This window comes from Nostoc sp. JL33 (genome assembly GCF_017114985.1).
Lineage (GTDB): Bacteria > Cyanobacteriota > Cyanobacteriia > Cyanobacteriales > Nostocaceae > Nostoc.
Window position 1 is genome coordinate 13721 of the sequence record NZ_JABXKP010000053.1, and the last position, 54956, is coordinate 68676.

The 54956-nt window shown below is 41.2% G+C and carries 65 protein-coding genes and 3 pseudogenes (1 of these 68 cut by a window edge); 36 read left to right on the forward strand and 32 right to left on the reverse strand.

Going from position 1 to position 54956, the window contains the following annotated elements; all coding sequences use genetic code 11:
- The 4 genes and pseudogenes from HWQ23_RS14485 to HWQ23_RS14500 form a co-directional block, all read right to left on the reverse strand.
- A pseudogene (locus HWQ23_RS14485) lies at positions 1 to 270 on the reverse strand (site-specific integrase); the annotation flags it as partial.
- Positions 271 to 287: 17 nt separating this feature from the next.
- Positions 288 to 650: a type II toxin-antitoxin system VapC family toxin gene (locus tag HWQ23_RS14490; protein ID WP_292829398.1), complete on the reverse strand. Its 363-nt coding sequence runs from the start codon at positions 648 to 650 to the stop codon at positions 288 to 290.
- A gap of 57 nt (positions 651 to 707) precedes the next feature.
- On the reverse strand, positions 708 to 914 hold the full coding sequence (locus HWQ23_RS14495) for a hypothetical protein (RefSeq protein ID WP_292829399.1): 207 nt from the start codon (positions 912 to 914) through the stop codon (positions 708 to 710).
- Positions 915 to 998: 84 nt separating this feature from the next.
- Positions 999 to 2454 (reverse strand): annotated as a pseudogene (locus HWQ23_RS14500) (site-specific integrase).
- Between the two features lie 180 nt (positions 2455 to 2634).
- Between HWQ23_RS14500 and HWQ23_RS14505 the strand changes: the two are divergent.
- The 15 genes and pseudogenes from HWQ23_RS14505 to HWQ23_RS14575 form a co-directional block, all read left to right on the forward strand.
- Positions 2635 to 2814 (forward strand): annotated as a pseudogene (locus HWQ23_RS14505) (hypothetical protein); the annotation flags it as partial.
- A 223-nt stretch (positions 2815 to 3037) separates the two neighbouring features.
- Entirely contained in the window at positions 3038 to 4573 is a 1536-nt protein-coding gene (gene nifK, locus HWQ23_RS14510) for a nitrogenase molybdenum-iron protein subunit beta (protein ID WP_292829403.1), read from the forward strand.
- A 51-nt stretch (positions 4574 to 4624) separates the two neighbouring features.
- Positions 4625 to 4777 carry a hypothetical protein gene (locus HWQ23_RS14515; RefSeq protein ID WP_292829405.1) on the forward strand — a complete coding sequence of 51 codons (153 nt, stop codon included), beginning with the start codon at positions 4625 to 4627 and terminating at the stop codon, positions 4775 to 4777.
- A 12-nt stretch (positions 4778 to 4789) separates the two neighbouring features.
- Positions 4790 to 5131 (forward strand): Mo-dependent nitrogenase C-terminal domain-containing protein, encoded by a 342-nt coding sequence (locus tag HWQ23_RS14520; RefSeq protein WP_292829407.1) that lies wholly within the window; start codon positions 4790 to 4792, stop codon positions 5129 to 5131.
- 89 nt (positions 5132 to 5220) lie between these two features.
- Complete coding sequence (gene nifE / locus HWQ23_RS14525; RefSeq protein ID WP_292829409.1) at positions 5221 to 6600, forward strand: nitrogenase iron-molybdenum cofactor biosynthesis protein NifE; 1380 nt, start codon at positions 5221 to 5223, stop codon at positions 6598 to 6600.
- The gene (locus HWQ23_RS14530; protein ID WP_292829411.1) at positions 6600 to 6758 is read left to right on the forward strand and encodes a hypothetical protein; all 159 of its coding nucleotides are present in this window, start codon (positions 6600 to 6602) and stop codon (positions 6756 to 6758) included. The genes nifE and HWQ23_RS14530 overlap by 1 nt, the downstream gene beginning before the upstream one ends.
- Positions 6758 to 8092, forward strand: coding sequence for a nitrogenase iron-molybdenum cofactor biosynthesis protein NifN (gene nifN / locus HWQ23_RS14535; protein WP_292829413.1), 1335 nt, complete (start codon positions 6758 to 6760; stop codon positions 8090 to 8092). Before HWQ23_RS14530 ends, nifN begins: the two co-directional genes overlap by 1 nt.
- A gap of 397 nt (positions 8093 to 8489) precedes the next feature.
- Complete coding sequence (nifX, locus tag HWQ23_RS14540) at positions 8490 to 8903, forward strand: nitrogen fixation protein NifX (RefSeq protein ID WP_292829415.1); 414 nt, start codon at positions 8490 to 8492, stop codon at positions 8901 to 8903.
- Positions 8900 to 9376 (forward strand): NifX-associated nitrogen fixation protein, encoded by a 477-nt coding sequence (locus tag HWQ23_RS14545; RefSeq protein ID WP_292829417.1) that lies wholly within the window; start codon positions 8900 to 8902, stop codon positions 9374 to 9376. Before nifX ends, HWQ23_RS14545 begins: the two co-directional genes overlap by 4 nt.
- A 184-nt stretch (positions 9377 to 9560) precedes the next feature.
- Positions 9561 to 9776 carry a CCE_0567 family metalloprotein gene (locus HWQ23_RS14550; RefSeq protein WP_292774619.1) on the forward strand — a complete coding sequence of 72 codons (216 nt, stop codon included), beginning with the start codon at positions 9561 to 9563 and terminating at the stop codon, positions 9774 to 9776.
- A complete protein-coding gene (gene nifW, locus HWQ23_RS14555; protein ID WP_292829419.1) occupies positions 9773 to 10090 on the forward strand; it encodes a nitrogenase-stabilizing/protective protein NifW in 318 nt (105 codons plus the stop codon). The genes HWQ23_RS14550 and nifW overlap by 4 nt, the downstream gene beginning before the upstream one ends.
- Before the next feature lie 10 nt (positions 10091 to 10100).
- Entirely contained in the window at positions 10101 to 10904 is an 804-nt protein-coding gene (locus HWQ23_RS14560) for a HesA/MoeB/ThiF family protein (RefSeq protein ID WP_292829421.1), read from the forward strand.
- A 231-nt stretch (positions 10905 to 11135) separates the two neighbouring features.
- The gene (locus HWQ23_RS14565) at positions 11136 to 11507 is read left to right on the forward strand and encodes a HesB/IscA family protein (protein WP_292829423.1); all 372 of its coding nucleotides are present in this window, start codon (positions 11136 to 11138) and stop codon (positions 11505 to 11507) included.
- Between the two features lie 234 nt (positions 11508 to 11741).
- On the forward strand, positions 11742 to 12041 hold the full coding sequence (locus tag HWQ23_RS14570) for a 2Fe-2S iron-sulfur cluster-binding protein (protein WP_292829425.1): 300 nt from the start codon (positions 11742 to 11744) through the stop codon (positions 12039 to 12041).
- Positions 12042 to 12145: 104 nt separating this feature from the next.
- The gene (locus tag HWQ23_RS14575; protein WP_292829427.1) at positions 12146 to 12397 is read left to right on the forward strand and encodes a FeoA family protein; all 252 of its coding nucleotides are present in this window, start codon (positions 12146 to 12148) and stop codon (positions 12395 to 12397) included.
- Between the two features lie 276 nt (positions 12398 to 12673).
- Here the strand turns inward: HWQ23_RS14575 and HWQ23_RS14580 are convergent, their stop codons facing one another.
- Positions 12674 to 12883, reverse strand: a complete 210-nt coding sequence (locus tag HWQ23_RS14580; RefSeq protein ID WP_292829429.1) for a TOBE domain-containing protein — start codon at positions 12881 to 12883, stop codon at positions 12674 to 12676.
- A gap of 957 nt (positions 12884 to 13840) precedes the next feature.
- On the opposite strand from HWQ23_RS14580, the gene HWQ23_RS14585 reads away from it, so the two are divergent.
- From HWQ23_RS14585 to HWQ23_RS14595, 3 genes are read left to right on the forward strand one after another with little or no spacing between them, the layout of a single operon-like run.
- Positions 13841 to 14305, forward strand: coding sequence for an ankyrin repeat domain-containing protein (locus HWQ23_RS14585; RefSeq protein WP_292829431.1), 465 nt, complete (start codon positions 13841 to 13843; stop codon positions 14303 to 14305).
- Positions 14292 to 15578, forward strand: coding sequence for a SagB/ThcOx family dehydrogenase (locus HWQ23_RS14590; protein WP_292829433.1), 1287 nt, complete (start codon positions 14292 to 14294; stop codon positions 15576 to 15578). The genes HWQ23_RS14585 and HWQ23_RS14590 overlap by 14 nt, the downstream gene beginning before the upstream one ends.
- An 18-nt stretch (positions 15579 to 15596) precedes the next feature.
- Positions 15597 to 15971, forward strand: a complete 375-nt coding sequence (locus tag HWQ23_RS14595; protein WP_292829435.1) for a hypothetical protein — start codon at positions 15597 to 15599, stop codon at positions 15969 to 15971.
- Between the two features lie 40 nt (positions 15972 to 16011).
- Here the strand turns inward: HWQ23_RS14595 and HWQ23_RS14600 are convergent, their stop codons facing one another.
- A complete protein-coding gene (locus HWQ23_RS14600; protein WP_292829437.1) occupies positions 16012 to 16485 on the reverse strand; it encodes a hydrogenase maturation protease in 474 nt (157 codons plus the stop codon).
- 38 nt (positions 16486 to 16523) lie between these two features.
- A complete protein-coding gene (locus tag HWQ23_RS14605) occupies positions 16524 to 16715 on the reverse strand; it encodes a DUF433 domain-containing protein (protein WP_292829439.1) in 192 nt (63 codons plus the stop codon).
- Between the two features lie 197 nt (positions 16716 to 16912).
- Here HWQ23_RS14605 and HWQ23_RS14610 point away from each other — a divergent pair, with 197 nt between their 5' ends.
- On the forward strand, positions 16913 to 17188 hold the full coding sequence (locus tag HWQ23_RS14610) for a hypothetical protein (protein WP_292829441.1): 276 nt from the start codon (positions 16913 to 16915) through the stop codon (positions 17186 to 17188).
- Positions 17185 to 17598, forward strand: coding sequence for a type II toxin-antitoxin system VapC family toxin (locus tag HWQ23_RS14615; RefSeq protein WP_292829443.1), 414 nt, complete (start codon positions 17185 to 17187; stop codon positions 17596 to 17598). The genes HWQ23_RS14610 and HWQ23_RS14615 overlap by 4 nt, the downstream gene beginning before the upstream one ends.
- Before the next feature lie 70 nt (positions 17599 to 17668).
- On the opposite strand, the gene HWQ23_RS14620 is transcribed toward HWQ23_RS14615, so the two are convergent.
- The 4 genes from HWQ23_RS14620 to HWQ23_RS14635 all read right to left on the reverse strand — a co-directional run bounded on the left by HWQ23_RS14620 (position 17669) and on the right by HWQ23_RS14635 (position 19154).
- Positions 17669 to 18091 carry a hypothetical protein gene (locus tag HWQ23_RS14620; protein WP_292829445.1) on the reverse strand — a complete coding sequence of 141 codons (423 nt, stop codon included), beginning with the start codon at positions 18089 to 18091 and terminating at the stop codon, positions 17669 to 17671.
- Between the two features lie 159 nt (positions 18092 to 18250).
- The gene (locus HWQ23_RS14625) at positions 18251 to 18532 is read right to left on the reverse strand and encodes a hypothetical protein (RefSeq protein ID WP_292829446.1); all 282 of its coding nucleotides are present in this window, start codon (positions 18530 to 18532) and stop codon (positions 18251 to 18253) included.
- On the reverse strand, positions 18514 to 18840 hold the full coding sequence (locus HWQ23_RS14630; protein ID WP_365741529.1) for a type II toxin-antitoxin system VapC family toxin: 327 nt from the start codon (positions 18838 to 18840) through the stop codon (positions 18514 to 18516). The genes HWQ23_RS14625 and HWQ23_RS14630 overlap by 19 nt, the downstream gene beginning before the upstream one ends.
- Positions 18841 to 18908: 68 nt before the next feature.
- Complete coding sequence (locus HWQ23_RS14635; protein ID WP_292755147.1) at positions 18909 to 19154, reverse strand: type II toxin-antitoxin system Phd/YefM family antitoxin; 246 nt, start codon at positions 19152 to 19154, stop codon at positions 18909 to 18911.
- Positions 19155 to 19300: 146 nt separating this feature from the next.
- Between HWQ23_RS14635 and HWQ23_RS14640 the strand changes: the two genes are divergently transcribed.
- On the forward strand, positions 19301 to 19510 hold the full coding sequence (locus tag HWQ23_RS14640; RefSeq protein ID WP_292829448.1) for a type II toxin-antitoxin system HicB family antitoxin: 210 nt from the start codon (positions 19301 to 19303) through the stop codon (positions 19508 to 19510).
- Between the two features lie 88 nt (positions 19511 to 19598).
- Positions 19599 to 20468 (forward strand): hypothetical protein, encoded by an 870-nt coding sequence (locus HWQ23_RS14645; protein ID WP_292829450.1) that lies wholly within the window; start codon positions 19599 to 19601, stop codon positions 20466 to 20468.
- A gap of 111 nt (positions 20469 to 20579) precedes the next feature.
- Here the strand turns inward: HWQ23_RS14645 and HWQ23_RS14650 are convergent, their stop codons facing one another.
- The 5 genes from HWQ23_RS14650 to HWQ23_RS14670 all read right to left on the reverse strand — a co-directional run bounded on the left by HWQ23_RS14650 (position 20580) and on the right by HWQ23_RS14670 (position 25153).
- Positions 20580 to 20789 carry a hypothetical protein gene (locus tag HWQ23_RS14650; protein ID WP_292829452.1) on the reverse strand — a complete coding sequence of 70 codons (210 nt, stop codon included), beginning with the start codon at positions 20787 to 20789 and terminating at the stop codon, positions 20580 to 20582.
- Between the two features lie 86 nt (positions 20790 to 20875).
- Positions 20876 to 22471 carry a nickel-dependent hydrogenase large subunit gene (locus tag HWQ23_RS14655; RefSeq protein WP_292829454.1) on the reverse strand — a complete coding sequence of 532 codons (1596 nt, stop codon included), beginning with the start codon at positions 22469 to 22471 and terminating at the stop codon, positions 20876 to 20878.
- 98 nt (positions 22472 to 22569) lie between these two features.
- Entirely contained in the window at positions 22570 to 23532 is a 963-nt protein-coding gene (locus tag HWQ23_RS14660; RefSeq protein WP_292829456.1) for a hydrogenase small subunit, read from the reverse strand.
- A gap of 538 nt (positions 23533 to 24070) precedes the next feature.
- Entirely contained in the window at positions 24071 to 24280 is a 210-nt protein-coding gene (locus HWQ23_RS14665; RefSeq protein WP_292829458.1) for a hypothetical protein, read from the reverse strand.
- Between the two features lie 93 nt (positions 24281 to 24373).
- Entirely contained in the window at positions 24374 to 25153 is a 780-nt protein-coding gene (locus HWQ23_RS14670; RefSeq protein ID WP_292829460.1) for an Rpn family recombination-promoting nuclease/putative transposase, read from the reverse strand.
- A gap of 438 nt (positions 25154 to 25591) precedes the next feature.
- Here HWQ23_RS14670 and HWQ23_RS14675 point away from each other — a divergent pair, with 438 nt between their 5' ends.
- The 11 genes from HWQ23_RS14675 (at position 25592) to hypB (ending at position 36001) form a co-directional block, all read left to right on the forward strand.
- Positions 25592 to 26560, forward strand: a complete 969-nt coding sequence (locus HWQ23_RS14675) for a hypothetical protein (protein WP_292829594.1) — start codon at positions 25592 to 25594, stop codon at positions 26558 to 26560.
- Between the two features lie 72 nt (positions 26561 to 26632).
- On the forward strand, positions 26633 to 26899 hold the full coding sequence (locus tag HWQ23_RS14680; RefSeq protein ID WP_292829462.1) for an asr0689 family protein: 267 nt from the start codon (positions 26633 to 26635) through the stop codon (positions 26897 to 26899).
- 8 nt (positions 26900 to 26907) lie between these two features.
- Positions 26908 to 27132, forward strand: a complete 225-nt coding sequence (locus HWQ23_RS14685; protein ID WP_292829464.1) for a hypothetical protein — start codon at positions 26908 to 26910, stop codon at positions 27130 to 27132.
- A gap of 190 nt (positions 27133 to 27322) precedes the next feature.
- On the forward strand, positions 27323 to 28168 hold the full coding sequence (locus HWQ23_RS14690) for a NifU family protein (protein WP_292829466.1): 846 nt from the start codon (positions 27323 to 27325) through the stop codon (positions 28166 to 28168).
- A gap of 127 nt (positions 28169 to 28295) precedes the next feature.
- Positions 28296 to 29513 (forward strand): NHL repeat-containing protein, encoded by a 1218-nt coding sequence (locus HWQ23_RS14695; RefSeq protein WP_292829468.1) that lies wholly within the window; start codon positions 28296 to 28298, stop codon positions 29511 to 29513.
- Entirely contained in the window at positions 29503 to 31854 is a 2352-nt protein-coding gene (gene hypF / locus HWQ23_RS14700) for a carbamoyltransferase HypF (RefSeq protein WP_292829470.1), read from the forward strand. Before HWQ23_RS14695 ends, hypF begins: the two co-directional genes overlap by 11 nt.
- A gap of 82 nt (positions 31855 to 31936) precedes the next feature.
- Positions 31937 to 32197: a HypC/HybG/HupF family hydrogenase formation chaperone gene (locus tag HWQ23_RS14705; RefSeq protein WP_292829472.1), complete on the forward strand. Its 261-nt coding sequence runs from the start codon at positions 31937 to 31939 to the stop codon at positions 32195 to 32197.
- Positions 32198 to 32491: 294 nt separating this feature from the next.
- Complete coding sequence (gene hypD, locus HWQ23_RS14710; RefSeq protein WP_292829474.1) at positions 32492 to 33670, forward strand: hydrogenase formation protein HypD; 1179 nt, start codon at positions 32492 to 32494, stop codon at positions 33668 to 33670.
- A gap of 59 nt (positions 33671 to 33729) precedes the next feature.
- The gene (gene hypE, locus HWQ23_RS14715) at positions 33730 to 34833 is read left to right on the forward strand and encodes a hydrogenase expression/formation protein HypE (RefSeq protein WP_292829476.1); all 1104 of its coding nucleotides are present in this window, start codon (positions 33730 to 33732) and stop codon (positions 34831 to 34833) included.
- 20 nt (positions 34834 to 34853) lie between these two features.
- On the forward strand, positions 34854 to 35195 hold the full coding sequence (gene hypA, locus HWQ23_RS14720) for a hydrogenase maturation nickel metallochaperone HypA (RefSeq protein ID WP_292829478.1): 342 nt from the start codon (positions 34854 to 34856) through the stop codon (positions 35193 to 35195).
- The gene (gene hypB / locus HWQ23_RS14725) at positions 35186 to 36001 is read left to right on the forward strand and encodes a hydrogenase nickel incorporation protein HypB (RefSeq protein WP_292829480.1); all 816 of its coding nucleotides are present in this window, start codon (positions 35186 to 35188) and stop codon (positions 35999 to 36001) included. The genes hypA and hypB overlap by 10 nt, the downstream gene beginning before the upstream one ends.
- A 303-nt stretch (positions 36002 to 36304) precedes the next feature.
- On the opposite strand, the gene HWQ23_RS14730 is transcribed toward hypB, so the two are convergent.
- From HWQ23_RS14730 to HWQ23_RS14755, 6 genes are all read right to left on the reverse strand, one after another.
- Entirely contained in the window at positions 36305 to 36679 is a 375-nt protein-coding gene (locus HWQ23_RS14730) for a hypothetical protein (protein WP_292829482.1), read from the reverse strand.
- Positions 36669 to 37676 (reverse strand): LLM class flavin-dependent oxidoreductase, encoded by a 1008-nt coding sequence (locus tag HWQ23_RS14735; protein ID WP_292829484.1) that lies wholly within the window; start codon positions 37674 to 37676, stop codon positions 36669 to 36671. Before HWQ23_RS14735 ends, HWQ23_RS14730 begins: the two co-directional genes overlap by 11 nt.
- Before the next feature lie 158 nt (positions 37677 to 37834).
- Positions 37835 to 38197, reverse strand: coding sequence for a hypothetical protein (locus HWQ23_RS14740; protein WP_292829486.1), 363 nt, complete (start codon positions 38195 to 38197; stop codon positions 37835 to 37837).
- A 480-nt stretch (positions 38198 to 38677) separates the two neighbouring features.
- Positions 38678 to 38989 carry a hypothetical protein gene (locus tag HWQ23_RS14745; RefSeq protein WP_292829488.1) on the reverse strand — a complete coding sequence of 104 codons (312 nt, stop codon included), beginning with the start codon at positions 38987 to 38989 and terminating at the stop codon, positions 38678 to 38680.
- Between the two features lie 2 nt (positions 38990 to 38991).
- On the reverse strand, positions 38992 to 39288 hold the full coding sequence (locus HWQ23_RS14750; RefSeq protein ID WP_292829490.1) for a hypothetical protein: 297 nt from the start codon (positions 39286 to 39288) through the stop codon (positions 38992 to 38994).
- A gap of 39 nt (positions 39289 to 39327) precedes the next feature.
- Positions 39328 to 39750: a hypothetical protein gene (locus HWQ23_RS14755; RefSeq protein WP_292829492.1), complete on the reverse strand. Its 423-nt coding sequence runs from the start codon at positions 39748 to 39750 to the stop codon at positions 39328 to 39330.
- 1030 nt (positions 39751 to 40780) lie between these two features.
- Here HWQ23_RS14755 and cysK point away from each other — a divergent pair.
- Positions 40781 to 41740: a cysteine synthase A gene (gene cysK, locus HWQ23_RS14760; protein ID WP_292829494.1), complete on the forward strand. Its 960-nt coding sequence runs from the start codon at positions 40781 to 40783 to the stop codon at positions 41738 to 41740.
- A gap of 60 nt (positions 41741 to 41800) precedes the next feature.
- Here cysK and HWQ23_RS14765 read toward each other — a convergent pair whose 3' ends face one another.
- The 8 genes from HWQ23_RS14765 to fdxB form a co-directional block, all read right to left on the reverse strand.
- The gene (locus tag HWQ23_RS14765) at positions 41801 to 42541 is read right to left on the reverse strand and encodes an HAD family hydrolase (protein WP_292829496.1); all 741 of its coding nucleotides are present in this window, start codon (positions 42539 to 42541) and stop codon (positions 41801 to 41803) included.
- Positions 42542 to 42859: 318 nt separating this feature from the next.
- Positions 42860 to 43354 carry an ArsC/Spx/MgsR family protein gene (locus HWQ23_RS14770; RefSeq protein WP_292829498.1) on the reverse strand — a complete coding sequence of 165 codons (495 nt, stop codon included), beginning with the start codon at positions 43352 to 43354 and terminating at the stop codon, positions 42860 to 42862.
- Between the two features lie 69 nt (positions 43355 to 43423).
- Positions 43424 to 44035, reverse strand: coding sequence for a cysteine dioxygenase family protein (locus tag HWQ23_RS14775; RefSeq protein WP_292829500.1), 612 nt, complete (start codon positions 44033 to 44035; stop codon positions 43424 to 43426).
- 202 nt (positions 44036 to 44237) lie between these two features.
- Positions 44238 to 44723, reverse strand: a complete 486-nt coding sequence (locus HWQ23_RS14780; protein WP_292829502.1) for a hypothetical protein — start codon at positions 44721 to 44723, stop codon at positions 44238 to 44240.
- Positions 44724 to 44793: 70 nt separating this feature from the next.
- A complete protein-coding gene (locus HWQ23_RS14785; RefSeq protein ID WP_292829504.1) occupies positions 44794 to 45390 on the reverse strand; it encodes a cytochrome c oxidase subunit 3 in 597 nt (198 codons plus the stop codon).
- A 404-nt stretch (positions 45391 to 45794) separates the two neighbouring features.
- Positions 45795 to 47483, reverse strand: a complete 1689-nt coding sequence (gene ctaD, locus HWQ23_RS14790; RefSeq protein WP_292829506.1) for a cytochrome c oxidase subunit I — start codon at positions 47481 to 47483, stop codon at positions 45795 to 45797.
- A 94-nt stretch (positions 47484 to 47577) separates the two neighbouring features.
- On the reverse strand, positions 47578 to 48579 hold the full coding sequence (locus HWQ23_RS14795; RefSeq protein ID WP_292829508.1) for a cytochrome c oxidase subunit II: 1002 nt from the start codon (positions 48577 to 48579) through the stop codon (positions 47578 to 47580).
- A gap of 526 nt (positions 48580 to 49105) precedes the next feature.
- Positions 49106 to 49399 (reverse strand): ferredoxin III, nif-specific, encoded by a 294-nt coding sequence (gene fdxB / locus HWQ23_RS14800; protein WP_292829595.1) that lies wholly within the window; start codon positions 49397 to 49399, stop codon positions 49106 to 49108.
- Positions 49400 to 50465: 1066 nt separating this feature from the next.
- Between fdxB and HWQ23_RS14805 the strand changes: the two genes are divergently transcribed.
- On the forward strand, positions 50466 to 52061 hold the full coding sequence (locus HWQ23_RS14805; protein WP_292829596.1) for a helix-turn-helix domain-containing protein: 1596 nt from the start codon (positions 50466 to 50468) through the stop codon (positions 52059 to 52061).
- A 286-nt stretch (positions 52062 to 52347) separates the two neighbouring features.
- Here HWQ23_RS14805 and HWQ23_RS14810 read toward each other — a convergent pair whose 3' ends face one another.
- Both HWQ23_RS14810 and HWQ23_RS14815 read right to left on the reverse strand, forming a co-directional pair.
- Entirely contained in the window at positions 52348 to 53325 is a 978-nt protein-coding gene (locus tag HWQ23_RS14810; protein ID WP_292829510.1) for a sucrase ferredoxin, read from the reverse strand.
- Between the two features lie 79 nt (positions 53326 to 53404).
- Positions 53405 to 53875, reverse strand: coding sequence for a hypothetical protein (locus HWQ23_RS14815; RefSeq protein WP_292829512.1), 471 nt, complete (start codon positions 53873 to 53875; stop codon positions 53405 to 53407).
- Between the two features lie 446 nt (positions 53876 to 54321).
- On the opposite strand from HWQ23_RS14815, the gene HWQ23_RS14820 reads away from it, so the two are divergent.
- Positions 54322 to 54956, forward strand: the 5' portion of a protein-coding gene (locus HWQ23_RS14820) for a Mut7-C RNAse domain-containing protein (protein WP_292829514.1). 118 nt of this gene lie beyond the right edge of the window; only the first 635 of its 753 coding nucleotides appear in the window; its start codon is at positions 54322 to 54324; its stop codon lies beyond the right edge, outside the window.

Sequence of the window (54956 nt, forward strand, 5' to 3'; positions counted from 1 at the left end):
TGTACACTATGCCCCAAATTATCCGCCGCAGCTTTAATTGGTATCCCCAAAATATGCGCCCGAATCGCCCAAGCGTGACGCAAATCATAGGGTTTAAAATCTAATCCTATTTTCCGAAACCACCAACTAACTCGCTCTGTTAACGCCGTTATCTCAGCATGATTAGTGTTATCTTTTTTAGCGATCGCACCCCTTAACATCTCTAAATATTTAGGATTGCTTAAATCAAAGTCTTCAATCCATTTATTGATGTAATATTAATGCTTGTCTTTACTCAGTAGGCAGTATTATTGACGTATAGTATTGACTGCACGACCTACTGCTAGTTGGATAGCATCATAACCTCTTAAACTATAAGTTTCAGATAATACCATTCCAGAATTAATGATATTTTCTGTGATTTCAACAATTTGATAGTCTTTCTGCAAATCAATTTTGAACTGATTGCGTGTTATTGTCACATCTGTAATACTAATACTTCCACTGCGCGATCGCCTGGTAATTGCCGCTATAATTTCTACAGCAGTTATTGCTGCAATAAATACCTGATTATTGAGAGCCGGATCAAATAGCCCTAAAACCCAAGCTGATCCAGTTTCACTAATATAACGCTTTACTAATGCGCTACTGTCTATGAAGTAGATTGCCATTTAACGACGTTCCTCAATGATAGTTTCAGAAATAGGCTTTCCCTCGATCTGAATTAGTCATCGCTCGGTTATTGGTTCATAAGCAGGATGTTTAATGTGTTTTACTAAGCCAGAATCAATTAGAGCTTGGTGGAATGCTGCTTGCTTGACTGTTTCCTCTTTCTCAGCAAGATACTTTTGAATCGTCTGATTAAGCTGCTGAAATTCTTTTATTTCAAGTGTTTCAAGCTGCTTAATTATTTGGTTTAGGGTTACTAGCGTCATAGTTTTCTATTTCCTTTACTCCCAACAATTTTTACCCATAAATTATACCAAATTATATAAAAATGGTATTATTTATTAGCGAATTCAACTACGCTTATAAACCAACTCCATTTTCAACTTCTCAATCTCCAACCTCAACTTATCATTCTCCATCCTTAACTTTGCATTCTCTTCCCTAATCAACTCAACTTCATTTCTCTTACTCAAAGCTTGATTCATCGCCAACTTCCGCATATCTAACGAAAACCAACGCTGATAAGTTTGCGTGTGAACTTGTACACTATGCCCCAAATTATCCGCCGCAGCTTTAATTGGTATCCCCAAAATATGCGCCCGAATTGCCCAAGCATGACGTAAATCATAGGGTTTAAAATCTAATCCTATCTTGCGAAACCACCAGCTAACTCGCTGTGTTAACGCCGTTATCTCCGCATGATTGGTGTTATCTTTTTTAGCGATCGCACCCCTTAACATCTCTAAATATTTAGGATTTCTTAAATCAAAGTCCTCAATCCATTGCCTATATAAAGGTAATGCTTCTCTTTCCCCAGTCTTAGAATCCTTATGAACTTTCCATGTAAAATCTAAATTTTCTTGACTCAACCACCAAGCAATATCAGGATTAATAAAAAGTTCTCGTGGACGTAAGCCAAAAACTGCTAACATCCCATACGTCCACCGCCAAAGTTGCCAGCTATCTTGAACATTTTGATTAACTTGATTACCTCTACTATTTAGGTAATCTTCAAACTTGATAATTCCCTGAGATATTTCCGTATCAGTCGGTATATTTCGGGAATGATTATCAGGCATTTTGGAATATTTGGATAAATCGATCTCGATGTTGAATGTCAAACAAAATGCAGATATGGCTCTAGCTGCATTATATTTAGCCCATTCCTTATCGACTTGTTCAATTGAACTTATCAGATTTTCAGCAGTTGCTAAATCTTTGGCATTAGTGAATCGCTTGGTTCGAGAAAAGTAATAAAAAAAAGTATGTTCGCTTTTGGTTGTGCGTTTGTGAGTTTTAAAATATTCTTCTTCAAATTGTTCGAGCAACTCTCCTATTGTTTTAAAATCTTTTCTAATTGCTTCATTACCTAAATATTTATCATTCCATTCAAAAGTTTTACGAGCGATTAACTTTCCTAATTCATAGGCTTCTTCCTCAGCCGTCTTGAGTCCATCCGAGTTAGCAGGAATATTCAAACTGAGATTGTATTGCTTTCTCCCACTAGCATTGCTGTCCTTGTCTCCCGGTTTAATTGGTAACGTCGCCCGTAATTGCAGACTTCCATTTGATTCTCTAATTGTCACCTTTGCCTTTGCAGACTTCAAACGCAGATTAATCTTCTCTAATTCCAGTAGTACTTTCGTTTTCATCATGCGCTCTTTGTTGCTGTGATTGCAGAGATGAACACAAACACCGGGCGGTGTTGCAGAGAAAGCGGGATGATTTTGCTGGTTTTGTGGGATGGGCATCTTGCCCGTCCCTTGTATTTCCAGGCGGGCAGGATGCCCACCCTACAAGAATCATCCCTTGATTTAGCAACGCCCTGGCTCAGGACAACATTTAGATGATGCGTGAGTCCTAAACCTGATTATGCATCGCTGTTTTTAGCCTATATTTAGCCTAAAAATAAATGTGTTATCAGCGAACAATGTTTAGCACAGACATTGCTTACTGCAAACATTAGGCTGTTTAGAGTTATTGAACCACAAAAAGGATTACTCCGGCCCTTATCACGGTTACGATGGTTTCGCCATCTTCGCACGCGACATGGACTTGGCACTCAACAGCCCAACCTGGGGATTAATTGGCGCTCCTTGGAATGAAAAAGCTAACGCTAAGAAGGCTGAAGCTAAGGCTGAAGCTAAAGCTAAGGCTGCCGTCTAGGGAAATGGGAGCTAGATAAGTAGGGATAAGCCTGGGGCTAAAACCCCAGGGGGGAATTGGGAATCCAAAATTCAAAATTAAAAATTTAAAAATTAATTTTGGTTTTTGCATTTTGAATTTTGAATCATATTCCCATTCCCTAGTAGAGAGGCGATTAATCGCCTCTCTACTCCCCACTCCCACCTCAATTACTAAAGAATTCAGTAACCTTGGAGATCCAGAAATGCCTCAGAATCCAGAAAAAATTCAAGACCACGTAGAGTTATTCCACCAACCGGAGTACCAACAGCTATTTGAAAACAAGAAGAAGTTTGAAAACGCTCACGAGACCGAAGAAGTACAACGGGTTGCAGAGTGGACGAAGGGTTGGGATTATCGTGAAAAGAACTTCGCTCGTGAAGCTTTAACCGTTAACCCTGCTAAAGGTTGTCAACCATTGGGAGCAATCTTTGCTGCTGTTGGTTTTGAAGGTACTCTACCTTTTGTTCAAGGTTCTCAAGGTTGCGTTGCTTACTTCCGCACCCACCTAACCCGCCACTACAAAGAGCCATTCTCTGGTGTATCTTCTTCAATGACTGAAGATGCAGCCGTGTTTGGTGGTCTGCAAAACATGATTGACGGCTTGGCGAACTCTTACCAACTCTACAAGCCTAAGATGATTGCTGTCTGCACCACCTGTATGGCAGAAGTAATTGGTGATGACTTGCAGTCTTTCATCAACAACGCCAAGGAAGCTGGTTCAGTTCCTCAAGATTTCCCAGTACCCTACGCTCACACCCCTAGCTTTGTCGGTTCCCACATCACTGGTTACGACAACATGATGAAGGGAATTCTTTCTAACCTGACAGCAGGTCATAAGAAAGAAACCAGCAATGGTAAGATCAACTTCATCCCAGGTTTTGACACCTACGTAGGCAACAACCGCGAAATCAAGCGGATTGCTTCCCTGTTCGGCTTTGACTACACCATTCTAGCTGACAACAGCGACTACCTGGATTCACCAAACACAGGTGAGTTCGATATGTATCCAGGTGGTACAAAGCTAGAAGATGCAGAAGACTCAATTAATGCTAAAGCTACGATCGCTCTGCAAGCACACTCCACCCTCAAAACCCGCGAGTACATCGAAAAAGAATGGCATCAACCAACCTCAGTTTGCCGTCCTTGGGGTATTAAGGGTACTGATGAGTTATTGATGAAACTCAGCGAACTGAGTGGTATACCCATTCCTCAAGAATTGGAAATTGAACGCGGTCGTGCAGTTGATGCCATGACTGACTCCCACTCATGGATTCACGGCAAGCGCTTCGCTATCTACGGCGAACCAGATTTAGTATACAGCGTAGTTGGCTTTATGCTAGAAATGGGTGCTGAACCTGTGCATATCTTGGTTCACAACAGCAACGAAGTATTTGAAGCAGAAATGAAAGAACTGCTTGCTTCTAGCCCATTCGGTAAGAATGCAACTCTTTGGCCTGGTAAAGACTTGTGGCACATGCGTTCTTTGATGTTCACAGAACCCGTAGACTTCCTTGTTGGTAACACCTACGGTAAGTACCTGTGGCGCGACACCAAGACTCCCTTAGTGAGAATTGGCTACCCAATCATGGATCGTCACCACTTACACCGCTACACCACCATCGGTTATCAAGGTATAATCAACCTCCTTAACTGGGTTGTAAATACCTTGTTTGAAGAAATCGATCGCAACACCAACATTCCTTCTAAGACAGATATTTCCTACGACTTGATTCGTTAGGAATTGCGTAAACGCAACGTGTTAATTAAGGGTGAAGAAGGGGAGTAGGGAGTGGGGAGTAGAGACGCGATTAATCGCGTCTCTAATAGGGAAATATCCAATGCCCAATCCCCAATGCCCAATCACGCCAGTTCGCTCAACTTTTGGAACCCCCGCACGCGACTGGCTCCCCAACTTCCCTTTTTCTTTCTAGCATTTACCTGAGGTATTAAATAAATGGAAACTATCAATCACACCCACACTCACACTCATACTCATCCTGATTACCATCCACCTAACTATAAAAAACCAGGGAAGTTCAACAATCTTCTCAATCCTTTGCGCCGTATGGTGGATGGAATTCAGGTTAAACATAATCGCCTCGCTCATCTAATTTGCCAAATAATTCCTTGCTGTTGTCCCTTCGAGCAACAAATTAAATTATTTGGGCGGTCTTTTGATATCCCAGCGTTGTGTAAACTCAATCCTTTATATGACGAATTTGTAGGATTGCGTTTTCGGGCTTTATCTTACCTCGCTGATGAATGTGGAGAGGATGTCACAAAATACATTTGCTAATTATTAGTCATTGGATATGGGGCATTGGTCATTAGTCATTCAAAGGACAAATGACAAAGGACAAAGAACAATTCAGCACGAGAAGAGAGATGAAAACCACCCAAGGCAAAATCAACGAGCTGCTCACTGAAACAGGATGCGAGCATAATCAGCAAAAACAATCCGAAAAGAAAAACAAGTCTTGCGCCCAACAGGCACAACCTGGCGCAGCTCAAGGGGGCTGTGCCTTCGATGGTGCAATGATTGCCTTAGTACCGATCGCAGATGCTGCTCATTTAGTCCACGGGCCTATAGCCTGTGCTGGTAATTCCTGGGGCAGTCGTGGTAGTCTCTCCTCTGGCCCTCAACTCTACAAGATGGGCTTTACCACTGACTTGGGTGAAAATGATGTTATCTTCGGTGGCGAAAAGAAGCTTTACAAAGCGATTCTGGAACTGAAAGAGCGCTACGAACCAGCAGCTGTATTCGTGTACGCCACTTGCGTGACAGCCTTAATTGGTGATGATATTGATGCTGTCTGCAAAGCTGCTGCTGAGAAAATTGGTACTCCTGTTATTCCCGTCATTGCACCAGGATTCATTGGCAGTAAAAATCTGGGCAACCGTTTTGGTGGTGAAGCTTTGTTAGAATATGTTGTCGGCACAGCAGAACCGGAACATACAACCCCCTATGATATTAACTTAATCGGTGAATACAACATCGCCGGGGAAATGTGGGGAGTAACACCACTGTTAGAAAAATTAGGCATCCGTATTTTGTCCAAAATTACGGGCGATGCTCGCTACAATGAAATTCGCTACGCCCACCGCGCCAAGCTGAACGTGATGATCTGCTCACGAGCGCTGGTAAACATGGCCAGAAAGATGGAGGAGCGTTACAACATCCCCTACATTGAAGAGTCTTTCTACGGCATTGATGATATGAATCACTGCCTGCGAAATATCGCTGCTAAATTAGGTGATCCTGATTTACAGGAGCGTACAGAAAAGCTAATTGCAGAAGAAACGGCTGCTTTAGATTTGGCATTGGCTCCCTATCGCGCTCGACTCAAAGGTAAGCGGGTTGTCTTGTATACAGGTGGTGTCAAGAGTTGGTCGATTATCTCGGCTGCTAAGGACTTGGGGATTGAAGTTGTTGCTACCAGTACGAGAAAAAGTACTGAGGAAGATAAAGCCAAAATCAAGAAGTTGCTCGGTAATGATGGCATTATGTTGGAGAAGGGCAACGCTCAGGAATTGCTACAGGTGGTTAAAAACACTCGCGCAGATATGCTGATTGCTGGTGGTCGCAACCAATACACCGCTTTAAAAGCTCGAATTCCTTTCCTTGATATCAACCAAGAACGCCACCATCCTTATGCAGGTTATGTGGGGATGATTGAGATGGCGCGGGAACTGTACGAAGCTCTGTATAGCCCGATTTGGGAGCAAATACGTAAACCCGCTCCTTGGGAAGAAGAGGAAGTTTAATGGCTCTTATACCCTCGTTCCCAGACTCCGGCTGGGAACGCATTCCTGAAGGCTCTGCCTTCCTTTTAGAGCAGATGAGGCGGAGCCTCACTGTCAGCATTCCCCGGCGGAGCCAGGGAACGAGAAAGTCCGCCCTGTGGGATGAGGAGGTAATTTAATGGCGATCGTCACCGTTTCTAACAAAGCACTGACAGTTAATCCCCTCAAGCAAAGTCAAGCTTTGGGTGCAACCTTAGCCTTTTTGGGATTGAAAGGGACGATGCCCTTATTCCACGGTTCTCAAGGTTGTACTGCTTTCGCCAAAGTTGTCCTAGTGCGACATTTCCGGGAAGCGATTCCCCTAGCTACCACAGCGATGACGGAAGTCACTACTATCTTGGGTGGTGAAGAGAATGTCGAGCAAGCAATTCTCACTCTGGTGGAAAAGGCTAATCCAGAAATTATTGGTTTATGCACCACTGGGTTAACAGAAACTAGAGGAGATGATATTGAAGGTTTTCTTAAGGAAATCCGCGATCGCCACCCAGAATTGAATGATTTGGCGATCGTTTTTGCGCCTACCCCAGATTTTAAAGGTGCGTTGCAAGATGGTTTTGCCGTTGCTGTGGAAAGCATAGTTAAGGAAATTCCTCGCGCGGGTGGAATCAGAACTGAACAAGTCACAGTTTTGGCGGGTTCTGCCTTCACACCAGGGGATGTACAAGAAATCAAAGAGATAGTCACAGCCTTTGGACTAGTGCCGATCTTTGTACCTGATCTTGGCGCTTCTCTGGATGGTCATTTAGAAGATAACTACAGCGCTGTTACAGTCAGTGGGACTACCTTAAAACAGCTACAAGAAGTAGGTAGTTCTGCTTTTACCCTGGCATTGGGTGAAAGTATGCGGGGGGCTGCAAAGATTCTGGAAGAACGCTTTGACACACCTTATGAGGTGTTTGGCGAACTGACGGGATTAGAACCGGTAGATGAGTTTATCCAAGCATTGGCGATTCTGAGTGGTAACAGTGTACCGGAAAAATACCGCCGTCAACGCCGCCAGTTGCAAGATGGGATGTTGGACACTCACTTTTACTTCGGTGCAAAACGAGTTTCCCTAGCGCTGGAACCAGATTTACTGTGGTCAACAGTGCATTTTCTGCAATCGATGGGAGCGCAAATTCATGCGGCGGTGACAACCACGCGATCGCACTTACTAGAAAAACTCCCGGTTAAAAACATCACCATCGGCGATTTGGAAGACTTTGAGAGCTTATGCGCTGGGTCTGATTTGCTGATTGGTAACTCGAATGTCGGTGCGATCGCTAAACGGCTCTCGATTCCTCTTTATCGTCTAGGACTGCCCATTTATGACCGCTTAGGTAATGGTCAATTTACCAAAGTTGGCTATCGAGGCACGATGGAACTTGTGTTTGGCATCGGCAACCTGTTTTTAGAAGCAGAAGAAGCCAGAGTTAAGCAGTTCCAATTAGGAATTGTGGGCGCTGAGTTTTGAATTCTTGAAGAAGAATTCAGGAGTCAGAATGGGCTACGCCCCGCTGCGCTAACAGTATTCAGAATGCTTTTCAGAAAGAGTAAAACCTGCCACTGATTGTTTGCCTTTAGCGTTTCCGTAGGGAAAACCACTAAGTATGCAGATTTAGTTCTTATATCATGTCCGCCAAATTACCCATAATAAAAGAACCCCACCCCCAACCCCTCCCCGCAGGCGGGGAGGGGAGACAAAGCACAGCTTTGGCGGGGTGGGGTTCTTCGGGTTTAATAAGCAATCAAGCGGACATGATATTACTCCTTAATTCTGACGCCTCGGCGGAGCGTCTCCGGCTCCGCTCCTGACTCCTGAATTCCTTCTTCCCAATTTAAAATTCAAAACTTTAGAAAGGAGAATTACGATGAAAATTGCTTTCACGACGAGTGACCGAGTTCATATTAATGCTCACTTCGGATGGGCAAAAATGATTGATGTTTACGAAATTTCCGATGAGGGATATCACTTCGTAGAAACCCTCAATTTTGAAGGCGAACTCAAAGAAGATGGGAATGAAGATAAAATCACCCCAAAACTTGAGTCAATAGGCGACTGTACGATTATTTATGTAACAGCAATTGGTGGTAGCGCCGCCGCTCGGTTAATCAAGAAAGGTGTCACCCCAGTCAAGGCGCGATCGGAAGAAGAAGAAATTAGCGAAGTGCTAAATAAGCTAGTGAAAACTCTCAAAGGTAATCCCCCACCTTGGTTGCGTAAAGCTTTACAGCCAAAATCCACAAGTTTTGCAGATGAAGTTGAAAATGAAGCAACGGTATGACCACAAATAATAGTGTTAACGGAACTGCTACAACTGAAGTCTTGAACTCACCTTTCCTTAAGGTATTAATTAAACAAATCCGTGGCCAAGACAGTTATGGAGTTTATCGTAGCTGGTCGGATGAGTTGATTCTCAAACCCTTTATTGTCACCAAACAAAAGAAACGGGAAATCTCCGTTGAGGGCGAAGTTGATCCGGTAACTCAAGCCCGGATTATGGCATTTTTTCGAGCTGTAGCTGCTGGGATTGAACAGGAAACAGGTTTAATATCCCAGGTTGTGGTTGATTTGAGCCATGAAGGATTTGGCTGGGCGCTAGTTTTTTCTGGCCGTCTTTTGCTAGCTGTGAAAACTTTGCGAGATGCTCAACGCTTTGGCTTTGACTCAGTGGATAAATTAGCAGAAGAGGGAGAAAACTACGTCAAAAAAGGTCTTGATTTGGCGAAGCGCTTTCCTGAAGTTGGCAATCTGTAAGTAGTTAGGAGTTAGGAGTTAGGAGTTAAGAGTTAAGAATCAGGGGTTAGGAGTTAGGAATTAAGTTGACTGTTAACTGATAATTAATGATTCATAGTTCCTAATTTATAATTTATAATTCATAACTCATAACTTCTAACTTCTAACTCCTAACTCTTAACTTGTAGAAAAGGAGTGGCTGATTGTGCAAGCAGAAGAAACGAGCATTGAGGAACTACAAGGACAAATCAGACGGCTTAACAGTAAAGCAGGTCAAATGAAAATGGATCTGCATGATTTAGCTGAAGGTCTGCCAACAGATTACAAACAACTTATGGATGTTGCAGCTGCAACTTATGAAATCTATCGCCAGTTAGACGAACTGAAGCAACATCTGAAAAAATTGGAGAATGCTAAATGACTGGAACTATTGCTGAATTCAAGCAACTCGTAGATGCAGAAGAATTTTTTAAATTCTTTGACATGTCCTACGATCTAGAAGTTGTGAATGTAAATCGTCTACATATTCTGAAAAAGTTCTCTCAATACATCCAGGAAATTGATAATAATTCTCCTGACTTGAGCCAGGAAGAGAGACTAAATCAATATTCTTTGGCTTTGCAAAAAGCCTATCAGGTATTTATCGAATCAACGCCCCACGAACAAAAGCTGTTCAAGGTGTTTAACGACAAGCCGAAAAATGTAGTCACACTGACAGAAATCACTTCTGATTAGGAGGTATAAATTGGTTAACCTAACGCCTACCGAATTAGAACGCTATCGTCGCCAAATGATGCTTCCGAATTTTGGCGAAACAGCACAGAAGCGCCTGAAGTCAGCGACAGTTCTGGTTACAGGTGTGGGGGGATTAGGCGGTACGGCGGCGCTTTACTTAGCAGTAGCAGGCGTTGGGCGGCTAATCTTAGTCCGGGGTGGTGACTTGCGGCTAGATGATATGAATCGTCAGGTTCTCATGACTGATGATTGGGTAGGTAAGCCAAGGGTATTCAAAGCTAAAGAAACTCTGGATGCGATTAATCCTGATGTTCAAGTGGAAACGGTTCATGATTACATCACCCCGGAAAATGTAGATTCGTTAGTGCAATCTGCTGATATGGCTCTTGATTGCGCCCACAACTTTACAGAGCGCAATTTGTTAAATGAAGCCTGTGTGCGATCGCGTAAGCCAATGGTGGAAGCCGCAATGAACGGGATGGAGGCTTACCTGACAACGATTATTCCTGGTGTGACTCCTTGTTTGTCCTGTCTGTTTCCAGAAAAGCCTGATTGGGATCAGCGCGGCTTTTCAGTTCTAGGCGCTGTCTCTGGAACACTAGCTTGTCTAACAGCACTGGAAGCTATCAAGCTGATCACCGGGTTTAGTCAGCCTCTATTGTCGCAATTGCTGACAATCGACCTGAATCGAATGGAATTTGCTAAACGCCGTTCTCACCGCGATCGCTCTTGTCCAGTATGCGGTAATAGTGCGCCTTGGAGACACGCGCAATCCAATTCGATGGAACCCACGGGTATTGCACAAAATAGTTAATTTTCGTCATTAGTCATTCAATTTTAGATTTTGAATTTTGGATTTGGGATTGAAAGAGAAATCTAAAATCTAAAATCTAAAATCTAAAATCCAAAATTGGTAGAGTCATTAGTCATTAGTGAATAACAAAGGACAACTGACATAGACGCTTCTGCGGCTTCCCGTAGGGTAGGACAAATGACAACCCCACCTGAAATCAGAACAACTAATCGCTACAAATAAGGAGAACTGATGGCCGTTATTTTATCAGAAAAAGCAGAATTTCATCTGCGGACATTCCTCAAAGGTTCCGCACCCGATGCTAATGGCTCAACTAAAGGTGTCCGCATCTCTGTAAAAGATGGTGGTTGCAGTGGGTATGAATATGCGATCGATATCACCAGCAAGCCCCAACCAGATGATTTGGTAAGTCAGCAAGGCAAAGTGCTGGTTTACGTTGATGCCAAAAGTGCGCCGTTATTAGACGGAGTTATCGTTGACTTCGTTGAGGGAGTGATGGAAAGCGGTTTTAGATTCATCAACCCCAATGCAACTGATACCTGCGGTTGTGGAAAGTCTTTCAAAACAGACGACGGTACGCCTACTGGTGTACCTTGCAGCTAACATCATTCCGTTAGCGCTAAGTCAATTTTAGAGGCTTCCCATAGACGCACTCCGCAGAATTTCAATGCCCTTCAGGTCGCTTCACTTCTAGTTTGTGTTGCATCCCTTACCCCTATAGAGAAACTAGCTAAAGCGTAGCTTCTGCGTAAGAACAAGGGGAGCAAAGAGTAGGATAGGTTGCTCAAAAACTTCGGAAATTAGACCAACTGTATAACGTTTGAGGAGAATCGGAAAATGGCTACGTACCAAGTTAGATTAATCAACAAAAAAGAAGACCTCGACACCACAATTGAAGTTGATGAAGAGACTACCATTCTAGATGCAGCAGAAGAAAATGGTATTGAGTTGCCGGCTTCTTGTCAAGCAGGCTCTTGCTCTAGTTGTGTTGGCAAGGTCGTTGAAGGCGAAATAAATCAAGAAGATCAAAACTTCCTAGATGACGAGCAGATTTCTAAAGGATTCGCTCTACTTTGTGTCACTTATGCTCGTTCTAATTGCACAATTAAGACACATCAAGAACCCTATCTTGTCTAAACTCTTACTTTGGTTGCTGCCTTTGGCGACCAAATAAAAAATGAAGGATGAAGGATGAAAATATACTTCCTTCTTCCCTTCACAATGCCTAATTTATCATTCAAATGTTTACCCCCTTTAGTGTGACTGGTTGCTCATTAGAATTATTGAGAACGGGAGAACGAGGAATCGTCACCTTCTGTAAAAGTCAGGATGAAACAATCTTGACAAAGCTGATGTCAATGGGGGTAATACCAGGAACTAATATCACTTTAGAACAAAACTTTCCCTCATTAATTATTAAAGTAGGAAATACATCTTTAGCACTAGATATGGAAAGTATTCGCGCTATTTATGTCCGCATTATTCCTAATTGAATTAATTATACAGGTTTACAAGTACATATCAAAATCTCACCTCCAGCCCCTCTCCTTAATAAGGAGAGGGGAGATAAAGCACAGCTTTATCGGGGTAAGGTTAAGCTGTACCTGATTCTTATTAGGAAACGCTATAACATACATTTATATAATATCGTCTTGACCTCACTCCTTTGCTAATTAATTCTGGCAGTGAGGTCACTCAATTTAGAGATATGAATGCAATTTGGTATTAGAGATACAGCCGCTTGCAAGAAAAGGCAACTTGCCTATTTTTTAATCAACAGCAACTATCACATCTGATGATTTAATCACGGCATGAGCCTGCTTACCTTCTGCAAGCCCGAGCTTTTCTGCTGATGATTTTGTAATTATTGACACTAGCTCTACTCCTGGTGCTATTTCTAAAGTTATCTCAGTATTAACTGAACCATGCACAACTTTTGTGACAGTACCTTTGAGAGAATTCCGAGCGCTAATTTCCATTTTTTGTCTCTGTTTTACTTGTACTTAAATAAACTAGCACATTTTTAAGCATATTTCTGTTAAAAAATAAAATTATTTTATATATCTTAATAAGTGTCAGGTATATAAAGCAAATCTCAGCGTCATATCTCTGTTTTATTAAACACAATATTCAATATAGGAATCGTATTTGATTTTTGAAATTATCTACGTAGGCGGGGAGTGGGGAGTAGGGAGTAGGGAATAAGGAATAAGGCTTTTCGAGTTGTACCGAGCTTTTTCAGAAATCAAATATTAGTCCTATAGAAACGTTACATCAAATTTGAGCATTTCAGGTATTGATGGTGAGTATGGTAGGCGTTTAACGTTTTAGATATCGCTAGTATTTAGTAACATTAACAACTGACTACTAATTTAATTGTTTTATTAAAACTAGGTAAATTAGAGCAGCAGAGCGCTGGCGAATAGAACACGCGCCTAGACAAACAAGACCTTTCCTCCGTGGGCTAAGAGAAATTAAAGCTTTTTGTAACCCACTTAGATGGGTAAAGCCTCGTGTAGTTCCGGTTTATAACTGCTCTTTTAACTATTAGTCTAGATTAGGAAATAAAAGTGTAAAAAATACTGCATTTTCAGTGTACTTCAAAATTTTTCTGAGATATATCTGGGTATCTTTATAAATGATTCATAATTATATATTATCAGAGTGATAATATATAAATAAGCTAAATTGTTGCTAGTCAACTTAGTACTTGACCAACCCAAAATTGCTGTGTGAGGGCGGAGAGTAGGGAGTGGAGAAAGATATTTTTGTTTTACCAAGCTTTTGAATACCTAGCAAAGTTCGTTTGGTAAACTACTAGACTTCAGCTACTCGTATAGGATTTTTAAATAATGGTGGGCATTGCCCACCATTAAGTTTTCTAAGCAAATTTATGCTGGGAAAAAACTTAGTTTTGTAATATTGAAAGAACAATTATGAGCCAAGTAAGCAGGCAAGATTTGAGTGAAGCAACAACCCAATGGTTAATAGCGCAAGGCTATAGTCCTGGGAATTTAAATCAGCCAGGTGAAAATGGCGATACAGCTTTGATGAAAGCTACAAGAGAGGGTGTTTATGCAGTCGTCAAAGAACTCATTGATGCAGGCGCGGATATTAATGCTCGAAATAGCGATAGCAACAATGCTTTGTGGTTTGCTTGTTTTGGGAATCACTACGATTTAATTAATTTCCTGCTAGCTGTCAACATTAATGTTGACAACCAAAATGATAACGGTGCAACTGCCTTAATGTATGCAGCATCAGCCGGAAAGACAGAAGTCGTCAAGTTACTTTTAGAGCATAACCCTGACTTAGATTTGAAAAATTTAGACGACTATAAAGCTATCGATTTTGCCAGCAATGTAGAAGTTTTAAGGATACTGAAAAATGCCACAAAGTAAGATATCGGGAAAAGCCTATCATGAAGCTACCAAGCATTCTTACTTATCGGTACAAATTGATCCAAATTATGTAGATGCTTCAACACAGCCATCTTCATTTAAAGTTTATCCAAAGTTTTATCGGAGAGTGAAATTAAATCTCAATAATCCTGTTCATTCTTTTATCTCATTAACCAGTGCGATAACACTAGAAAAAGTATATAAAGATGGCCCATTAAAACTGCGCGTGAATCCATCAGCAGGCGCTCTGTATCCTACGGAAGTTTACGTACAGGTTCGCGGCATTGAGGGAATAGTAGATGGTATATACCATCTAGAAGTTGAGAATAATTGTCTAACTCTCATCTATGAATTAATCGATGATGGGTTAGAGAATTATATTATACCAGGTAAATGTATCAATGGATTCATCTTTTTAATTAGTTGTGTTTATTATAGGTCTAGCTGGAAATATCAAAATAGAAGCATGAGATATTGCTTATTAGATAGCGGACACCATTTAGGCGGAATCGCAGCTTCAGCTTTTCTCTACAACCGAGATATACAACTAGTTTTTGACTTTGATAAACTTGCTCTCAATTCAGATTTGGGATTTGAGAATAAAGAGTTTATCACTGCTTGTGCGGTGTCAGGAGAAGTACAAGACAAGAAAATCAGACGCTTAAGGCTGAAAGTTCCTTTTGTCTGTGGTACTGATTATTTTGAATCCAATCAATTTATTGAAGATAGCTATCAAGCCACGGCTTTACAAAAGAGCCGCCAGCAGGGACTAGCACAGCCCAAGTTTAACTTTGACAAGGATAAATTTTATCAAACAATTTGGAATAGACGTTCTATTAGACGTTTCCGGAAAGAGTCTATTTCTCAAGAAGATTATTTATATATAGTGCAGCAACTTCAGCAGCCAATACCCACAGAAAACTATGAGGAAATAGAAATTTACTCAGTGGTGCATCGAGTAGAGGGAATGACACCTGGGTTATATAAAGGTACGTATCTGGTTAAGACGGGTAATTTTAGTGAAAAGACGGGTTACTTATGCATTAATCAGGCTATTGCTAAAGATAGCGCTGTAACTTTATTTTTCGTGTCAGATTATTTAAATTATCAAAGTGCTATGCAAATAGCTGGTTTTCTAGGGCAGAGACTTTATTTAACTAGTAATTATTTGGGGATTCAGTGTAGTGGAATAGGTGCTTATTATGATGAAGAAACCCAGGAATTATTAGAAACAAATAAAGATGTACTTTATGGAATGGTAATTGGAATATAAGCAGGAACCTAAAGAGAGATGGCTAGAAAGACGTATTGCTTAAATGGTGACGACTCGCATCCTATGCAACCGACATCGGCAGATATTATATTGCGACAGCAACTAGAGTATTCTATTAGTAGATACTTTTATGATGCTTGCGATCGCACGATTCAAAATCTTCTATCTAATTGTCGGTGGTATGTCACAACCCATGCCAATGCTCTAACATTAGTAATTGAATGTCCTGATCAAGTTACTAATTGGCGTATTTTGCAAAAAATCGTGCCAATGGGGACATTGCTATATGGAATTATCACCAGTGCTAAAATCCGTGTTTGTCCACCAGAGAGTCAAGGCGTACCTTTTGAAATGAGGGTAGATGAACTTTCGGTTTATCGGGATTGGGCGTGATTCGATTTTGGATTTTGGATTTTAGATTTTGGATTGTTAATTAAAAGTTGATATTCTGTTTGATAAGTGCGGTTAGTTCTTCAAAAACCAAATCGGCAGAATATTTGACAACAGGACTCAACTCTAGTCCCAAACCAAGATTTGCCGCTTCAATTAAATAAACTGTTATATCTTCGGGAAAGTCATTTTGAAAGATTTTCCGTCCGGCGGCTAAAGCATTATCCCAACGAAAATCATGCAAGTTATAACTAGGTTCTGGCAAAGCTTCCAGTTCTTTTCCTGGAACTTTAAACACAGCACCTGGTTCAGAACTAGTTGAACTTGCATCAATAATCACTAATTGTTTACTACCTCTAGCTTGAAACATTACTTCCATCCCGGCGGTGCCACAGTCATAAACGCGCACATGAGGATGAGGATTTTCAGCTAGATATTTTTGTAAGCGTTGGGCGATGATTACGCCTACAGCGTCATCACTGCGATTGAGATTACCGCAACCAATAATAGTTAGCATGGGATGATATTTAATTGTTTAAGTAGTTGCAAATTCAGTTAAAGCGCGATCGCGTATCGTAAGCAGGCACGAATATCTTCGATTTGTAGGTCTGGATAGTAGTCTTGGATAATTCCTTCAAATGAAAGTCCGTCATTGAGCAGTTCAAAAATGCTTTGTACAGTGATGCGTGTTCCTGCGATGCAAGGTTTACCGAAATGAATGTGAGAGTTAACTACGATTCTGTCCATTTAACTATAAACTAATAATATGTTTCCTAAATTATAAAATAAGAAGTTGCACTGTATCTATAAACGTAGTGAAGCATACTTTAAGGCTTAACGTGATAGTAAAGGTATAAAACTAGGAACAATTCATCATCACGTTTCTACCTGCTGTCAAGAAGAAGTACAATAAGTCAAGGTAATTCTTTCCTTTTGTCAAGCATATGGATACTTTGACTACAGATAGACAGAGATTAATTGAGGTAATTAATGCTCTCCCAGATGAAAAATTAATTGAACTAGCAAGCTTTGTTGAATATCTTCAATATAAATCGACAAGGCAAAAAGAGGTAGACAATCATAAATCTTCTTTTCTGATGTCTATTGCAGGATTAGGAGCTTCTACTGAAAACAACATTTCAGAACGTGATGAAGATATCTTAAAAAATGAGATTGATCCTGTGCGTGGTTGGAGTCTGAAAGCAGATAATCCTACATGACAGCGATCCTGGATACAAGTTTCCTGTTTGCACTTACTGACAAAAGCGATCGCAATCACTCTCGTGTTTTTACTGTCGCAAAGACATTAAGTGAACCATTAATTTTGCCAACCTCTGTCCTTCCCGAAGTTTGTTATTTAATCTCGTCTAGACTCGGACATCCGGTTATGCGTAATTTTTTGATTGAACTTGCTGCTAGTGATATTCGACTGGAATCAATTCACTTTGAAGACTTCGAGCGAGTTAATGAAATTCTGGAACAGTATGCTGATAGTCAGCTTGACTTTACAGATGCAACGATTATTGCACTTGCAGAGCGAGACACCATCACTCGCATCTTGACGCTTGACCGTCGTGATTTTGGTTTTGTTCGTCCGAGACACTGTGATTACTTCGAGTTATTGCCGTAATCTGCAAAGTATGAGGCTCTGACTGATGAGACAGACAAAGCCTCTGAATAACTAAGTTATCAGCAGGAAACTAGAACTCTACACCATGTTTCTTGGCAATTTCGGTAAGTTTCTCCGACTGATGTTGTGATGCTTTAGTCAAGAGTTCTTCAGCCTGTTCTCTAGTACTTCCCTCTTTAGGAATTAAGTACTTGACATAAAGAGATACAAAATCAGCTACGATCGCTAAACCAGATAAAGCATGTTTGTCAGCTTCCTTACCAGCGATCGCTGATACTAAACCTGCTTTAATTGGGTCTGGTTTAACTTTCATGAACTGATCAACAAGTTTCGGAATGTAGTCTGCTGGCGGCAAGTTATTTAACTTACTTGTATCTGGAGTAAAGTTAAGTTCTGCGGCTTTTGCCTGCTCTAAAACACACCATTCGATGAATTCTTGCAATGCTGCATCGGGAACGCGAGGGAGATATTCGTGTAGCGCTAAATCAGACACAAGCTTACCGTGTAAATTTCTGTTTTTTTGAAGTGCATTAATGCAAGCCTAACGCACTGTTTCTATAAGTTTTAGTGTGTTACGCTACGAGTTTTGAATATGAGGCATTGGGAATAGGGCATTGGGAATAGGTTATTTCTCCCTGATTTTCCCCACTCTTCACTCCCCAGTTAAAATAGTTGGTGGCGCGATCGCCGAAATAACAAATGGGTTCGCCGAAATAACAAATGGGTTCGCCGAAATAACAAATGAGTTCGCCGATGTAACAAATGGGTTCGCCGATGTAACAAATGGGTTCGCCGAAATAGCAAATGGAGTCCCCGAAATAGCAAATGGAGTCGCCGAAATAGCAAATGCGTAGCCGTAGCCAGCCGTAGGCATCGCCGAAATAGCAAATACGTAGGCGTAGCCAGCCGTAGGCATTAAGATTTGGCTGCCCAAAGTAGGGAAATGTCGTACTTATTAAACATCGAATCGGCACTCACAAGCGTCATTTCTTCTATCTGAGCCTGTGCAATCAACATTCTGTCAAAAGGATCTCGGTGATGCAAAGGTAAAGCAGCCGCTTGCAAAGCATGAGAAGCTGTAATTTCTAGCGATCGCATTGCCAACACCGTCATCCGACTAGAAATATAACTGTCTAGGGGATCTGCCAGTGGTAACTTGCCGATCGCAACTTTTATCCCCATTTCCCAAATGCTGGCAACTGAGAGCCACAATTCATTGGTTTCATCCGCAATATGGGCGATCGCTGCTTAATTCAAAAGCTCTGGTTGGGTAAACCACCATAACCAGCACTGCGTATCTAGCAAAAGTTTCACTCCTCACCGCCCTCAAATGCTGCCAAAATTTCTTCTGGCAAAGGGGCATTGAAGTCATCTGGCACTACAAAACGCCCTTTATCTTGCCCTAAACTATTGAGTCGATTTGATGAGGTGCGAAACGGAACCAACTTGGCAACAGGAATGCCTCGGTTGGAAATAATGATTTCTTCTCCAAGTTCTACGCGCGACAATAGCTTTGAGAGATTCGTTTTAGCTTGATGAATATTTACAGTTTCCATAAGATTAAACTAAGTCTGTAAACTAAGTTTAGTCTGGTTGTCATAGCGGTGCAAGAGCGATGTCTACGACGGGCTATTTATTCGGCGTCGCTCAGTTAGATCACCGATCCAGTAAGCTGTAAGTGAGCGTTGTCCATGATTGTGATATGAAAACTTTTACTGCGATCGTTGAAAGAGATCCTGATACTAAATTCTATGTTGGCTATGTCCCTGGCTTTCCTGGAGCGTATTCTCAAGGCGAAACCCTGGATGAATTGCAGGAAAATTTGCGTGAACTTATTGAGATGCTTTTAGAAGATGAGGATCTGGTGTTCGAGACAGAGTTTATGGGTACACAACAGATTGTGGTTCAGTAGACCATGAGTAATATTCCTGTTTTGATAATCACCTAAGCATTGTGGTGTATTAGTTAGACTAGAAACTACTCAATTATTTAAAAGTCGAATGTCACTCAACTATCCTGCCTCATGGCGTTTTGCACGTTTAGATAAAGTAGTGATTCCTGACTCAGCAATTTCTGAATTCTTTGATCTCATTGGTAAAATCGCAGCACAGGGCGACCGTTGGTGGTTTCTAGAGCGTTTCAAAGCCTTTTTTGCAAATGCAGTGGGTTCGACAAGCTCCCAGAGTTCTTCAGAAAGTTGGGCAGAGACAGATTTACGGTCATACATGCAAGAAGCAGCCATCAATCCACCTATTTTTCTGGAGGCGTTATATGATACCTGTGAGAGCTTTCGCAATACTCAATATGCTGTTCCTGAGGTTGAGATATTGAATGATATTTGTCATAAGCACAGTATTAGATATCAAATTCATCCCCCAAATCTCTTAAAACTGAGTGAAGGTGAAGAAACTATCGCTGTACCTCAATCACCACCAACACTCGCTGAGTCGGCGGTTCAAACTCTGCAAGAATCCCTAAATCGTGCTGAACAGTTACTAACAGAGAACCGACCCACAGAGGCAGTTCAACAAATGCTTTGGATTCTAGAGTCGATTGCAACTGTATTTAAAGGCGTGTCACTGGCATCAGGCACGACAATCAAAGGAAAATATTTTAACGAGATCATAAGGGATCTCCGTAAAGAATATCAAGGGACAACACTGGAGCGTATGTTAGATTGGGCTTCTCAGCTACATGGTTATCTTTCAACTACAACTGGTGGAGGCGTTCGGCATGGAATTGATTTAAAAGATGGTAAACCAATAACGCTTGCGGAGGGTCGCCTATTTTGCAATCTTATTCGCTCCTATATCTCGTTTTTGCTTACCGAGCATGAGCGGATCATTAAAGATATGTCGAGTGATGCTTAACACTGCGCTATACGCAGTGCTTGACCTGCTTGGGATAAACTACAATATTCACAGCGATCAGCTGCTCTTTAGGATAACCAATCGACGTAAAGCATCTGAAATGTTTACCATTTATCCCTGCTGCATTACACGCTGCGATCGCAAGTGCAGCAGAGATAAAAATTCTGCCAACTCAACTAGCCCTTCTGCTTCTGGTCGCTCTGCTTGGGTAAGCACTTTACCTGCATCTTGGCGATCCAGCAGAAATTGCAGACACTCTTGTACAGCTTCAGGAAGTTGAAAGTGAGTCAGTTCAACAGGTATCTCAATAATTTCAGCCATGCAAAGTATGTCTACCAAAATCGCAATCACTTGTAGAGCCAGTCTAACTCAATGTGCGTTGTGGTAGACGATCTGATATTTGAGAATTAAGCTGTCCGAAAACGCGCCAACTCTTCACCTGTTTTAGCATCATGAGCATGGACTGTACACACCAAACATGAATCAAACGATCGCGCCACATGACCAACTTCTACCGGATCGCTAGAATCATAAATGGGTGTCCCAATTAAAGCTTCTTCAATGGGGCCGCGGATTCCTTCACCGTCACGAGGGCCGATATTCCAAGTACCTGGGGCAATCACTTGGTAATTCTTAATTTTACCGCCCTCCACTTCTACCCAGTGAGATAAGGAACCCCGCGCTGCTTCTGTTGCACCCCAACCCTTACCATCTTTTTCTGTGGGTTTGATATACCAGGGGTCGTTTAATTTGAATTCGCGTAAACAGTGTTCAGCTTGACGATATAACTTGACAAGTTCGTGAACTCGTGCTAGCTGACGCACATGAATACTAGCACCACCCATTTCTTTGAAGACATCGAGGATCAAGCCGTCGTAGTGTTGCCAAGATTCGCCATGTTTGCCACCTGCAACTAATTGACGTGCTAAGGGGCCAGTTTCCAAACGTCCAAAGTCTTTGTGAAGGACTGCACTCGACCAAGAGTAGGCGTTATCGAAGTCTTTGGTATTAATTGCAGTGGGTAAAGTTATGCGATCGCTAGGGTGAATGTCTGCTGTCCCTTCATCGTACCAGGAGTGAGTTGTATTCTCGCGCGTAAATGACTGATCCATTAAGGTGTGAGTGTCTGCGAAGCTGTCGTACACTCCACTTTTCATGATCATCGCCGCATTTCGTCCTTCGATAGTCGGCTTTTGGTATTTATCTTCATGGGCTAAATATCCCCAAGTGACATATTTACCAACACCAGCACCATATCTATCTAGACCGATATCTAAACCCATGCGCCAATAAAAACCTAAGTCAGAATCTCGATGATTTCGGTCTTCATCTAACCAGTTATTGAAGTCGTCATAAGTCTGGATTTCTTCATAGCGTTCTAATGAACAACCTAACCACACTGGTTCTAACCAATTGGTGCGGAAATATTCTAGAATCGCCCAAGCGCGGGTGATGTCTGTTAAAGTGGGGGCGCACATTACGCCACCAGGAACCATGTAGCTAGAATGTGGCCATTGTCCGCCCAATAGTGCATAAATTTCTACAGGTTTAGCGGAAATTGTAATGCCTAGTTCGTAAGATTTACCTGTGAAGGCGGCAAAGCGTTTAACTGCTTCGTCATAAAAGCGACTATGGCGATATTTTTTATTGGTTAAATCAATCGCAAATAGACCATAAAAATAGCGGGGTATACTTTGAATTGTCTCGACAATTTGACCGAGATTTCTGGCTAAAATTGCATTGCGGGGAACTTCAGTTTCCCAAGCTGTATCTAATGCCCAAGATGCACAAGTTAGGTGAGAACCGCCGCAAATTCCGCAAATGCGAGGCGTGACAATTAATCCGGCTTGGGGATCTTTACCCCGTAGGATAACTTCAAATCCGCGAAATAATTCGGCGTGTGTCCAAGCGTTGACTACTCTTCCATTCTCAATGTCAACTCGAACATCTAAATCACCTTCAACTCTACCGACGGGCGAAATGTCTAATGATTGAATTCCCATTATCTTCTCCTTTAATTATTGAGGGGAGTAGGGAGTGGGGAGTGGGGAGTGGGGGAAATTGACTTATTCCTCATTCCCTGTTCCCTATTCCCTATTCCCTAAACCCTAAAAAAGTCTTCTTCTGCCCAAGGTGGTGCGGCATCTTTGGCGATCATTGTGAGTAAGGCGTAATCTTTTTTGTTCACCCCTGGCGGTAATTCTTTGGGAACTCCCATGACTGTTTGGGTTTTAAATACGGTTCCAGGTTTGAGATCAAAGAAGGGAAATTCTGGTTCTGTGCAACCTAAACAAGGCATTCCAACGCGGGTTTTGGAAGAGACGCGGTTCCACAAGATGCGGTTGCAAGAGGAATGAGTCATGGGGCCGCGACAACCCAAGTCATAAAATAGGCAGCCTTTACGCTGACCAAATTCGGCGGTTGATGCTTTGTAGGCAAAGTGAACGTTACGGGTACAACCTGTTTGGGTATAGCTGTTGAAGAAGGTTTGCGGACGATTTAGTTCATCGAAAGCAATGTCTGCTATGCGTCCAGTAGCGATCGCAACTAATATCTGCGTAATCCAGTCGGGATGGGCGGGACATCCAGGTATATTAATTACAGGTAATCCAGCTTGAGACAAGAAGTCTTTACCTAAAAAACCGCCTTCTTGACGCTTGAGAAATTGCAAACCTTCCGATTCGCTGGGGTTGGGTGACATCGCCGGAATTCCTCCCCATGTGGCACAATCTCCCACAGCGACGATAAATTTAGCAACTTTGGCGAGGTCTGCTAACCAGTCTTTCATGGCGCGATCGGCAAACCGATTCCATTCGCCTGTGCCGTTGGGAGCGTTGACAACGCTGCCTTCAAATACCAAGATATCTAGGGGAATTGTGCCAGAAATACAATCCCGCAGCAGTGTTTGCAAATTGTTGCCTAATTCCACTCCCAAGGAGGGATGCCAAAGTAAGTTAATGCCAAAGTCCGCAATTAAATCGCAGACTGTGGGTTCTTCAGCGTTGAGAAATGACATCGTGTTGCCTGAACAAGCACCACCCTGTAGCCATAGTACGTTAGTCATTGGCTATGCGTTTTTCTATTGTTTACCATGCATGATGTAGGTGATAATGCTTGTAAAGTCTCACCTGTTTATCAATATTTATATTTCAATTCTAAGATATTTTTTTATTTAATTCACTCTCATTAAAAAAGAATTAATCATTAACAATAACTTAAATTCGATTAAGATTATTTTCAAAGGTTATGTCTGTTATGTATGTAACACATTTAAAAATAAAAAATAGTATAAATTAAATTGCCTTTTGTTTTTAACTACTGATGTTAATAGCGGTTCCAAGGTGCATGAAGTACATCACAATCAAAACCTCATCCCCAGCCCCTCTCCTTGCTAAGGAGAGGGGAAATAAAGCACAGCTTTATCGGGGTGAGGTTAATTGGCTATGCAAATGTTAAAGACTAGAGTCCACTACTACAATAGCTATATACAGGTGAGGTTATGAGTATTTTAACCCGTCAGATTTTAATATAAAAACTGAGTTAAATACAGAAAAATATCGGGGTGCAAAGTCTTGCGCCCCGTCAGCTATATATCAATTGTTTTAGGATTTTGGTTGTGCAGCCTGCCTAACAAGTTGTTCGTCCAAACCTAACCCTTGAGCTATCTGCTCAATACTCAACCCAAACGCTAATAACTGGGGTATTATTTCTAACTTACTTTCTTCCAAAACTTCTTGTTTACCTTGTTTTTTACCTTCTTCAAAAACATCTTGGAAAAATCTAGTTTGCCTCAAGTCATTTAATTCAAACATTTTCCCGATCTCCTCCTGGCTCAATCGCGGCAACTTATAGATTAATATCGTCTCTATTAAACGCACTGTTAAGGGTTCGCGCATCCTATTGTTTTAGGATTTCGGTTGTACAGCTTGCCTAACAACTTGTTCGTCCAAACCTAACGCTTGAGCTATTTGCTCAATACTCAACCCCAGCCCTAATAACTGAGGTATCGTTTCTAACTTACCTTCTTGTTTACCTTCTTCAAAAACATCTTGGTAGAATCTAGTTTGCTTTAACTCATTTGATCCAAACATTCTCCCTATCTCCTCCTGGCTCAATCGCGGCAACTTGTAGATTAATATTGTCTCTATCAATTGTATAATTTCTCTTGTAGTAGCGACATCTGGAATTTGCTGTCGGACACTGTTGACTATCTCTATAGCTCTTGTTGTCGCAGTTGATTCGGGTTCAATGATTAGTTTAACTGTCTCTATGCCGATTGATGATGTCTCAATTGAGCTTAATTCATTAAGATAGACGCGAGTCACCCGTTGTGAGTTGAGTAATTCTGCATATCTTTCGGTATCTCCAGTATCAACGCTGCGGTTGGGAAAGATGACTACACCACGCCAATTGTTGGTTAATTCGGTTTTGTCGAGATAGTTAAAGATTTCGGTAAACAAACGTGAGTAAAATTTTTTATCTGGCTGAAATTGGACTTCGGCAAAATAGATGGGTAGTTCTGCTGCATTTGGGAGGAATACACCATCGATTCTAAACGCCAGTTGTTTGACTTCTACTGATGAAAATTGATAAGCACTAGCTAGTTGCGGCGGTTGGTTAATCAGTTCAAAGAAAGTGGTGGGGATACTTTGGAAGATGCGATAAAAGATACTGTCTGTTTTCAAGGGAACTAGTTTTACAGTTGATGAACGTATTTTACACCTCGACGATTTGGACTACACAAAAATTAGCTGGTAAGATACTGCATATATGTATGTCAACAATTCAATAAAGAATATTTGGATTGTGTTTAGTGATGATACAAAACACCTTATAAAAATGTAAGGTGTTTAAAACTAACATTAATATTGGCAATTTCCCCCTAGAATTTTAGAAATAGGGTGTTTTATAGTAAAAAAATTGATAGGGCATTGGGCATGGGATCAATTTCCCTAGTCCCTAATCCTTAGCCCTAGTCTCAGACAAGAAAAGGGGAATTCCGCCTAAAGGACTCGAAGCCTGCGTAAATCAGTAGGGCCCGTGATCAGATACTTTCAGCGTGTCTTGATCATTCGTGGGCGTTGACAGACTCAATTCCCAATTGGCTAGAGTACGGCAGAGTTATGATCCCCAGCATTACAGATTCAACGGTGAAGGCTGCGATCGCAGCTATTGCATCGGAGTCAGCTACAGCAGAAGAAAAAATCCAGATGCTGATCGAGATAGCACAAGGCTTTCAAAAAAAGCCCAAAACAGCCCAAGACTTGCGAAATGCAGTTGGGTTATATTACCGGGCTTATGAAATGTGTGGTGAGGAATACCCCCTGCTGAAAGCCAGGGCGCAAGTGGGGATGGCAGGGACGTTACAAGCAATACCGGATGCTGACTACCAACTGCTGGTGCAAGCGAAAGCAGGTTATGAAGAGGCGTTGCCAATTTTACAACAATTAGCAACGCCAGAGGAAGTGGCAGAGACGCAAATGAATTTTGGGCTGGTGTTGCAGTCGCTTGTACCATTCAATTTGGCACGGATAACCGACAGCATCCAAGCTTATCATGAGGCTTTGCGGGTGTTCACTTGGGAAAATTACCCCCAGGAATACGCGATTTTGTATAACAATATTGCGATCGCTTACCTTTCCATGCCCCTAGCATCCGAACGGGAATACTTGCGTCAAGGGTTAGCAGTGCAGTCATTTGAGGTGGCACTAAAGCATATTAATTTGATTGATCATCCCAGAGAATATGCGATGTTGCAAAACAACTTGGGTAACGCTTTGCAATATTTAGTCAGTTCCCATCCTGTGGAGAATAATTTAAGAGCGATCGCAGCTTACGATGAAGCGTTAAAAGTGCGTAATCCTAAAGATACACCTCTAGAGTACGCTAACACAATTTCTAACAAAGCCAACGCCTTATTCAATTTACCAGACGACCAGGAAAAACCAGAAGCTGGTAATCTTAAAAATCTTTTACAAGCGCGTATCTACTATCAAGATGCTTTAGAAATATTTACGAAATATCAACAAATTGGACAAGCAGAGGTAGTAGCCCAAGCGCTACAAGATGTAGAAGCGGAAATCAAGGGTTAAGAGTTATAAGTTATGGATCTAATTTGATTCCTAACTCTTTACTCTTAACTTTAACAATGAGAAAAAAGCAGCATGAGAGATATTTTAACCTACCAAAATGTGATAACTTTTATCACAAGTTTAGCAGATGGTGACTTGAACATAGCAACAGGATTCGTTTGGCTAATCATCGCCACAGCCTTATCTATGGCCGGCGGTGCAATTGGAGGAATGCTGTTAGCTGGAAAAGATATAGGCTATCAGTTTTCAGCAATGCTTGGTGCATTATTTGCCCCTGCCGGTGTAATTCCCGCCATCCTCTTAGGGCTTGTTGTCTTAAATTTATTGACAAATTATTAGGAGAAAATATGTTAGAGATAGGGTGGTTTTCTGCCAAGTTATTTTTTAAAGGAAAGCTACTACGCGACCCGATGTATTTTGTCAAACAAACTACTATTGGTATTGCTGTAGGTTTCTTACTGCTAGTGTTACTCGCACAAGCCCCAATTCCCTTCTACTTACCAATAATATTATCTAGCTTAGTGACAGGCATGATTATGCCATTTCTCCTCAAAGATTTCAAAATGAAGTAATTTGCCATTTTTACTTTGTCCAAAGCTAACGACTAATACCTCATACCCAATTTTGGATTTGCAATTTTAGATTGTTCAATCCAAAATCCGTCTTAAAAAGTTTGCTCAACGGGGGGAACCCCCGCACGCAACTTTTGTCTCCGACACGCTACGCGAACGCAAAATCTAAAATCTAAAATTCTTCTACCCCATGCCCAACCTTGAAGAATTAGTTCAGGAAATTAACCGCTTTGAGGCAATTATATCCGAGTGGGATGAAAGCCAACGGTGTGTAGCAGTAGGTTTAAAAAGAGCAATTGAAGCTTTGCATAAAGCTGCATTGACTAGTTTGATTAAAAACCTAAAACAAGAATCAATGCCAGCTTTGCGTCATGCTGTTGCAGATGAAGTTGTGTATGCAGTGCTACTGTATCACGAACTAGTAAAACCACCAAAACTTCCACTTTCACAACGTGTTGAGACAGCCCTTGAAGAAGTTCGCCCAGGTTTAAAAAGCCATAATGGGGATGTAGAACTAGTGGCAATTAAGCCACCAGATACAGTAGAAATCAGATTAATCGGAACTTGCAGCAGTTGTCCGGCTTCTACTTTGACTTTATCTCAGGGAGTAGAACAGGCAATCAAAAACCATTGTCCCGAAATTACCAAAGTAGTTGCAGCCAGTAATAACCCTACTGTTAACAATGTGAATGTCGGTTTAATCAGTCCATTCTCTTCAAAAATAACTTCTACTTGGATCAAAGTGGCAGCTATTGATCAAGTTGCTGAATTTAGTGTATTGGCAGTACAATTTGCTGGGAATTCACTGATTTTACATCGCCAAGGTGCTACAGTAAAATGTTACCGGAATGCTTGTGCTCATCTAGGATCTCCCTTAGAAAAGGGTAAAGTTGAAAATGGTATTATTACCTGTCCTTCCCACGGATTTCAGTACAAGTTAGAGACAGGTGAATGCTTAACAGCACCCGATGTTTCGCTTCAGTCCTATCCAGTAAAAATTAAAGACGATAAGGTTTTTGTGAAACTGCAAAATTGATGAATGCAGAAGTTTTTTAAAGGTTTTAACTAAATTTGGAAAAAAACATAATGCAAAATTGTTACTGTTGTTACATGGTGACAAACATTAATGTTTTTAAATAATTAACAACGTCTATCTGCGGTTCATGGATATCCCAATCATAATTAATCCCATACCACAATTACCGCCGGAAGCAACAGAAATTTATCAACAATTACCTTTATCACCTCAAGGTGCAGAGGTAATTTTAGGTAACATTATTGAACCACAGCAATTAGTGATACCTGTAGCACCCAGTTCCATAACAATGTTTGGGCCTCGTGCTGCTTGTTTGTTATCAGAAACTGGCCCTTTGTGGGTATCAGATACGGGACATCATCGATTATTGGGATGGCAGAATTTACCCACCAGAGATAGTCAACAGGCTGATTGGGTAATTGGACAACCTGACTTTTATCATGAAGGACAAAATGCTAAAAGTACACCAGGAAGGGCAACCTTAAGTGTCCCAACAGGGATTTGTGCTTGTGGCGAAGGGTTAGCTGTAGCAGATGCTTGGAATCATCGGGTTTTGATTTGGAAACACTTACCAGAAGATAGCAATGTTCCAGCAGATTTGGTGTTAGGGCAAGTTAATTTTACCGAGAATGAACCGAATCGGGGAAATCAACAAGCATCTGCTAGTACAATGCACTGGCCTTATGGTGTTTTCTATCATCAAGGACGGCTATTTATTGCTGACACTGGTAATCGAAGGGTATTAATTTGGCATCAATTACCAACAGAAAATGGTCAATCGGCTGATTTAGTTTTGGGACAACCGGATATAATCTCTCGCAATGAAAACGGTGGTAGTTCTCCAACCGCAGCGAGTATGCGTTGGTGTCATGATATTACCTTTTGGGGAGAGAATTTGGTTGTTAGCGATGCAGGTAATCACCGAGTGATGATTTGGCAGGGAATACCAACAGTAAATAATGCCCCTTGTGCAGTGGTTTTAGGACAAAAAAGCTTTGATTCTGTAGAAATGAATCAAGGAGTTTATTATCCTAGCGCTAGTAGTTTAAGTATGCCTTATGGTGTGGGGGTGGCTGGGGATTGGTTAGTAGTTGCAGATACTGCTAATTCCCGTTTGTTAGGATGGAGAAAGCCAGAATCTATTTTATCACTGCAAGGTGCAGTGGCAGATGGTTTGGCAGCACAGATAAATTTTCAAAGTAAAGGTGAAAATCGGAACTTCGGGCTACCGAAACGAGATAGCTTAAATTGGTGTTATGGCATAAAAATTTGTGGCAAAACAGCAGTAATAGCTGATTCTGGAAATAACCGAATATTGCTGTGGCAGTTTAACTATGCCGACTGAAGAAATTAGAGTTAGTGGTACTGTTCAAGGAGTAGGATTTCGCCCTACTGTATATCGTCTCGCTAAAGCCTGCGGTTTGCGTGGAGAGGTTTGTAATGATGGCCAAGGTGTTTTAATTCGGGTATCTGGTAGTGAGAAAGCAATAACCGAATTTGTTGCCAGATTGCAAAGAGAATGTCCACCGTTAGCAAGAATTAATCAACTAACAAGAATTATTTATAAAGGTGAATTAGAATTTGATAATTTTGTGATTTCTCCTAGTGTCAGTAATGCGATTAAAACAGAAATTACCCCTGATGCAGCCACTTGTCCGCAATGTCAACAAGAAATATTCGACCCCTTTAGCCGCTTTTATCGTTACCCATTTACTAACTGCACTCATTGCGGCCCCCGCCTGAGTATTATTCGTGCCATTCCTTACGATAGATGCAATACCAGTATGTCTGCGTTTCCCATCTGTTCAGAATGTGCAAAGGAATACCACGATGTCGAAAACCGCCGTTTTCACGCCCAACCTGTAGCTTGTCATGCTTGCGGCCCCGCAGCTTGGTTAGAACGCGCCGATAGGAAATCGGTTACTGCTTCCATGTTCTCCATGCTGGATGATGTTGATGCCGTTTGTACCCTGTTGCAAAAGGGTGAGATTGTGGCAATTAAAGGGTTAAGTGGTATTCATCTAGCTTGTGATGCAACACAAGAAACTGCTGTACAAAAACTGCGTCAGCGAAAAAAGCGCTATCATAAACCTTTTGCTTTAATGGCGCGAGATATTGAGATAATTGCAGAATACTGCACCATTAATCCCAAGGAAAAAGAATTATTGGCAAGTGCTGCTGCACCAATTGTTTTACTACAGGCAATAGGTAAAAAAGTAGTAGCTTCTTCTGTTGCAGTAGGGCAAAATACCCTCGGTTTCATGCTACCTTATACGCCTTTACATCATTTAATTCTGCGGCGGATGAATCGCCCAATTGTTTTAACAAGTGGCAATCTTGCCGATGAACCGCAATGTATTGATAATGACGAAGCAAGAGAAAAATTAGATCACATCGCTGATTATTTTCTCTTTCACAATCGCGAAATTATTAATCGGGTAGATGATTCAGTTGTGCGGGTTATTGGCGATAAAATCCAAACAATTCGCCGTGCCAGAGGATATGCACCCGCACCGATTAGTTTACCACCGGGATTTCACAAGTTACCGCAAATTTTAGCAATGGGCAGTGAGTTAAAAAATACCTTTTGCTTATTGCGTGAAGGAGAAGCAATTCTCTCTCAACATTTGGGAGATTTAGAAAATGCTGCGGCTTTTAATGCTTACCAAGAGACTTTGAATTTATACTTAAATTTATTTGAGCATAAGCCAGAAGTAATTGCCATTGATAAACATCCTGAATATCTCTCAAGCAAACTTGGTAAACAACTTGCGGACACAAATCAAATCAAAATTTACCAAATCCAACATCATCACGCCCATATCGCCGCTTGCATGGCAGAAAATGGTATTCCTTTAGATTCACCTCCAGTATTAGGCATTGCTTTAGATGGTTTAGGTTACGGTGATGATGCTACACTCTGGGGTGGAGAATTCCTTTTAGCAGATTACCGGAGATTTCAGCGACTAGCAACATTTAAACCAGTAGCAATGATTGGTGGTGAACAAGCAATTTATCAGCCTTGGCGTAATACGTATGCCCAATTAATAGCTGCTAACCTTTGGGATGACTGTCAACAACAGCAATATGCTGATTTAGAAATCGTAAAATTTTTGAATAAAAAACCACTAAAACTACTTAATCAACTTATTGACAAAGGGATTAACTCGCCTCCAGCTTCCTCAGTGGGACGGTTGTTTGATGCAGTGGCGGCGGCTATCGGTATTTATAGAGAAGAATGTAGCTATGAAGGACAAGCTGCGATCGCAATGGAAGCTATAGTAGATGTTAGCAGGTTAAATAATGATAAAGAAACGCTAATATATCCTTTTAGTTTTAGCTTTTCAGATAGGATTTATTGTATAGACCCGCGTCCAATGTGGCAAGCCTTGCTCAATGACTTACAGCAGCAGATTCCACAACCAGTTATGGCTGCTAAATTTCACCAAGGTTTAGCTAATGCGATTGTGGAGATGGTTAAGTATCTTTCTCAAGAAAATCTGATTTCTCAGGTAGCGCTAACAGGAGGAGTATTTCAAAATTGTATATTGTTAGAGCAAGTTACCAAACTATTACAAATATCGGGAATAAAAGTACTCACTCACAGCTTAGTTCCAGCTAATGACGGCGGGTTATCTTTAGGACAAGCAGTTATTGCAGCCGCACAATTAATACATAAGTGCTGAGAGTGGATAACCTTTTTCTCACAAATAATTCTCTCTGTGTTCTCCGCGCCTCTGCGGTTAGTTTATCTTAAAAAATAAAAAAATGTGCTTAGGAATCCCCGGTCAAATTATTGAAATAGCTGATGTTAACCACAAATTAGCCATAGTTAACATTGGTGGTGTTAAGCGCCAAGTAAATATTGCTTGTATCGTAGATGAACAACATCCCCCCGAAGCTTGTATTGGGGATTGGGTATTAGTACATGTTGGCTTTGCTATGAATCGAATTAATGAACAAGAAGCGGCGGAAACATTACAACTATTCCAAGAATTAGCAGCAGCACAAACAGGGATTAGTACTTAAATAAGCTGTTCCACATTTAACTTGCATAATTAGGGCGGGCAAGATGCCCACCCCACAAGATTTTAATTAAATTTAGATATGTAAACTAGATGTGGAACAGCTTAATAGATATTCTTTGTCTGACGCAGAGTCGTAGAGAAAGAGTCTAATTTCTTTCTTTACTTTCTTTCTTCCTTCGCGTCCTTCGCGTCCTTCTCTAACGAGACGCTGCGCGTAGCTTGTCCTCCGCAGGAGTACGCGGTTCGTTAAAAAAAACTCATTACCACAAAAGCGAAATTAACTGATACACATCCTATGAAATATGTTGACGAATTCCGCGAACCAGAAAAAGCTGAAGCCATACGCCGCGAAATTGCCAAATTATGCAACCAGCTAGAAAAACCCATCAAAATCATGGAAGTATGCGGCGGACATACCCATTCCATATTTAAATACGGTATCGAAGAAATATTACCCCAAACCATTGAATTAATTCATGGGCCTGGTTGTCCAGTATGCGTTATGCCAAAAGGGAGATTAGATGATGCGATCGCAATCTCCCAAAATTCTAACGTCATTTTTGCCACCTTTGGCGACGCAATGCGAGTTCCCGGTTCCAAAACCAGTTTATTGCAAGCTAGGGCACAAGGTGCAGACATCCGTATGGTGTACTCTCCCCTAGACAGCCTGCAAATTGCCAGAGATAACCCCGACAAACAAGTAGTCTTCTTTGCATTAGGCTTTGAAACCACAGCCCCCAGCACCGCCTTCACCATTCTGCAAGCAGCAGCCGAGAAAATTGATAACTTTAGTATGTTTAGCAATCACGTCCTCGTGATTCCCGCCCTCAAAGCACTATTAGATAATCCCGACTTACAACTGGATGGATTTGTTGGGCCTGGTCATGTCAGCATGGTAATTGGCACTGAGCCTTATAAATTTATTTCCCAACAATATAATAAGCCAATAGTCGTCTCAGGATTTGAACCCTTAGATATTCTTCAATCAATTTGGATGTTATTGCAACAGCTAGTAGAAAATCGTTGTGAAGTCGAAAACCAATATAACCGAATTGTCCAGAAAAGCGGAAACACAGTAGCGCTGCAAGCCATCAACAAAGTTTTCGCCGTGCGAGATAGTTTTGATTGGCGTGGCTTAGGTGATATCCCCTATTCAGGATTAAAAATTCAACCTGAATATGCCCAATTTGATGCCGAACTTAAATTTACCATCCCTAATCTCAAAATAGCCGATCACAAAGCTTGTAAATGTGGAGAAATTCTCAAAGGAGTCTTAAAACCTTGGGAGTGTAAAGTATTCGGTACAGCTTGCACACCAGAAACCCCCATTGGTACTTGCATGGTATCTACTGAAGGCGCTTGTGCAGCCTATTACAAATATGGGCGACTCTCCACCATTGCCAAAAGAACAATCGCCCAAAAACCAAAAATAACTCAAGAACCTCTCCCCGCCTGCGGCTTCTCCTCAGACTAAATACTCTGCGTACCTCTGCGCTTCCCTTTGCGCCCCTTTGCGTTTAAAAAAATTTTAATATGAACATTTCCCCCACAAACCCAATCCAAAATCCCCTATTCCAAAAAATAGAACAAGTCCGCCGTCGCCAAAGTAAAGTGCAAGACACTCATATAACTCTCGCACATGGTAGCGGTGGCAAAGCCATGCGTGATTTAATAGATGATATATTCGTCAGCAATTTTGATAACCCGATTCTCTCCCAACTAGAAGACCAAGCCAGCTTCAACTTAGCCTCTCTCATACAACAAGGAGACAGACTCGCATTTACAACAGATTCCTATGTTGTAGACCCGTTATTTTTTCCCGGCAGTGATATAGGAGAACTAGCCGTCAACGGTACAGTTAATGATTTAGCTGTAAGCGGTGCTAAACCTTTATATCTAACTTGTAGTGTAATTTTAGAAGAAGGATTACCTGTAGAAACCTTACGGCGTGTCGCAGCCAGCATGAAAGCAGCCGCAAAAAAAGCTAGTGTCCAAATTGTCACTGGTGACACAAAAGTTGTACATCGTGGTGCTGCCGATAAACTCTTTATTAATACTGCTGGTATTGGTATTATCCCGCGAGGAGTTAATATTTCTGCTCATAATATTCAACCTGGAGATGCCGTAATAATTAATGGTGAAATCGGCAATCATGGCGCAGCAATTTTAATTGCCCGTGGTGAATTAGCCTTAGTAACTAATATTGAAAGTGATTGTCAGCCCTTGCATAGTTTAGTAGAAACTATTCTTCATGCATGTCCCCAAATTCATGCTATGCGAGATGCTACACGCGGTGGTTTAGCCACAGTCTTAAATGAATTCGCCCTTAGTTCCGATGTGGGAATTCGTCTCTACGAAGAATCTATTCCAGTGCGTGAAGAAGTCAACGGAGTTTGCGAAATTCTCGGTTTAGACCCATTGTATTTAGCTAATGAAGGTAAGTTAGTTGTGGTGGTGGCAGGTAAATACGCAGAAGCTGTTTTATCTGCCATGAAATCTCATCCAGCAGGAAAAGATGCTTGTATTATTGGCGAAGTTATTACTTCACCCTCAGGTATCGTATTATTAAAAACACTTTTTGGTGCTGAAAGGATTGTTGATATGCTAGTAGGCGACCAATTGCCACGAATTTGTTAATATTTAATAGATTTTATCGTATGCACGAACTTGGAATTACTCAAAATATTGTGGCAATTGTATCTGAACACGCCAAAGGTGCAAAAGTGCAGCGAGTTTTATTAGAAATCGGCAAACTTTCAGCTATTATGCCCGATGCTATCCGATTTTGTTTTGATATTTGCACTCAAGGTACAGTTTTAGAAGGGGCGACATTAGAAATTTTGGAAATCCCAGGTTTAGCAAAATGTCGGCAATGTGGTGCAGAAATTTATTTAGATAAACCATTTGGTGTCTGTAGCTGCGGTAACGTGCAATTAGATTTAATTACTGGTGAAGAACTGAAAATTAAAGAAATAGAAATAGAGGAATTATGTGTGTAACCTGCGGTTGTTCTGATGATGGCGAAACTAAAATTACCAATTTGCAAACAGGTGAAGCTGAACATAACCATTATCATACTTTACCAGATGGTACTGTCATCACTCATTCACATAGTCACGACACTCATATAGAAGCGTCTCAAATTCATGCCAAAATACACAACACAACGATATCCTTAGAACAGGATATATTGGCAAAAAATAATTTGATAGCTGCCCAAAATCGGGGATGGTTTAAAGGTCGAAATATTCTCGCCTTAAATTTAATGAGTTCTCCCGGTGCAGGGAAAACAACTCTTTTAACGCGAACCATCAATGATTTAAAGCATAAATTATCTATTAGTGTGATTGAAGGCGACCAAGAAACTGCTAATGATGCCAAAAAAATTCAAGAAACAGGGTCTAAAGTCATCCAAATCAACACCGGAACAGGCTGCCATTTAGATGCATCAATGATAGACAGGGGTTTGCAACAACTGAATCCGCCACTGGACTCAATTGTGATGATTGAAAATGTCGGAAATTTGGTTTGTCCAGCCTTATTTGATTTAGGAGAAAATGCAAAAGTCGTGATTCTCTCCGTTACCGAAGGAGAAGATAAGCCGCTAAAATACCCGCATATGTTCCGTGCTAGTGATGTAATGATTCTCACTAAAATTGATTTGCTACCTTATGTAGATTTTGATGTTCAAAAGTGCATAGAATATGCTAAACAAGTAAATCCCCAAATTCAGATTTTTCAAATTTCTGCAACTACTGGTGCTGGGTTAGAGAATTGGTATGCGTGGCTAACTGCATCGTTATAACAAAAACTTTGCGCCCTTCTGCGCTTTCCTTCTCTGCGTTCGCGCAGCGTGTCGCAGACAGACGCTTTGCGAAAGCGTCCCTCTGCGTTTAAACTAAAACCTATTTTAAAGAAAAAATTTAAAATTTAACTAGCCTCTTAAACCGTCTTATACAGCCCCAAATACCTCTTTATCTGAAATAAAAAGAATAATGTAATTCTTCTAAAATTGCAACACCCTGCACTTTAGGAGTACAGGGTGGAAGACAGCGATAAGAGTGAATAAGCTATATTTTTTGTGATTCCCAGTTCATGCCTATTTACCTCAAAGCCAATCTCGATAAGCTGATATTTCATTTACGCTGATTTCAAACGGCATCCCTTTGCCAAATGGCGGATAAACGCGGATTTTACCATTCGTAGCAAACCGCTCTAACCTATTACCCAACTGGGGAATATTGCTGACGATATGCCAGTAAGATACTAAGTCAGGGCAGTCAATAATTAATGTTAGGATGCTAGCATTTGTTGTGAGATACCACTGACAATTAGATAACAGTACTCGCGTAATGCGATCGCAGGCTTGAAAAAAACATTTGCCAGTAGACTGTTCTAGCTCCATTTGCAGCATTCCATCCTGTTTCGTTACCTCAGTTGGAGGTAAATCATCGGGAGGAAGCAGGTATAGTTTAGAAGACATAATTTCGCACCTCTTGGTTGTAGCGCGTCAAACTCTCTAGGTTTTTTTGCAGATCCGCAGATGAGGGTTTGAGTGCTAGCGTACCTAAATTTAATTCGTCCTGAAATTTCTTGATTTTGTCTCGACAAGTCTCCACATCACCGATAATTGAGTTCTCAATCAAATAGTCTTCATCGAAACAAATATTTGTGCGATCAAATGGTTTTTGGTTTGGATTCGCACTGTTTTGCAATACTTGAGCCGAATTAGCTTTCATTTTCTGGCTAAATTTGCGAACGAAAGGTAACGCTTCACTCACTGCCTCATCAAATGTTTTGCCAACAAAAAAGAAGCGTGCTAGTACGAAGTTTTCTGCACCGCTAGAATTTAAGGCTCGATATTTGGTAACAGTATCCTTCAATCTCTCTAGAGAAAATGGCGGCCCACCCATCAAGCTGAAGGAATGTTTAGCGGCCAACTCGATACCGTCATCGCCGCCAGTGGCAACATACATTGGTATTTGACTCTGCAATGGTTTTGGGTAAATTGTCAGGCGATCGCATTGATAATATTGCCCATTAAATGATACATCAGTTTCATATAAGAGCTTTTGAATCAATGCGATCGCCTCTAGCATCTTGGGACGGGATTCACTTGCTAGTGTCGCAAAATGCTTGTTTTGTTCGGGAAAGGGGCCGCCTTTAGCAACTCCAAATAATAATCGTCCATTGCACAAGTTATCCAAAGTCGCAATATCTTCCGCTACCCTAATCGGGTTATGGAATGGCAATAGCACCGCCGCAGTGCCTAATTGGATAGTTGAAGTCAATCCCGCCAAGTGTGCCATTAACAGCAACATCGACGGGCTGAGATTGGATTCACTAAAATGATGCTCACTCACCCAAGCTGACTCAAAACCCAAGCTTTCTGCCTGTTTTACCAGCGCGACTTGCTCAAAGATGGCACGACGAGCATCTTGGTGATAATTATCGTAATTGCAGAAAATTCCAGTTTTCATTACTTGCGTTAATACTTTGTACTCACCTTAGTTGCTCGCTATTCTAGTGGTCTATCGCATTTGATAGGTTTGTAGTAAGCACTTTAGTATTTGAATATTTAAGCACTAAAGTACTTACTACAAACGCATTTACTCCTCTCAATTAATGCGATGAATCACTAACTGGCAACCCACTGCAACTCCAACCATAGGCGTGGGTTGTTGTCTTTGACCTTCGACATCGGATCGCGCAACAATCGCTTGGCATTCATGCAGACTACCTGTATTAGACCCATGTTGTCTGCTACTTCTCTGAGTATTTCTTTTTGAGCTTGCACACAGAAAATCATTTCGTCAGAGCAATAAATTCCTATATATTGCAAGCGTCTAGCAGGTCGTCCCCAAAAACAGGTGATGACTTTCACATAACACCCATCCAGCAATTCCCCAACTTGCGGGTAGTAATGGTTGACGACTCTTGTGAATTCCTTGGCTAAGATATCTTCAGCAATCATTGGAACTGATATTTCTGTAGCGTCCATCACGCTATTTAATATAACATAATTTTGTCAGTTAAATATGACAAAATAGCTGATTAAGCTTAAATAAAATATTAAATTTTACATAATAAAAGAGGTGTACCTTATTTGGTATCACCTCAGATTTGCGTAAAGCATCTTTATATTGAATGAAATATGAAAGTATTGGTTTGAATAGCCCTGGCGAATGCAATTCGCATGCCAGTTGCTTCTCTTTGGGGGAGACCGCGCAAGGGAAAAGTGGGCAAAGAGCCGCAAGGGCGCACTGGCGCAGGCTATACAGACAAAACCCACGGAGGTGGGTTTCAAATCTCTAGAGTCCGCGCAGGTGGACTTTTTTTGTGTAGCCGCGATTTCTAATCGCCAGGTATATTTGCACCCATTCAGATGCTCCCAAATACTCTGATATCGAAAATTATGAATTCAAATAAAATGCATTTAATTAGCACATTTCAATGTTGAATTCTAAATTTTTAATTTTTATTATCGAGCATTGCGTTCACAAACTAAGACCTCTGCTATGATATCTGGCAGATTTATACAGTCAGTGAATCCTTCAGAAGTACCGATTGGTGATATAAATGTATAGTTTGGATCACATACTCCATTGTCATATACTTGAAGAAACCATCTATCTGGAAATCCTTCTACACCTAATTCCACAGTGTACCAACTCTCGCCAATCAGACGAGAGTTAAAGATTGTGAACCACTCTCTGTTCTCTTCTGAAATATTCCAATCTGCCATCAGCAGTTCTAAAGCTATTTGTCCGGCATCCGTTGAAGTCAAAAGCATTTTTACTCCTTATTTGCAACTTCAGGATTTGCAGCTTCAGGATTTGCAGCTTCAGTATTGGGAACTTCCGGGTATAAACCGAGTTCTTTAGCTAGCTCACGCGCCACAAAAAATAAAAATTGGGCACCATCTTGATTGCCTTCATGGGCAAACATAGTTGCTACTTGTAACATTGTTTGTACTAAACCAGAATCAATCAATTCTGGCTTAGATTCTAAAATTTCTGGTTCTTGACCATTAGGGCATTTAAGTAACTCATCAATCAGATTAAAATACAGTTGTTCGCGTTGTTCTGTCATGATAATTTTGTTGATTTGAGTGAGTAAATTGTGAATGAGTTACTGTTCGATACTTTGCTGCCACAGTCTTTCCAACATTTCAACTTGTTCTTTTAAAACAGCAGCACGATGAACAAGATATCTGTCGTAAAAGAGAATCCCTAATCCAACACAAATAGGGGTTAACAAGAAGAACCATTGCAGGATAGTAGCAAATTTATATTGTTCAGCAACAGTCAGCATTTGATGAACCACATTACGATCAGAGGATTGGATGCTAGCCTGAGGGGAATGTGTACCCTCTGTCTGGGGAGCTAAGGCGGGAGCATCTCTACTAGTCTTGTTGACTTCCCAGGCTAAATTCTGAGATTTTACTAACTCTAGATGTCGTTCCCAAACTATGCCAAATACTACTAATTCTGGAGAAAGCACTGCTAAGGCAACTAAGCAAACTGTAAGAAGATTTAAAAGTTTGGCTTTCATCTTAGCTCTCCCTTCCTAGGTAGTATGCACCCAGTAAGAAAATATCTTTTGCTGTTTCTCTAAAGTAGCTATATATTTCTACCTCTCAAACAGTTTTGATATTAAAATATCTGTAGACGGTAATTTTCAAAATTGTTAGTTGTCAGCTATTTTCCTAATTCCTGCTGACCACCGACTACATAAAAGTTACCAACCTTTTCACAAAACGTAGGATTGTTCAGTCAGAAATAACGCACTTAGATTCGGGAATCTGGTTTCATCCTACTCTCAAAAGGGAGATTAAGAAGTCCCCCCTAGTTCACTAAGCTTTCGCTCAGGAATGTTGGGGGGTAGAGGGGAATCTCTGCGTAAATCCTATACGATTTATATCAGCCGCTCTCCACAAAACAGTTTACCCCAGCCCCGTTAAGATTATTAAATTTATTAGAATAGTACTCAAAGCCTGTAATTCCCATCTGACAAGTCTTACAAAAATTTATTGGGGTATGGGTGCTAGTGTTTTTGGGAAGGGGTTCTAGTATTTTCGAGGTGGGGTTCTAGTATTTCTGCACTCAACCTGAAAGCAATATAGGCAATGGTTAGGGGCTGTTTTTGATCCAATTTTGGGCGGACAAAACCTGCACTCAAAAGAAAATATCAATGTCTCTTGATCAAGATATACTAATAAATTAGGAAAAACAATTAAATCTTTTGGAAGTAAATTATATTTCCATGAAAAATACAAAATATTGGAAAAAATGGTAAAAATTATTCCTATATAGAGAATTCAATTAACCGAATCTATGCCCAAGGAGCAATAGTCAGCAATTACAAATGGTAAAATAGAAGTATGGCAAGTTAGACGTGTGCTGAAGTGATAATCAATGGGAACATCTGATAAAAGTTCTTGCTAAACTTTCAGATTTTGTAGTTTAGTTAGAATACAGAGTATATGCACTCATTGACACTAAACTACAAATTAAATACACATTCATCTTATTGTTACAAGTAAATACTCTCTACTAATATTTAGGATTTTAGGAGTTAAATAATGCGGATTGCTCAAGACGTAACAGAACTTATCGGACGAACTCCTTTAGTTCAACTGAACAAGATTCCTCAAGCTGAGGGAGTAGTAGCAAGGATAGTTGTGAAATTAGAAGGTATGAACCCAGCGGCTTCGGTGAAAGACCGCATTGGGTTAAGTATGGTGCTCTCAGCAGAAGCATCTGGTTCAATTTTCCCTGGAAAGACCATTTTAGTAGAGCCAACTTCCGGTAATACAGGAATTGCTCTAGCGATGGTAGCAGCAGCGCGTGGCTACCGTTTGATTTTAACAATGCCAGAGACAATGAGCCAAGAACGACGGGCTATGCTTAGAGCTTATGGTGCGTCTTTAGAATTGACACCAGGTGCTGAGGGGATGCGGGGAGCAATTCGCAAAGCCGAAGAAATTGTGGCTAATACTCCCAATGCTTTCATGCTGCAACAGTTTCGCAACCCTGCCAATCCCAAAGTTCACCAAGAAACCACCGCAGAAGAAATTTGGGCAGATACAGACGGGGAAGTAGATATTGTTGTAGCTGGGGTAGGTACTGGTGGGACGATAACTGGTATTGCAGAAGTAATCAAACAGCGCAAGCCGACTTTTCAAGCGATCGCAGTTGAACCCAGCAACAGCCCAGTTCTCTCTGGCGGTGAAGCCGGGCCACATAAAATTCAAGGTATTGGTGCCGGATTTATCCCAGATGTTCTCCGTTTGGAATTGGTTGATGAAGTAATTAGAGTCAGCGATGAACAAGCGATCGCTTATGGGCGACGTTTAGCAAAAGAAGAAGGCTTATTATCTGGGATATCCTCTGGTGCAGCTTTGTGCGCCGCAATTCAAGTAGGTAAACGTCCAGAAAATGCCGGACGTTTAATCGTGATGATTCAGCCTTCCTTTGGTGAACGTTACCTCAGCACACCCATGTTTCAAGATTTGTCCTTAGAAACTGCTGGGGTGCGGTAAGGAGACAGGGGGACAACGGAGTAATGAATCTCTCTGTCCCTCTCATTTGGCTCTAGCGTTTCATTCGGTGCTTGTCCTTGTTAGCTTTGCCAATAGCGCAGGTACTTGCGAAAGACTATTAATCTTGTCCCGATCATAGAAGTCAATCTCGGAAGTCTTCTGTTCACGGTCAAGCCACACTCCCAGCATTCCAGCTTTTGTCGCAGCGATCGCATCCAACTTCAAGTTATCCCCAATGTAGATGCAATCTGATGCAGATTCTCTAAGCTGCTTACACGCGTATACAAATATCTCTGCCGATGGTTTCGCCGCTCCTGCTCTTTGGGATGTGACAACGACATCGAATTTTGAAAAAATACCACAGTGTTTGAGTTTGTTAATCTGTTGAGCCTCTTGACCATTTGTTATGACTCCAACCTTGTACTCGTCTAATTCCCCAAGGCATTCTAGGACATCATCAAACAACTGGCACAACCCAACATAACGCTCCCAGTACTCCAACAGCAGAGCATCAGCCGTCCTATCGGAAAATACACATCCATATTCACTAAACGACTCTCGCAACTTCCCCCGTCCTGACTCCTGAAAACTTACCTGACCGTCGTAGAATTTGCGATACCACGAAGCGTTAGCTGATATCCATTTCTCTACAAATACGTTACAGTCTTGGCTTCGTCCAGGCAAAACCTGCACGAACAGTTCCTCAGATGCACCTCTAATCGCAGCGTCATGGCGGATAAGAGTATCGTCTAAGTCGAAGAGAACAGTTTTCATTGCCAAGCTAACTATATATTCAGCCACAAATAGCAAGATAACATCGCTACCAAAAATTTTATCCTGCTATTTGTTGTATAACTCTAAAAATTATAAGCTTAATACTCCTGTTATCGGGTTTAACACCATTTAAGGCATTGCCGTGGTCTTAACCCGTGGTTTATTTACTTAAAGAACACCGTAAAGAAAGGGTGTGTTAATTTTTGCAAGCCGAAACAATCGCATTGTCAATCGAAACAATCGCATTGTCAATAAAAACCCCACCCGCCAAAGCTACGCTTTGTCTCCCCTCCTTGCTTGCGGGAAGGGATTGGGGGTGGGGTGTTAGGGATTTTTGCAAGAAATCTAATGACTACACTTGCCTTGCTTTTGATGCTGTTCACCCTGCTGATTATGGTGATGATGACTATGATCATTACCGTGGGAGCAGTTTTGCAAATCTTGCTTCATCAGATTTTCGCTGATTTCTTGCAAGGACTCATCCACAGGCTTTAAGCCAATCCAAGCATCGATCTTTTCTGCATCGAATCCTACCTCGCGGCGGTCGCCTATTTCTAACAAAGGACGGCGAATTAACAATGGCTCTCTCAACATCAGCCCCAAAGCGGTTTCTGCATCGATTTTTTCAGGAACCACCTCACCAGATTTTACCTTTGGGGAGGAAGGATTAAACCATTCGGCTACGGGGCGATCGCCAAAAAATGAACGCAACCGCTCAACTGTCCAAGATTCTGTTAGCAGGTTGTATGGTATCACCTCATGACCAGCAGCTGTTAGCAAAACCTTTTGCTTAGTACCACCTTTACAGCCTGGTTTGCTATAGAAAATTACCCTTGCCATTCAACTACCTCTTAGTAAAATACTATTTGTTTATAGGGGCGCACAAATATGCGCCCCTACCGCGTGATGCTAAAAGTTTTTAGCACTACACTTAACCGGATCAAACTCAAATCTCTGATTCGGATCAGTTTCGCCGTAAATGTTAAAAGTCACAGTTGGTTCATCACCCATTGCTTCTACACTGTGAATTGCATCGGGAGCGAAACTAATAATATCCCCTGGAAATAGAGTTATCTCTCCCGTCGGTTCAATTTTGTCCTGAAAATCTGGGCTAGGGGTGCGTCGCCAAAAAGTATTTTTTTCCTGGCCTTTTAACACCGCCACTACTCCCCACGTCCCATGATTATGAATGGTTGCTTGGGTTCCCGGTGCAAATGTTACTGTTTGCACCGTCAACGGAAAACCCAATTCATCGTATAGGAGTAAAACAGAGGTTCCCGTTTTGGGCGAAGGCTCTAAATTTTGACTTCGCACCCAGTAGGAATTTACTATCAAGCGCCTTACTAGCATCCGAATTTCTGGGAGACGGCTGGCTTCATCATCCGCACTATTAAGAACATCTTCCACCTCAGTTAAAAACCGATAAAGGCGGTAGTTTTCTCTCAACAAATCCCATGATCTTACAGATTTACAGGCTTGATACTCACCATCCCCTGTTAGCAGCCAATCCCTACCTTTCATAACTTTTAGATTGAGAGCTTATAAGATTGGAGGACAAAGATCGGAGAGACATTAGGAAGACTGCCTACATCAAGTTTAGTAGGTACGTTAATAGGAGGAATGATAGAGTTACTATGAGTACCCGCTCCCAAGAGAGAGTAAGAGGAATACGATGTAGTAGATAACCAATTGTTCATGACTGTTCACCTTAATTGTTGACTAATTAATCATCTTCTTCTGCTGGGCGTGTCAAAATATCCAGGAGAATTCCGGCTCCAAAATCATTCTTCTCGTCTATTTGTTTGACTTTGGTGCTGATTTCTTTTGCTTGCTCAATTTCACCTAAATTCGCTAGTACTAATCCAGAAGCAGCATAAGCATTTAAGTACAATCGGATTTGTGGGTCTTCTTTGCGATTGACTAATATAGGCTTAAGTTGCTCCCAGTCATCAGGAAGTTTCTCTTGCTCTTTAATTTTATCTAATAATTTGACTGTTGTTTGCAAAGCAAGAGAATAATTATTTTTATAATAGAAAAATCTATATGCTGCTACCAAGACATCTGTATTTTCACCAGTTTGGGCTAAAGCTTGTTGAATATACTTTTCCGATTCTGATGTGTTCTCCCAGTTTTGTGCAGCTAAAATTAATAAATTTTTGATGTCGTCTGGAACCTGGAACCATGAGAATTTGTTTGTATCAAGTTGCATATTGGGAGTGGGGAGTGGGGAGTGGGGAGTGGGGAGTTAGAAATTCTTAACTTCTAACTCCTAACTTTTGTTAAAACAAAGTAAGAACGTACACTAAGGTAAACAGAACAATCCAAATAATGTCTACGAAGTGCCAGTAAATTTCTGTCATTTCGATGAAAGTATGATTGGTTGCAGAATATTCGCCGGGACGACGCGATCGCCACAATACACGTAATATCAATAACAGTCCGATAAAAACGTGTAAACCGTGGAACCCGGTCATGATATAAAAGCAGTTGGCGAAGACGTTGGTAGTCAGACCGTATCCTAAAGTTGAGTACTCATAAACCTGACCACCCAAGAAAATTGCACCCATGATTGCAGTAATTGCATACCACAGTTGCATTCCCTTAAGATTATTCTTTTTAATCGCCGTATCACCGAAGTGAATAACGAAACTACTCGACACCAGAATAATGGTGTTAATTGTCGGCACAAGTAGTTCTACTTCACTTCCTTCTGGAGGCCAAACGGCTGTAGTACCTCGGAAAAATAAATAAGTGGCAAAAAATCCTCCAAACATCAGGGATTCAGAGGCGAGGAATGTCAAAAGTCCCCAAACTCTTAAATCTGGATGTTCTTCGTGTCCTACACTGTGATCTTCGCTTGTCGTAGCTATGGTCATATTGTTTACCCTCAAAGGTGAAGCGTCGGGCAATTCAATTCTTCACAGTCCTGATTTGCTTGTGGGATGGGTGTCTGACTTGTCCTAGATTAAGGCAGGATGCCCAAGCCCACAAGAGTTATTTCTTAACTAAGTACGGCATTTCATTAATTCGTAGCGAATTAAATTTGGTAATACCCGACAATGCTAATGCATCGGCTCGTATTGTTAATGCATCGGCTTGCATTGTTAATGTATCGGCTTACATTGTTAATGCATCGGCTTGCATTGTTAATGCATCGGCTTGCATTGTTAATGCGTCGGCTTGCATTGTTAATGCATCGGCTTGCATTGTTAATGCGTTGGCTTGCATTGTTAATGCATCGGCTTGCATTAAAAACGCTACGTTTTTACGCAAAGCTGTACTAAGTACTAGCTTCCGGTGTTGCAGATGGCTGTATTTCAAGCCTGTTATCATGACCGTAGTCATAAGGGCCATGAGTCACAACCGGCAACACTTCCCAGTTTTCAATTGCAGGTGGTGAGCTAGTTGTCCATTCTAAAGTCAAAGCTTGCCAAGGATTATCACCAGCCAAAGGCCCCTTCAGCCAACTGTAAATCATGTTGATGGCAAAAGGAATTACCGATATCCCCAAAACAAATGAACCAAAGGTACAAATTTGATTGAGGTCGATAAATTGGGGGTCATACATTGCAACTCGTCGCGGCATTCCTTTCAAACCCAACTCGTGCATGGGTAAAAAGGTGAGATTAGTGCCGATAAAGGTGAGGGCAAAGTGAACGCGTCCCCAGGTTTCATTCAGCATTCGTCCGGTCATTTTGGGGAACCAGTGATAAATACCGGCGTAAATGCCAAACACGGAACCGCCAAACAGAACGTAGTGGAAATGTCCTACTACATAATATGTGTCGTGGACGTGAACATCAAAGGGGGCTGTTCCCATCGTCACACCGCTTAAACCGCCCATGACAAACATCGACAACAAGCCAATGGCGAAAAGCATCGCACTGGTGAAGCGGATTTTACCACCCCAGAGGGTAGCAACCCAAGCAAAAATCTTTACGCCAGTCGGAACTGCAACGATGAGGGTGGAAATGGTGAAAAACATCCGCATCCAACCGGGTGTGCCACTGGTAAACATGTGGTGTACCCAGACGAACAAACCGACAACGCAGATGGCTACACTAGAATAAGCGATCGCTTTATAACCAAAAATTGGCTTGCGGGAGTGAACTGGAATTACCTCCGACATGATGCCGAAGATCGGCAGAATCATTAAATATACTGCCGGGTGGGAATAAAACCAGAATAAGTGTTGATAAATTACAACGTTACCGCCTGCATCTGGTTTAAAGAAGGAGGTGCCAAAGTTGAGGTCAAACAACAGCAGAACTAAACCGGCTGCTAATACAGGTGTGGAGAAAAGCGCCAGCAGGGAGGTTGCCAAGATTGCCCAGCAAAACAAGGGCACTTGATCCCATTTCATGCTGGGAACCTTCATCATCAAAATGGTGATCACAAAGTTCAGCGAACCCAAAATTGAGGAAGTTCCCACCAAAACGATCGCAAGTATCCACATAGTTTGAGCGATTGGTGCTGTCACCAAGCTCAAAGGTGGGTAAGCTGTCCAACCAGATTGCGAACCGCCAAAAATGAAACTACCTAAAATGAGCGCACCTGCTGGTGGATTTAACCAAAAGGCGATCGCGTTTAGCTTCGGGAAAGCCATATCCCTAGCACCGACCATCAACGGCACTAAATAGTTACCAAATCCCCCAATGGCACTAGGGACAATCCACAGGAAGATCATGATCGTCCCGTGATTGGTCATGAAAGCGTTATACAGATTGGGGTCGAGGAAGTCTGCATCTGGTGTTGCTAATTCGACACGCAGAGCGATCGCCATCAGTCCGCCGATAAGATAGAATACAAACGCCGTCACTAGGTATTGGATACCAATAACCTTGTGGTCAACATTAAATGTAAAATAGTCCTGCCATTTCCACGCCTTCGGATGGGAGGTATGGCCAGCCACCATTTCCGGTTTCTTTTCTTCTGGTGGAGTATTTCGGGGAAATTCTACCTGTGTCATATTTTTTACCCTTATGCAAAGTCCAGGGTCAAACGTCCAAAGTAATCAAATTTGACTCTTGTACAGACGCAATTAATCGCTTGTACAGACGCGATTAATCGCGTCTCTCCTGACCAATGACTACTGACTCTAAAGTTGCTGCACTAATTCCCATATCATGGGTGTGGGGCGCGAGAAACTCTGATGTTGATAAGTCGGCTGGATTAATTGCAACGACTTGATTTAAGTTTTGCTGTTGAGCGATCTGATTTTCTGTCCGCCAGCTATTATATTCTTCTGGTGTGTGGACAATTACCTGTGTCCGCATTGAACCGTGATAACCACCGCACAACTCAGCACAAACTACGGGATATGTACCGGGTTTGGTGGCGACAAATCGTAATTCAGTGGGGATACCGGGAAGTGCATCTTGTTTGAGGCGGAAGTTTGGCACCCAGAATGAGTGAATTACATCCTGTGCTGAAAGGTTGAGTTGCACATCAGCACCGACGGGTATGTGCAATTCCCCAGAGGTAATGCCACTATCGGGGTAATTAAATATCCAGGCGTACTGTATCCCTTTGACATCGACAACTAAATCGGCTGGTTTGTTTAGGGTTTGAGGAGACGCGCCGATGCCAATTGTTGGGGCAATTGATGGAGCAGTTGTTGCTTGGGAGGTATCGCTTAATGTAGCTGCAAGAGCAGTTCCCGGCATATGTGCAGCATGAGCTACTGAATGAGGATGACCCGCAGGATCAAAGCCGCCCATTCGGTTAAAAACATCTACACTGTAGATGCCCAAGAGGAGGACAATCGCTGTTGGAATTGCTGTCCAAAAGACTTCTAAAGGCAAGTTCCCTTCTATTGGCACGCCATCGGTATCGTCACCCGGACGGCGACGAAACTGAATCAAAAAAACTACAATTGTTCCTTCTACCACCAAGAAGAGTGCGATCGCAATGGTAAACATGACGTTAAAAAAACCGTCTACCAAAGGCGCTTGTAACGATGCTTGCACCGGCATGAGAGTGTGGTTTTGACCAATCCAAATGCTGATTGCTGTAACTACTATCCCAGCAACCAGAGTCCATAGTGAAACAGGAACTTGTTGCATACATGCTACCTGTGTAAACCGTCTTTTAAGGTGTGATTTTCTGGTATTAGGTTTTAGGGCAGAGGTTACAGGTTACAGGTAATAGGAATTCATCTATTCCCTGTAACCTGTACCCTATTCCCTTGTTCTTTCCCTATTCCCTACTCCCTACTCCCCATTCTCTTATTAACTTTCTAACGTGCAGCCATAAAAAATGGGGGAAACTTCCAGATTTTTTCCATATCTTTCCCCCATAAAATTACAAATTATATTTCAACTCCTATGACAAAGTTAGCCCTTACTTACAGAAAAGCTAGTTGTTCCAAGAGGCACTGTTAGCCCTAATATTGATTAGGCTATATTAGCAGCAAGTTTAAGTTTGTTAATAGCTAACATTTTGCGATTTACGGATTTGTTTACTGTGAACTTTTTATTAGTTCCGGTAAACATTTAGTATTCCCCTCAAGTTACCTTGCCTAGCGCATTTGCGCTTTATACAAACAGTACCTCCTTGAATGAACAACAATTTTGACTAGCTCCAAAAACCTTAATTGTTTAATGCAACATGGGTGTAACAGTTCTTCGGACAAATCCGTGAGCAAGCTTCACAACCAATACAGTTATCGGGAGAAGTAACTGCCATTACTTTCCGTTCAACTTCTTCTTCGTCTTCGTCTTCTACAAATTCCCCTTCTTCATTAAGCGCCTTCAAACCTAGCACATTGTACCCGCATACTTTAACGCATCTGCCACAGCCGATACATTTGTCCTTGTCGATTTCCTGAGCAAATTTTGGTGTCCAAGTCTTACCGCCAAACGTCAAACCTGTTACTTGTGCCATGAATAAATCCTCGGCAATTTTGCCTGCCAATCTGTTTGTCCTTTAATCATCATATTATCCTAATCTTTTGTTTGTTTGTATTCAAAGCTTACTTTTATCTCATCAAAATTCGATGACTTTGAACACAATGGTAAATTGTTTTTATTTCAATTTATAGATGAAAATTATTGCCAATAATTATTATGAATGTTTAAATTTTCCTCGTTCCTATGCTCCGCATGGGAACGCATTCATCGAGTCTCTGACTCAATATCTGACTGGAGGCAGCAGCCCCGTCAGCAGCCATTCCCATGCTCTGCATAGGAATGAGAGAAAAAGAAATTGAGGGTTTGAAACCTACCTGAATCGGTAAAGCCTCGTGTAGATGCGGTTTTTTATTTCCAGCAAATGCAACTATATCTATAAGAGTGATGATATTCTTTAGCAAATATTTTTAGCTTTAGGCAAATAAATCTAGATAAACAGTATACATATATACAAATATATATGTTTATTAGTTACAGTTTGATATATGCAATATGTATTTTATCAAGCAACAATTTTAATTTTACCTGTAATTCAACTATTTAGAGAAATGGTGACAAAAGAAATATTCTGATTTCAGATAAAGAAACTAAATTAATTTATGAAGGAACTGTAAACTTTATGGCAGAATATGATCATGCATTAAATATTAAAATTATTAATAAAGCAGAGGTAGTCAAATTGCAATCGGCTTGAATTTTTCCTAAAAGCACTTTGGACAAGGTTTTATTGTCAAAGTTAAAATGTTCATTAAGTACCTAGTTAAATAAATGTTAAAAGATTTTTTTAAGCTCAAGACGAACAAATTAATCATTTTTTTCATGAAATGTATAGTTAATAAAGAAGTTTTATTAGGCTTAGTTTCAAAGGCTTAAATAGCTTCCAATTGGAGGCATAAAAATATGGATGTGGGGAGTGAGTGTGGTGAGAAAAGATTATTCTCGCCAGAAAGATAATGTGGTAGCGAGTCATGAATAAACAGGACTCATCCAGGGGAGACCTGAGCCAGACATCTCAACGATTAGAGTGGGAAAAGAGCCATATGCCTTATACAATTCCTAACAACAGTTGCGTTGGATGTGACAACTGCCGCCCCCAATGTCCTACGGGTGCAATCAAAATAGAGAATAATGAATACTGGGTTGATCCTGGTCTTTGTAATAATTGTGAGGGCTATTATTCAGAACCGCAATGTGTAATAGCTTGTCCAACTAATTCTCCCATTCCCTCGCAGGCGAAAAAGGGGAGATGCAAAGTTGAGCCGAGAGATGCTAGCAGCTTAGACTTGTTTTCTAATGGAAAGAATAACCCATTTGCTTCAGCGATCGCTATTTGGGAAGCTTGTAATGTACTAGCACAACGCACATCTCTACACTGGGAAACCGATGAAGAAGGCTACTTATGTTATAGCCGACAAGTCAATCAAGGGCGAGGTGCGATCGCCTTTCACATCCAAGATCCATTCAAAGTGAGCGACAAGGCCACAGATTTAGCAGCAATTGAGGGGCTTGACATCAGAGCCGCTTGCATACATCTGATTTTTGCAGCTTATGCGACAGCTTTAGATCAACCTTGGGAGCAAGAATTTGCGATCGATGAGCGACAAATTGAGAAATATTTGGGGATGGAAAAACGCAAAGATTTGAGCAAAGCTGCCAAGCTAGCTTTAATGAAAAATATCGTTCAGCAAGCTTGCTCTCTAATTATCTCCATTGACTGGCCTCAACAAGGTCGAATTAACGGATTTTCTCTTACAGGAAGCCGCTTATGGCACTTAGTAGACATTCAGCACCACTTTCAAGAAGACAATCTCGGATGCAAATATCTTATTGGGCTAACTTTTAAAGTAAAAGCAGGCATTTGGGCACAATATTTCTTAAACAAACAAGCATGTAAAGAGCGAACCGCATTCTATCAATATGGCAGTCTCCCCAAAACGCTGTTAACTACAGTCATGAGTATTTGGCAGCAACATGAAGGCGCAGTCCGGCTAATGCTGTGGTTGCTGTTTAAAACCAAAATGGGCAAAGAACAACGCATTACCATTCCTACCTTGCTGCGTATTGCTTACGGCGAAGAAAAAGTCGCCCTTGCATCCAGACAACGAGAAGAACGCAAACGTCTGCTGCGAACTTTTGAAAGCGATTTGGAAATTCTCAATCACTATGGAATGAAGGCAATTTTCGATCCAGTTACTTACCCACCAGAAATTCAACCTTTGTGGGCGAAGTTAATTGATATTCCCGAAGATCCAGATGAAGCATTAGAATTTTGGACTAATGACGGTGGTGCTGAAACTCGCCTCACAGACACAGGCCCCCGTGGTAAGTGGAATCTGCTAATGAATGCGCGGATTTTGGCTTTTGAACTCCCACCAGAATGGGAACAGCAAATCTCAGAATCAGAAAAGAAGCAACGGCGAACTGCTAAAGCCAAAAGGAAGCCCAAAACTACAAGCGATTTGCTGGGTGAACAGATTTTGCAAGCGCGAAAAAATTTGAATCTCTCCCAAAGAGAGTTGGCAAAGCTCACAGGTAAAAGCCAAAGCTGGATTCGAGATATTGAAAATGGTCGTTTAAAAGCCAAATTAGAAGACCAAGTACTGTTAAGGAAAGTCTTAAATATAGCTTCATCTTGATTCGGAATTTGGAATTTAAACGCAGAGGAAAGCGCAGAGATTTTATGACGAATTTGTGTAGCGTTATACTAAATACAGCATTTCATTAATTCGTAGCGAAGTAAATTTAGCAATACTCTGCGTTCCTACCCTACGGGAAGGCGAAGCGCCTATGCGCTTCCCTTTGCCTGACGGCAGTCGCTACAACGGGGAGCCACTGCGGTGGACGGGTTCCCCGGCTAAAGCAAGTGGCGTGGGAAAATACGCAACGCGCTGCCTCTCCTCTGCGTTTAAAAACTCTCCACTTTTATGTACTATAAGTCATTACCTTACTAGAGGTAATCCAGAAACTACCTACAGCATATTTAGTAACTACCAACTCTCGTGTAGCATTGCATGAACTCTTCAGTTGTTGAGTCTTGGTTTCATCTTTCACGAGTTTAGCCTGGTAAGTGTAGAGAGAACCAGAAGGTTGTTCAAAACTTAGTTCAGCTAGGATAGTATTATTATCTAAACTTTGCTCCAAAATTTTGCCTGCAACTTTGTAGTTAAACCAATCCCATCCATTGCTGAAGATTAGTTCTCTTTCCAAAACCTGAAGCGCAGCAGGCAGAATTCCCCAGCCTCGATAGACTTTATTTAAGCATTGAATATCGCCAGTCCGGGACAGAATCGATCTAAATGAATCTTGATCGAGACGGCCATAGTATCTTCCTTCTGGCAAATCTATAACTGTTGGTGCAAACCGATGTCCACCAAAGTGCGATGATTTCCAAATTCGCACATTATCCAAGCACAAATCAGCATTACTCGCTGTAATATTGAAGTAAAAAGGAGCGCCATATCTAGCACAGCATTTATCATGGCTACCGTGGGTACACACTAAAATATCTCTAGTTGTACTAGTTCCTACCTCAGAATTAGAATTAATACCCCATAACCATTTTTGGACAACTGCTGCTACTTGCTCAATATTTAGTAGCTGAAACTCTTGCTTATCGTATCCATTACTTAGCCCCTCTTTTTTTTGATAAATCAAAAGCGTAGTCTGGTTTACTTTGTGTGATACATCATTAGCAATTAAGAGGAATCTAATCGGTAATTTAGCACGCTTGACTTCATCTACCAAAATCCTCAAATTCTGGGGCACCCATTTGGAATTAAAGGCTTCTGATGTCCAAGGTAAAGGACACTCAACTAAAATATAAGTTTGATAATTGGTGGCGCTACCAATAACATCTTCTCCTATTTGGCGTGAATCGTCAGAACAAAAAAAAGTATTCATCTCACTGTACTCATTAGCGTATTTTATGGACAAAAGGTATTACAAAATACAATTGTGTTCTTAGCTACAATATCCTTGGCTAAAGGAGATAAAAAAGAACAATATTCATTTCCCAATTAAAATTAGGTAGCCATTTTATAACATCATTATTGATCAAGGTCTTTCCGGTTAATAAACCCTCCACAATAGAGATAAACAGTGTCAAGATAGATTTTTCCGTATGAGCGATGTTAATTTTGTATCTAGTTTTATTATTATTTGGTATTTTATAAATTTTAACTTGCTGAAACTCGGCTTTTCTGAACTTAATTTCTTTAATATTGCTAGCAGCGATATACTTATTTAAGGTTTTGTTAGAATTATCTACATAGCTAGTTACACTTCTTGTATTTACACATAAAGATGTAATTTTGTGCTGTTCTTGGAAGCAAGATATTCCTAAAGATAGATGCGGAAATACTTGATCAACAGATAATGCTTTTATAAGCGAATACTGTTTTAAAACTTTTTCCCTACTATCTGCTTTGAACGTATTTATCCATGTAGACATATTGCAAATAATTCTCAATTACTCTAGAAAAAATAAAAACAATTAAATTAGGGGTAAATGCTTTAGTACCCCAGACTTCATGCGCGATAAGTTAATGTTCAAAACTAGTGACTAATTATTCGCAGCGTCACTAACATCAACATTAACAAACCTGTTATTTACCCTTTTACCTAGTCTAACTTCCTGAAGCTTATGTCAGGGTTTCATTATAGGCATCTGCCTTGACTGTAACTGAACTCAATAATAAATGCAAGTATTTGAGAATCTTTATAATTTCATGATCGTTTGTCGCCTCTATAAGGTTGGTTAAATCAAGGTTAAGGGGCATTCTCTAGTGGAGATAGCTCACTTGAACAAGCATTGATTCTTTCAATACAATAGATAAAGTTTTGCAATTGTGACCAGTAGGGGCGCACAGCTGGGCGCTAATCCAAATATCTGTAGCTATGGCGATCGCATATTTCTATTTTCATGCAGAATTGAATTATTTTTTACCACGGCATCATCAGCAGGTGAGAATCAGTCATTTTTTTGAGGAGAAAGCCTCAATTAAGGACATGATTGAGTCGTTGGGTGTCCCTCATCCAGAAGTTGATTTTATAAATGTTAATGGTGAATATGTAAATTTTTATTACATAGTTTCGGATGGAGATACTATCAATGTTTATCCAATTTCTGCTAGGGGTAGTATTATACCAAGCATTTCTGTTAGGCCAGAACCGCTTAGTATTATCCGCTTTGTTTTAGATATTCATTTGGGGAAGCTGGCGACATCTCTACGACTTTTAGGTTTTGATACTTTATACCGCAATGACTACGAGGATGAGAAATTAGCCCAAATATCCTCCAGCCAAGCGCGGATTCTCTTGACTCGTGATAAAGGTTTATTGATGCGTAGTTTGGTAACGCATGGGTATTACGTAAGAAATACTAACCCTCAACAACAAATCATAGAAGTACTGCAACGCTTCGACTTGTTTAAATTAATCTCACCATTTAAACGGTGTTTGCGTTGCAATGGATTATTAGAACCTGTAGATAAGCAATCCATCGTTGACAAGATACCAGAAAATGTGCGATC

What these genes read in the sequence shown, in the direction of transcription:
- nifX (WP_292829415.1), top strand. Translation starts at nt 8,490, where the DNA reads ATGAAAATTGCTTTCACGACGAGTGACCGAGTTCATATTAATGCTCAC.
- HWQ23_RS14650 (WP_292829452.1), bottom strand. Translation starts at nt 20,789, where the DNA reads ATGGCTGAAATTATTGAGATACCTGTTGAACTGACTCACTTTCAACTT.
- HWQ23_RS14660 (WP_292829456.1), bottom strand. Translation starts at nt 23,532, where the DNA reads ATGACTAACGTACTATGGCTACAGGGTGGTGCTTGTTCAGGCAACACG.
- HWQ23_RS14605 (WP_292829439.1), bottom strand. Translation starts at nt 16,715, where the DNA reads ATGGACAGAATCGTAGTTAACTCTCACATTCATTTCGGTAAACCTTGC.
- HWQ23_RS14575 (WP_292829427.1), top strand. Translation starts at nt 12,146, where the DNA reads ATGTTTACCCCCTTTAGTGTGACTGGTTGCTCATTAGAATTATTGAGA.
- HWQ23_RS14775 (WP_292829500.1), bottom strand. Translation starts at nt 44,035, where the DNA reads ATGAAAGGTAGGGATTGGCTGCTAACAGGGGATGGTGAGTATCAAGCC.
- hypD (WP_292829474.1), top strand. Translation starts at nt 32,492, where the DNA reads ATGAAATATGTTGACGAATTCCGCGAACCAGAAAAAGCTGAAGCCATA.
- HWQ23_RS14705 (WP_292829472.1), top strand. Translation starts at nt 31,937, where the DNA reads ATGTGCTTAGGAATCCCCGGTCAAATTATTGAAATAGCTGATGTTAAC.
- HWQ23_RS14495 (WP_292829399.1), bottom strand. Translation starts at nt 914, where the DNA reads ATGACGCTAGTAACCCTAAACCAAATAATTAAGCAGCTTGAAACACTT.
- HWQ23_RS14595 (WP_292829435.1), top strand. Translation starts at nt 15,597, where the DNA reads ATGGCTAGAAAGACGTATTGCTTAAATGGTGACGACTCGCATCCTATG.
- HWQ23_RS14590 (WP_292829433.1), top strand. Translation starts at nt 14,292, where the DNA reads ATGCCACAAAGTAAGATATCGGGAAAAGCCTATCATGAAGCTACCAAG.
- HWQ23_RS14635 (WP_292755147.1), bottom strand. Translation starts at nt 19,154, where the DNA reads ATGGAAACTGTAAATATTCATCAAGCTAAAACGAATCTCTCAAAGCTA.
- HWQ23_RS14570 (WP_292829425.1), top strand. Translation starts at nt 11,742, where the DNA reads ATGGCTACGTACCAAGTTAGATTAATCAACAAAAAAGAAGACCTCGAC.
- HWQ23_RS14770 (WP_292829498.1), bottom strand. Translation starts at nt 43,354, where the DNA reads ATGGCAAGGGTAATTTTCTATAGCAAACCAGGCTGTAAAGGTGGTACT.
- HWQ23_RS14640 (WP_292829448.1), top strand. Translation starts at nt 19,301, where the DNA reads ATGAAAACTTTTACTGCGATCGTTGAAAGAGATCCTGATACTAAATTC.
- HWQ23_RS14785 (WP_292829504.1), bottom strand. Translation starts at nt 45,390, where the DNA reads ATGACCATAGCTACGACAAGCGAAGATCACAGTGTAGGACACGAAGAA.
- nifN (WP_292829413.1), top strand. Translation starts at nt 6,758, where the DNA reads ATGGCGATCGTCACCGTTTCTAACAAAGCACTGACAGTTAATCCCCTC.
- nifK (WP_292829403.1), top strand. Translation starts at nt 3,038, where the DNA reads ATGCCTCAGAATCCAGAAAAAATTCAAGACCACGTAGAGTTATTCCAC.
- ctaD (WP_292829506.1), bottom strand. Translation starts at nt 47,483, where the DNA reads ATGACACAGGTAGAATTTCCCCGAAATACTCCACCAGAAGAAAAGAAA.
- HWQ23_RS14690 (WP_292829466.1), top strand. Translation starts at nt 27,323, where the DNA reads ATGCCCAACCTTGAAGAATTAGTTCAGGAAATTAACCGCTTTGAGGCA.
- HWQ23_RS14645 (WP_292829450.1), top strand. Translation starts at nt 19,599, where the DNA reads ATGTCACTCAACTATCCTGCCTCATGGCGTTTTGCACGTTTAGATAAA.
- HWQ23_RS14695 (WP_292829468.1), top strand. Translation starts at nt 28,296, where the DNA reads ATGGATATCCCAATCATAATTAATCCCATACCACAATTACCGCCGGAA.
- HWQ23_RS14545 (WP_292829417.1), top strand. Translation starts at nt 8,900, where the DNA reads ATGACCACAAATAATAGTGTTAACGGAACTGCTACAACTGAAGTCTTG.
- HWQ23_RS14530 (WP_292829411.1), top strand. Translation starts at nt 6,600, where the DNA reads ATGGCTCTTATACCCTCGTTCCCAGACTCCGGCTGGGAACGCATTCCT.
- HWQ23_RS14585 (WP_292829431.1), top strand. Translation starts at nt 13,841, where the DNA reads ATGAGCCAAGTAAGCAGGCAAGATTTGAGTGAAGCAACAACCCAATGG.
- HWQ23_RS14730 (WP_292829482.1), bottom strand. Translation starts at nt 36,679, where the DNA reads ATGTCTTCTAAACTATACCTGCTTCCTCCCGATGATTTACCTCCAACT.
- HWQ23_RS14610 (WP_292829441.1), top strand. Translation starts at nt 16,913, where the DNA reads ATGGATACTTTGACTACAGATAGACAGAGATTAATTGAGGTAATTAAT.
- HWQ23_RS14580 (WP_292829429.1), bottom strand. Translation starts at nt 12,883, where the DNA reads ATGGAAATTAGCGCTCGGAATTCTCTCAAAGGTACTGTCACAAAAGTT.
- cysK (WP_292829494.1), top strand. Translation starts at nt 40,781, where the DNA reads ATGCGGATTGCTCAAGACGTAACAGAACTTATCGGACGAACTCCTTTA.
- HWQ23_RS14615 (WP_292829443.1), top strand. Translation starts at nt 17,185, where the DNA reads ATGACAGCGATCCTGGATACAAGTTTCCTGTTTGCACTTACTGACAAA.
- HWQ23_RS14815 (WP_292829512.1), bottom strand. Translation starts at nt 53,875, where the DNA reads ATGTCTACATGGATAAATACGTTCAAAGCAGATAGTAGGGAAAAAGTT.
- HWQ23_RS14750 (WP_292829490.1), bottom strand. Translation starts at nt 39,288, where the DNA reads ATGACAGAACAACGCGAACAACTGTATTTTAATCTGATTGATGAGTTA.
- HWQ23_RS14600 (WP_292829437.1), bottom strand. Translation starts at nt 16,485, where the DNA reads ATGCTAACTATTATTGGTTGCGGTAATCTCAATCGCAGTGATGACGCT.
- hypA (WP_292829478.1), top strand. Translation starts at nt 34,854, where the DNA reads ATGCACGAACTTGGAATTACTCAAAATATTGTGGCAATTGTATCTGAA.
- HWQ23_RS14795 (WP_292829508.1), bottom strand. Translation starts at nt 48,579, where the DNA reads ATGCAACAAGTTCCTGTTTCACTATGGACTCTGGTTGCTGGGATAGTA.
- HWQ23_RS14520 (WP_292829407.1), top strand. Translation starts at nt 4,790, where the DNA reads ATGGAAACTATCAATCACACCCACACTCACACTCATACTCATCCTGAT.
- HWQ23_RS14565 (WP_292829423.1), top strand. Translation starts at nt 11,136, where the DNA reads ATGGCCGTTATTTTATCAGAAAAAGCAGAATTTCATCTGCGGACATTC.
- HWQ23_RS14665 (WP_292829458.1), bottom strand. Translation starts at nt 24,280, where the DNA reads ATGTTTGAATTAAATGACTTGAGGCAAACTAGATTTTTCCAAGATGTT.
- HWQ23_RS14675 (WP_292829594.1), top strand. Translation starts at nt 25,592, where the DNA reads ATGATCCCCAGCATTACAGATTCAACGGTGAAGGCTGCGATCGCAGCT.
- nifE (WP_292829409.1), top strand. Translation starts at nt 5,221, where the DNA reads ATGAAAACCACCCAAGGCAAAATCAACGAGCTGCTCACTGAAACAGGA.
- HWQ23_RS14780 (WP_292829502.1), bottom strand. Translation starts at nt 44,723, where the DNA reads ATGCAACTTGATACAAACAAATTCTCATGGTTCCAGGTTCCAGACGAC.
- HWQ23_RS14490 (WP_292829398.1), bottom strand. Translation starts at nt 650, where the DNA reads ATGGCAATCTACTTCATAGACAGTAGCGCATTAGTAAAGCGTTATATT.
- hypF (WP_292829470.1), top strand. Translation starts at nt 29,503, where the DNA reads ATGCCGACTGAAGAAATTAGAGTTAGTGGTACTGTTCAAGGAGTAGGA.
- fdxB (WP_292829595.1), bottom strand. Translation starts at nt 49,399, where the DNA reads ATGGCACAAGTAACAGGTTTGACGTTTGGCGGTAAGACTTGGACACCA.
- HWQ23_RS14740 (WP_292829486.1), bottom strand. Translation starts at nt 38,197, where the DNA reads ATGGACGCTACAGAAATATCAGTTCCAATGATTGCTGAAGATATCTTA.
- HWQ23_RS14680 (WP_292829462.1), top strand. Translation starts at nt 26,633, where the DNA reads ATGAGAGATATTTTAACCTACCAAAATGTGATAACTTTTATCACAAGT.
- hypE (WP_292829476.1), top strand. Translation starts at nt 33,730, where the DNA reads ATGAACATTTCCCCCACAAACCCAATCCAAAATCCCCTATTCCAAAAA.
- HWQ23_RS14755 (WP_292829492.1), bottom strand. Translation starts at nt 39,750, where the DNA reads ATGAAAGCCAAACTTTTAAATCTTCTTACAGTTTGCTTAGTTGCCTTA.
- hypB (WP_292829480.1), top strand. Translation starts at nt 35,186, where the DNA reads ATGTGTGTAACCTGCGGTTGTTCTGATGATGGCGAAACTAAAATTACC.
- HWQ23_RS14685 (WP_292829464.1), top strand. Translation starts at nt 26,908, where the DNA reads ATGTTAGAGATAGGGTGGTTTTCTGCCAAGTTATTTTTTAAAGGAAAG.
- HWQ23_RS14810 (WP_292829510.1), bottom strand. Translation starts at nt 53,325, where the DNA reads ATGAATACTTTTTTTTGTTCTGACGATTCACGCCAAATAGGAGAAGAT.
- HWQ23_RS14745 (WP_292829488.1), bottom strand. Translation starts at nt 38,989, where the DNA reads ATGCTTTTGACTTCAACGGATGCCGGACAAATAGCTTTAGAACTGCTG.
- HWQ23_RS14805 (WP_292829596.1), top strand. Translation starts at nt 50,466, where the DNA reads ATGCCTTATACAATTCCTAACAACAGTTGCGTTGGATGTGACAACTGC.
- HWQ23_RS14735 (WP_292829484.1), bottom strand. Translation starts at nt 37,676, where the DNA reads ATGAAAACTGGAATTTTCTGCAATTACGATAATTATCACCAAGATGCT.
- HWQ23_RS14655 (WP_292829454.1), bottom strand. Translation starts at nt 22,471, where the DNA reads ATGGGAATTCAATCATTAGACATTTCGCCCGTCGGTAGAGTTGAAGGT.
- nifW (WP_292829419.1), top strand. Translation starts at nt 9,773, where the DNA reads ATGACTGGAACTATTGCTGAATTCAAGCAACTCGTAGATGCAGAAGAA.